Source organism: Acinetobacter sp. C32I, assembly GCF_023702715.1.
Lineage (GTDB): Bacteria > Pseudomonadota > Gammaproteobacteria > Pseudomonadales > Moraxellaceae > Acinetobacter.
Genome location: NZ_CP098480.1, coordinates 2,478,648 through 2,536,318, shown reverse-complemented (window position 1 = coordinate 2,536,318; position 57,671 = coordinate 2,478,648). Strand labels below are relative to the sequence as shown.

Here is a 57,671-nt window from a genome sequence, read left to right as displayed (position 1 = left end):
ATCTTTCTGTTTTGTGCTCAAATAAGCGATAAAGATAACCGACCGTCCCGAGTACACCCACCATACGGACTACATGAAACGCGGTTACTATTGGCACACCAAGCTGTAATACATTGGCGGTTAATGCCATTTCGGCTACACCTCCTGGAGAAAGGCCTAAACCGAGTGTGGGCAAAGGAATATCGGTCCAGAAGCTGATGCCATAGGCGAGCAAGGCGGTCAGTAACAGCGCACCTAGATTACTTAAAGCCACAACAGTTAAATAATGTGGTGCAGTCTTGAAAAAGTCAGGCTTAAATTTATTTCCTAATGACCAACCCAGTAACACTTGGCCTAAATGCAAGATTGGTGTCGGTATTGCCGAGAGGTGAATATCTTGCATTGTCAGTAAAATTGCAACCAATAATGCACCAAAGGTCCAGGGATTGGGGAGTTTGTAGTATTGAAAAATACGACTGGCTACGTACGCTAAAAAGGCTAACAGTACAAGGCCGTAACCATCAACATCACTGTGGCGACTCATGATGCTATGATCAATACCGTGCCATCCCATAAATTGATAAAAAAAGGGAATGCTGACCACCACCATTAATACGCGTAAGGTATGAGCAGAGGCGACTTTATCGACACGCGCCTGATAGTGTTCGGCTAAATTCGACATCTCATTTGCGCCCCCAATAGCCGAAGCAAACCAGGCTGTTTTAAAGTCTACCTTGCCCCAGCGATATAAGATGACAGAACCTACACCACCTAAACCGAGGGCAAACAGAAGACCCAACAATAAGATATGCCATTGGCTTGCAATGAGCTGGATCATTTGTGGGGTAAAGTAGAGGCCGAGGGTGAGCCCTAAAATGGACAAACCAATATTGCGTGCGCTGTGATGGCATTCAATAGGCGCATGATTAATCTTGAGTAAGGCCGTAATAAATAAAGGTCCGAGTAGCCAAGGCAGGGGGAGATGTAACCATTCGGCAAGATGTGCACCGATGAAGGCAATGGCTAGACTCGAAATATATTTGAGGTAGATCATGAGCACAGTCGCCGATAAAGGATGGATAGAACGTGGCTAGAAGCCAATAGCTATGTATGATCGCTATTGGCTGAATGCATGACTATGAGTTCACTTGCTGGCGACTGCGTAACCAGCGGATGAGTGGTAAAACAATCATGATCCCCGCGAGAATCCAGAGCGTTTTAGTGATGTAACCGTCAAATAGAATAGAGAGTTCGCCTTGGGAAATAGACAGCGCTCGACGCAAACTTGATTCCATGAGTTCGCCAAGCACAAACCCGAGAATAAGTGCTGAAAGTGGGAAATTGAGCTTACGTAAAATATAGCCAAACACACCGAGTGCGACCATCAGGATCAGATCGAACATGGTGCTATGAATGGCATAGACACCCACAAAACTCACTGCTGCGATGGCAGGAAGTAAAATAAAATTGGGGACACTGAGCAGCTTGGCAAAGTATCGAACCAGTGAAATATTCATCAATAGCAATAACACACTGGCAATGAAGAGCGAGGCAATCAAGCCCCACACAATCGTTGGCTGTTCGGTAAATAGTTGTGGCCCAGGCGTGATGTTGTATAAGGTTAAGGCCCCTAGCATTACCGCGGTTGTGCCAGAACCAGGTACTCCCAAGGTCAGCATTGGAATAAATGAACCACAGGCAGATGCATTGTTTGCAGCTTCAGGGGCGGCAATACCACGTAAGTCACCATCACCAAATTTACCGTCTTTGCCTGCAAGTTTACGTTCGCTGGTATATGCCATGGCACTGGCAATGGTTGCGCCAGCGCCAGGTAAAATGCCAACAATGAAGCCCAGAAATGAACTGCGAATGGTTGAGCCGAGGGTGAAACTAAACTCTTTGAGATTAAATAGACTACGCTTGCCTTGACCTAAGGCTTTCTGCCCAATACTGGTTTTTTCGAGCATGATCAGGATTTCGCTGATACTGAAAAAGCCGATCACGATCGTGGTAAATTGAATGCCATCACTGAGACTAACGGAATCAAAAGTAAAGCGGTACACGCCAGTAACAGCATCTACACCAACCGTGGCCAAGAATAAGCCGATTAAGGCGGAAACAGCGGTTTTAATCGGTTGATCACTGACAAGACCGCTTAAGCAAGTCAAGGCAAAAACCATGAGTACGAAATATTCTGCTGGACCAAACACGATGGCCCATTTGGCTAAAAGAGGAGCAAATAAAATAATACCGGAAATGGCAATCATGCTACCAATGAATGAACTCATGGCTGAAAGCGAAAGTGCAATCCCGGCTTTGCCTTGTTTGGCGAGTGGATAGCCATCAATGGTCGACATGATGGCCGCTGCATCTCCAGGCACATTAATCAGAATTGCAGAAATTCGTCCACCAAATTCACAACCTAAATACACGGCCGCAAGAAGAATCAGTGCACTTTCAGGTGGTAAGCCAAGGGCATAAGCAAAAGGGAGAAGCAAGGCTACGCCGTTAATTGGCCCCAGCCCTGGCAATAAACCCACAATGGTTCCAATAAATGCGCCGATCAGCGCGATCAATAGGTTTTGTGGTGTCAGTGCGACTTGGAAACCATAGATTAAATATTCAAAAACATCCATTTATTCTTCCTTGATTAACTCAAAAATCCGAGTGGTAATGGCACATCCAAGATGTAATCAAATAAACCGTAGAATAGGCAGCCAAAAACAAGGCTTGAGATGGCGGAGGCCTTTGGACTTCCTCCAAACAGCATGCCGACAGTGAAGAACATCAATGCAGTTGCAATTGGAAAGCCTAACCATTCAAACGTCAGGGCATACATCAGCATCAGTAACATCATGACCCCGATTTTCTTCAGCACAGCGGCGGTATAGCCGAGATCAATTTGCTCAGTTAGTTTTTGAGGCCTAAAACTTAGATAAAGACAAGATAAAATTAAAAGTATTAAGAGCAGGACAGGATAGGGTCTCGGACCTAGTGGGTCATAAGCGATTGGGGCGACATAGCTCCAAGCCAAATATAGAAGACCAAGGCTGACGAGGCCTAAAGTCCCTGCAAAAATCCTTTCCACGGACATAAAATATTCCTTTTTGCATTCAGATTTAGGCGTATTTCGATCCGATCTTGTTGCCACGGAAGATGCGTGATCAAAATACTTTTATTGTTTTGGGATTATTGGGTGATGAGATCGAATTCTTTAGATAAGACACGTAATTGATTGGTTTGCTGCATAACAAACTGATCGAGTTCTTCACCTGTCATGGAGAGCGGGAGTAAATCGAATTGCTCTCTGGATTTGGCAAATTTAGGGTCGGCCATCATTTTTTCAAAAGCGGTTTTCCACCATTGATAGGCTTCATCACTGACTTTAGGGCCGACATAGTAACCCCGCACCACTGGCCATTGGATGTCATAGCCTTGTTCTTTTGCGGTCGGGATATCAGCCAGTGCATTGGGTAAGCGTTCCGGTGCGAATACAGCCAATGCGCGTAATTTTCCAGATTTGACGTGTGGAATTACTTCTGCAATTCCAGCACTGACCACTTGGATATGATTACCTAGAACAGAGGTTACCGCTTCACCACCGCCTTCTAATGCAATATAGGTCATCTCTTTAGGGTTAACGCCTGCTGCTTTGGCAAGCATCGCTGTCTGCATCCAGTCTTGACCACCGACACTACCGCCAGCACCAAAACTGACAGATTTTGGATTTTTCTTTAGGGCTGCGACCAAGTCATTCAAATTCTGATAAGGCGATTCTGCATTGACGGCAACGACCCCATAATCAGTTCCGACTACAGCTAACCAGCGAACATCTTTTTCGTTGTATTGTCCGAATTTTCCTTGGGCTAGATTCAGGAGTGAGCCCGTTGAAAAAGCGACGATGGCATTGTTATTGGCAGGATCATTGGCAACAATTTTATTGTATGCAACAGCCCCAACACCACCCGGCATATAAGTGACACGCATAGGGGAGCTTAAGAGCTCAGTTTCTTTAAATGCATTTTGAGTGAGTTTGCAGGTGAGATCAAAGCCACCACCAGGTTTTGCAGGTGCAATACATTCAGGGCGTTTGGGTTCTCCAGTGACCGTTTTATTCTTTGTACATGCTGTAAGACTTAAGCCTAAAATAATTAAGGTGCTGGTAAAGGTAACGCTTCTTAACATGTTTAATATGTCTCCATTCATCATTGTTTTAATATGCACAATGCATATATTTTATCTAAGCGTCATTGCTTGATTATTGGGGTTAATACAAGAAGATTTAAAACTCCACTCTTCTCTATTTTTAGTGCTTTAAAAGGTACGTAAAAAGGTTAGCATTATCGCTTGGGTTGTAGAGATTCTTTTTTTTAATATAATTTTTCGTATAATTTATTTTTGAAATAAATATTGTTTTTATTGATTAAATTAAAAAGTGTTAATTTTTTATTTATCAATATAGGACGCTGTATTTGATATTTTAGGTTTTTAGTGCTCATTATTTGATAAATAATTTTTTATGGATGTAAAAAAGCCTAAAGTTAATGGGCTTTAGGCTTTTGGGAGGGATTATCTTTTTGTTCTAAAATTTAAATTCTAAACCAGTCCCAATGACAGGTTGCTTATCTTCTAAATCTGCCTGTTTGAAACTTGCATAAGCTGTGTAGCCATATGCCTTGACTTGTTTGTTAAATAGATAATCAACTCCTGTCATAATTTGTTTAGCATCATAGTTTGCATCGTCATTTTTAAAACGGGTTGAATTCTGGCTATATTGGGCTTTTACATTCCATTTCGAATCGTTTGACAAGCGATACTCAGCACCTACGAGCCAACCTATTGATTGATCAATATTGGCTGCACCTGCTTGATTACCGCTGGCTTCTTCAACCTCTGATGTTTGTATCAATGCTTTTAATGCCATTCCTTCGATGGGTTTAATTAGGCTTGTTAGACGAATCGTATTTGCAGCAGCAAATACACGATTAATATCAATATGAGGATCAGTAGCATTCAAGAAACCACGACCTAGGAAGTTGCTTGGAATCGCTTTGTCGTAGGCAATTCCAGCTAAAAACATTGGACTGGTATAGGTGAGGGAGGTTGACCATGCATCACCTAAACCATTGCCGTCTACAGTAACGCCTCCTTGACTACTGGCAATGCCTTGGGCCTCTCCTGTCGCAAGTAAAACACTGAACGCAAGATTGGCTTCATCACTGACTGTGATTTTGGGTGAATCATAAACCACGGAATTATTGATCCGATTTTCACCCGGCATAATGCCTCTCACATCGGCAGTGTTGCGCATATAATTATTAAAACTATCTACAGCACTCGACATTTTTTTTAAAGGAGAATTATTTTTACCCACTTTTAACGTACCAAACTTTTCATCTTTTAAGCCAATATATCGATCTCGATGAGACCAGTCCGTTCCATCTCCATCGGCATTAAATGCCCATTCGATTAAATACAGTGCACTTAAACGACTGGTTAATTTTTCCTCACCTTTAATCCCAAGAAATGAACTATTGCTATTCATTTTCCAGGTATCACGGTCAGCAGAATTCGCATTTTTTTCGGGGATATAATCAATACTGGTATCAATCTCACCATAGAATTTAGGTGATGAAAATGCTGAACTGGTTGCCATGCAAAGCATACTGGCGATAAAAAAATTAATTTTCATTGATGTCATCCTAACAAATTAAAAATTATGTGTAATTAATCCCACTCTCTTTTTACTTGAGGTTTAAGGGGTGATTAATCGAGCCTAATTTAAAAGGTTCTTTGGAATTTTATTTGGTTTTTATGGTTTTTGGTATTTAATTGTTTTATATTATTTTGATTGGTATTTTTATAATTTTATAAATATTAAAATCTATGGCTTTGAGTAATTTTGATTTTTAAATTAATAAACATTTTGTGCCGTAATTATAAACATAATGTGTTGGGTTGAAAAATAGAAGTACTAAATTTAACTGCAAAAATAGCACTCATAAATGTTTTAAAAATAAAAAGCCGCTGATATCAGCGGCTTTTTGAGTTGATTTATTTAGAAATGATTTACGGAACTAAATAGATGATCTGTCAGGTTGTTAAGAGGCGTTTGTAGAGATACAAGATCTGTTAAAGAACCGCCATTTGGATTTGGTTCGCCAACAGCGATGCCAGAAGTGACGGTTCCAGTCAATGCATCTAAAATTCCATCTATGCTGCCATGAAGGCTGTAATCTCCGTTGCCAACACTGACGCTGATAAGGTTATTGATGCTATCCAGTGAACCATCGCTGAATAGAGTGCTGACATGACCTTGTAGGGTATCTATTGCAATGTTGCCATTGCTAATGACAGTTTGAATCGGTTGAGCAATTCCTGCGATAACGTCTCCGCTATTTGCACCATTATTAATGGTTCCAAGAATATCTGTAATCACACTTAGACCACCTTCACCACCAATACCGCCAGTAATACCACCGATAATGCCAGTAACTGCGCCTAAAGGACCACCTTCACCGCCACCAATTCCACCTGTGATACCACCGATAATGTCTGTGATAGAACCGAGAGGGCCACCTTCACCTCCGCCGATACCGCCAGTGATACCACCGATGATGCCAGTGATTGCGCCAAGAGGACCGCCTTCACCACCGCCAATTCCACCAGTAATGCCACCGAGGATGTCAGAGATTGAGCCTAAAGGACCACCTTCACCACCGCCGATACCGCCAGTAATGCCGCCAATGATGCCTGTGATCGCGCCAAGAGGACCACCTTCACCACCACCGATACCACCAGTCACACCGCCGATGATACCTGTGATTGCGCCAAGAGGACCGCCTTCACCACCACCGATACCGCCAGTAATCCCACCGATGATGCCAGTGATTGCACCAAGAGGGCCACCTTCACCGCCACCAATTCCACCAGTCACACCGCCGATGAGGCCACCAACATCAGTGAGATCGCCTGCAATATGCTGAACCAGACCAGAAGCGGTTGAACCATTGTTAATTAATGTGCCGACTACACCTGTGAGAGATCCTGCAGCACCACCGATATCCGCACCTGCTAAATCAGAAATAGCTTCTAACGTACCGTTTACCGTATCGCGCGAAGTTTCAAAGGTGAGGGTACCTAAATTGGTGAGATCTGTGACTGGATGAACGCCCGGAAGAACACCGCTAATTGCACCACCTACCGTAGAGATGCCTGTGTTGATAATATCAGTTTTCAGGCTTTCAACGCCCTGAAGTACATCGATACCTGTTTGGATCACACCTGTGACAGGGTTATTGCCTAAGTCACCACCTGTAATCCCACCGATGATGCCAGTGATCGCGCCAAGAGGACCGCCTTCACCGCCAGTAATTCCGCCGATGATGCCAGTGATCGCACCAAGAGGGCCACCTTCACCACCACCAATACCGCCAGTGATGCCACCGATGATGCCTGTGATTGCGCCAAGAGGACCACCTTCACCACCACCAATACCACCAGTCACACCACCGATAAGGCCACCGACATCAGTCAGGTCGCCTGCAATATGCTGAACTAGACCAGAAGCGGTTGAACCATTGTTAATTAATGTGCCGACGACACCTGTGAGAGATCCTGCAGCACCACCGATATCGGCACCCGCTAAATCAGAAATAGCTTCTAACGTACCGTTTACCGTATCGCGAGAAGTTTCAAAGGTGAGGGTACCTAAATTGGTGAGATCTGTGACTGGATGAACGCCCGGAAGAACACCGCTAATTGCACCACCTACCGTAGAGATGCCTGTGTTGATAATATCAGTTTTCAGGCTTTCAACGCCCTGAAGCACATCGATACCTGTTTGGATCACACCTGTAACAGGGTTATTGCCAAGATCACCACCAGTGATACCACCGATGATACCCGTGATTGCGCCCAGAGGACCGCCTTCACCGCCCGTAATACCACCGATGATGCCAGTGATTGCGCCAAGAGGACCGCCTTCACCGCCACCGATACCGCCAGTAATGCCGCCAATGATGCCCGTGATTGCACCCAGAGGGCCACCTTCACCACCACCAATTCCGCCAGTAATACCACCGATGATGCCTGTGATTGCGCCCAGAGGACCACCTTCACCACCACCAATTCCACCAGTCACGCCACCGATAAGGCCATCGACATCAGTCAGGTCGCCTGCAATATGCTGAACCAGACCAGAAGCGGTTGAACCATTGTTAATTAATGTACCAACAACACCAGTCAGTGAACCTGCAGCGCCACCAATATCGGCACCCGCTAAATCAGAAATTGCTTCCAGTGTACCGTTTACCGTATCGCGCGAAGTTTCAAAGGTGAGGGTACCTAAATTGGTGAGATCTGTGACTGGATGAACGCCCGGAAGAACACCGCTAATTGCACCACCTACCGTAGAGATGCCTGTGTTGATAATGTCAGTTTTCAGGCTTTCAACGCCTTGAAGCACATCGATACCTGTTTGGATCACACCTGTGACAGGGTTATTGCCCAAGTCACCGCCAGTAATGCCACCAATGATGCCAGTGATCGCACCCAGAGGGCCACCTTCACCGCCACCGATACCGCCAGTAATGCCACCAATGATGCCGGTGATTGCGCCAAGAGGACCACCTTCACCGCCACCAATTCCGCCAGTAATGCCACCAATGATGCCAGTGATTGCGCCCAGAGGACCACCTTCACCGCCACCGATACCGCCAGTAATGCCACCAATGATGCCAGTGATTGCGCCCAGAGGACCACCTTCACCGCCACCGATACCGCCAGTAATGCCACCAATGATGCCAGTAATTGCACCGAGAGGACCGCCTTCGCCGCCACCAATTCCACCAGTCACGCCACCGATAAGGCCACCCACATCAGTGAGATCGCCTGCAATATGCTGAACCAGACCAGAAGCGGTTGAACCATTATTAATTAATGTACCAACTACACCTGTGAGAGAACCTGCAGCACCACCAATATCCGCACCTGCTAAATCAGAAATTGCTTCAAGCGTACCGTTTACCGTATCGCGAGAAGTTTCAAAGGTGAGGGTACCAAGGTTGGTGAGGTCTGTGATTGGATGAACACCCGGAAGAACACCACTGATTGCACCGCCTACAGTGGATATACCTGTATTGATAATGTCAGTTTTTAGGCTTTCAACGCCTTGAAGCACATCGATACCCGTTTGGATGACCCCTGTAACAGGGTTATTGCCTAAGTCACCACCTGTAATCCCACCGATGATGCCAGTGATCGCGCCAAGAGGACCGCCTTCACCGCCAGTAATTCCGCCGATGATGCCAGTGATCGCACCAAGAGGGCCACCTTCACCGCCACCGATACCGCCAGTAATGCCACCAATGATGCCAGTGATTGCGCCCAGAGGACCGCCTTCACCACCACCAATTCCACCAGTAATGCCACCGATGATGCCAGTGATAGAACCTAAAGGACCCGTGCTACCAATGTTGGTGACATCCCCGATAATATGTTGAACCAGACTTGATGCCGTAGACCCATTATTCACCAGTGTACCAATGACACCTGTTGCAGAACCAACTGCCCCGCCAATATCTGCACCAGCAAGGTGGGAGACGGTTTCTAATGTACCGTTTACCGTATCGCGAGAGGTTTCAAAAGTGAGGGTACCCAGATTTGCTAGGTCTCCAATTGGGTGTTCAGATTGATGCACTGCACTAATGACCGTGTCTGCGACAGTATTAATTCCTGTATTGATGATATCGGTTTTTAAACTCTCCAGTCCTTGAAGCACATCAATACCGCTTTGAATCACCCCAGTGACTGGATTATTCGCTAAATCTCCACCAGTAATGCCACCAATGATTCCTGTTACAGCACCGAGAGGACCACCTTCAGCCCCACCAGTAATGCCGCCGATAATGCCAGTAACAGCACCGAGAGGACCGCCTTCAGCCCCGCCAGTAATGCCGCCAATAATGCCAGTAACAGCACCGATAGGACCGCCTTCAGCCCCGCCAGTAATGCCACCAATGATTCCTGTTACAGCACCGAGAGGACCACCTTCAGCCCCACCAGTAATGCCACCAATGATTCCTGTTACAGCGCCGAGAGGGCCACCATGGGTTCCCCCTGTAATACCACCAATAATTCCAGTTACTGACCCAAGCGGGCCGCCATCAGTACCACCAGTAATCCCCCCGATAATGTTGGTTACTGCACCAAGTGGACTTCCACCTGCACCGCCAGTAACTCCACCAAGAATGTTTGTAACTGTTGAAAGAGGGCTGGCATTGCCTGTTACGCCTCCTAAAATACCTGTAATTGCGCTTACTGGATTGCTGGCTGCTCCGCCTGTAAGGTTACTGACCGTATGCGTTACGGTATTTGTTGAAACGATATTTGTAATTGTAGATAAGGATAGAGGAGCGAGGATTGAACCGCCAACAGGTGATGTTGAGGTACTACTATCAACTAAACTTGAAGTAATACTTTTAATGGGTGATAAAAGACTTTTGAAAAGCATAACGATACCTATATTTTTAAAGTTGTGTTGTTTTGAGTAATTATTAAATGGCTATGATTTTTTTGTGATTAAAGTCACATTAATCATATTTAGTGTTATATCTGGCAATTATTTTGTCAATCTGTAAGCGCCAAAAAACAGATTGTTAAATATGGGTTTAAAATATTGAATTTTAATACATTTATTTTTTTTTAATTTTAATTAAATTTACATTTGTATTTTATTTAAAATAGGACGGTGATGTTTTTTTAGTTCATTTAGTTTGTTTTATCAAGTAATTAAAGCCATATTTAAGCCTGAAACGGGTATCGAAATAAGGAAGTTTTAAGATTTGTTACTGCTTTGCAAAAAAATATTTCCAATCATTTTTAATTAATAAAGATCAATATTTTAAATTTTTTCTTAATTCATTTTTTTTAAATTAGCATAAATCTAAAGTCGTAGTATTTAGCATGTTTTGGGGATGTTGTTAAAAAAAACTTATCAATCTTTAGCTTATTTTCTGATGTCTTTAAGATATTTACATTCAAGAATGAGTGTCAATGGAAAGCCACTGCTTACAGTGGCTTTTCTTCGTATCGCTATATTTTAAAAATGATGAAGTGAGCCGAATAGGTGATCGGTTAGGTTTGTTAATGGTGAAGAAACTGAAATGAGATCGGTAATGCTCCCCCCATTTGGATTTGGTTCGCCAACAGCAATGCCAGAAGAAGTTGAAAGTGTGCCTGTAATTACGGTAAGCAGACTATCTAGACTGTTACTGCTACCATTATTGTCATAGTTAATATGGATAAGGTTGTTGAGACCTTCCATAAGATTGCCACTCGAGAGATCAACGAGACCCTCTTGTAGATTACTGATTGCTGAACTGCCACTGCCAATCACCATGTCGATCGGTTGGGCAATACCAGAAAGAATACCATCTCCATTGATACCACCTGTAATGCTGCCAATGATGTCTGTGATTGCGCCAAGAGGGCCACCTTCACCACCGCCAATTCCGCCAGTCACACCACCGATAAGTCCACCCACATCAGTCAGGTCGCCTGCAATATGCTGAACCAGACCCGAAGCGGTTGAACCATTGTTAATTAATGTGCCGACTACACCTGTGAGAGAACCTGCAGCGCCACCAATATCCGCACCCGCTAAATCAGAAATTGCTTCAAGCGTACCGTTTACCGTATCGCGAGAAGTTTCAAAGGTGAGGGTACCAAGGTTAGTGAGGTCTGTGATTGGATGAACACCTGGAAGAACACCGCTAATTGCACCACCTACAGTGGATATACCTGTATTGATAATATCTGTTTTTAGGCTTTCAACGCCCTGAAGCACATCGATACCTGTTTGGATCACACCTGTAATCGGGTTATTGCCTAAGTCACCACCTGTGATACCACCGATGATGCCAGTGATCGCACCCAGAGGGCCACCTTCACCACCACCGATACCACCAGTAATGCCGCCGATGATACCCGTGATTGCACCCAGAGGACCACCATCACCGCCAACAATTCCACCCGTCACACCGCCAACGATACCTGTTACCGTGCCGAGTAAACCAGTTGCACCTTCACCATCACCTGCCACAATATGAATAAGATTGGTGACGGGACTCAATGGATTGAACTCACCTTCACCATTTAGACCACTTAAATCAAGCACTGAGATGGCATTGCCTGAGAAGTTAATCGGAATCGTAATGGGTGTCACGATGCTTGCATCGTCGCCGTTACCATTGCCGATACCGAAATTATGGTCGCCATTACCAGAACCAATACCACCCAGTAGGCCACCAGAACCATTGCCACCGTTGCCATTAGCATTGTTCGTGACATCATTATCTTGGACATAGTTATTGGTTGTTGTGGATGAATTATTGTGTGAGTTTGCTGTTGCGCTGCCAAATAAAGAAATTGCATTGCCAGATAAATTAATAGGAATTGCAATCGGCGCTACTATACTGGCATTGTCACCAATTCCATTGCCTATACCATAATTGTGTTCACCATTACCGGCACCTACGCCATTGAGTAAACCACCAAGACCAAGGAGGCCTCCACCAGCACCACCTGTACCATTGCCACCGCTATTACTATTGTTTGTGGAGTCGTTGTCCTGAACATAGTTGTTGGTTGTGGTGGATGAATTGTTGTGTGAGTTTGCTGTTGCGCTGCCAAATAAAGAAATTGCATTGCCAGATAAATTAATAGGAATTGCAATCGGCGCTACTATACTGGCATTGTCACCAATTCCATTGCCTATACCATAATTGTGTTCACCATTACCGGCACCTACGCCATTGAGTAAACCACCAAGACCAAGGAGGCCTCCACCAGCACCACCTGTACCATTGCCACCGCTATTACTATTGTTTGTGGAGTCGTTGTCCTGAACATAGTTGTTGGTTGTGGTGGATGAATTGTTGACTGAATTTGAAGTGGCATTGCCAAAGATGGAGAAGGCATTTCCGGATGCATTGATTGGTGTCGTAATCGGTGCAACAACACTGGCATCATCCGCAATCCCATTACCTATACCATAATTGTGTTCACCATTACCTGAGGCGACTCCATTTAATAAACCACCACCGACACCATTACCTGCTGTGCCACCGATGCCCGTACTGCTGTTGCTATTATTGGTACTATCGTTGTCTTGGAAGATGTTGGTAGTTTTGGTTGAGGAATCATTGACTGAATTTGAAGTGGCATTCCCAAAAATTGAAAAGGCATTACCTGAACCACTGATTGGGGTAGTAATCGGTGCAACCACACTGGAATCATTACCGATGCCGTTACCAATCCCATAGTTGTGATCACCATTACCTGCAGCAGGACCATTAGCCCAGCCACCCACGCCATTACCTGCGGAACCACCGAGTAGACCTGTGCCACTATTACTATTGTCAGTACTGTCATTATCTTCATAATGATTGACGGTTGTGGTCGATGAGTTGTTGACTGAGCTTGTGGTTGAGTCCCCAAATACGGAGAAGGAGTTACCTAAACCACTGAGCGGCGTTGTAATTGGCATCACAACCCCGACATCATCACCGTTGCCATTACCAATGCCGTAATTATGTTCGCCGTTGCCTGACCCTACGCCATTGAGCAGACCGCCAATGCCATTACCGGAGCTGCCGCCTACACCTGTACCGCTATTGCTATTGTCCGTACTGTCATTGTCACGCACAATATTGGTAGTGGTGGTCGAAGCATTATTATGAGATGAGTTGTTGGCATCGCCCAAGAAGTTGAATTCATTTCCTAAGCCATTGACTGGCATCGTGATGGGTGTGGTTATACCGACATCATCACCGTTGCCATTGCCAATACCGTAGTTTTGTTCACCATTACCAGAACCAATACCACTGAGTAGACCACCAATGCCATTGCCTGCACCGCCTACTCCAGTACCATGATTACTATGGTCGATATGATCATTGTCTTCGACAATATTGGTGCTATTGGTTGATCCGTTATTGACTGAAGTATTGTCTGTATGGGTTGGATCGTTGCTGCCAAACCAAGAGACATTGTTGCCCATCGCATTGATAGGAGCGACCACAGGTGAGGTCCAGTCGGCATCATCTCCGTTGCCATTACCGATGCCGTAGTTATGTTCACCATTGCCAGCACTGACCCCATTCAATAATCCACCTAGACCATTGCCTGCGCCTCCCGCGCCAGCACCGTTATTGCTGTTATCTGTGCTGTCATTGTCCTGCACATGGTTCAGTGTGGTAGTTGGTGCAGCATTATGGGATGAGTTATCGTTGCTGCCACCCACTGAATTGCCGAGTACATTTAGTGGCGTCGTCCATGGAACAGTAACATCGACATCATCACCGTTACCATTGCCGATGCCGTAGTTTTGTTCGCCGTTACCTGCAGCAGGGCCATTGCCCCAACCTCCGACACCATTGCCAACACCACCTAGACCTGTGCCATTATTACTGTTGTTGGTTGTATCGTTATCCTGAATAATATTTGACGTTGTTGTTGGTGCAGTATTGGTGGAGTTAACATCGCCACCGCCTAAAACCGCAACTGAGTTACCGAGTACATGTACTGGCGTTGTCCAGGGAACCGTGACACTGGCGTCATCACCGTTGCCATTGCCAATTCCGTAATTGTGTTCGTCATTCCCTGCGCTAACACCATTCAGTAAGCCACCGAGGCCATTACCCGCGCCTCCAACGCCTGTTCCATTGTTACTATTATTGGTGCTGTCATTATCTTGAATGACATTGGAGGTCGAGGTTGGAGCAGTATTGACGGAACTGACATCACCGCCACCAAGTCCTGTAATCGAATTACCCAGTACCTGGAAAGGGGCTGTCACAGGAGTAGTGATACTGGCATCATCACCGTTGCCATTGCCTATGCCATAGTTTTGTTCACCATTTCCTGAGCCAATCCCATTGAGCCATCCACCATCACTGCCATTTCCTGCTGCAGCAGTGCCATTGTTGCTGTTGTTAACGGTATCGTTGTCTTGAATCTGTGTAGTCGATGTCGTTGCTGCTGTATTTATAGAATTAACATCAGCACCAGCTAAGCCTGTAATCGCATTGCCAGCCGCTTGAACAGGCGTGGTCCATGGCACAGTGATATTGACATCGTCACCGTTACCATTGCCAATTCCGTAATTATGCTCTCCATTGCCTGCGGCAACACCATTGAGGAGTCCACCAGCATTGCCATTACCAGCAGCTCCAGTACCTGTATTGCTATTATTGGTGCTGTCATTATCTTGAATGAGGGTAGTTGAACTGGTTGGTGTGCTATTGACAGAGTAAACAGCACCACCACCCAATGTACCGATTGAGTTACCTAAAGCATCAAAAGGCACCGTAACTGGTGTGGTGAGATTTGCATCATCTCCATTGCCATTACCAATCCCATAGTTATGATCGCCATTGCCTGCGGCAACACCGCTTAATAAACCGCCATTGCTACCATTACCTGCAGCAGTACCCGTATTACTATTGTTGATGCTGTCATTGTCTTGGATGTGAGTCGAAGATGTTGTTGTGGCCGTATTGATTGAGCTAATGGGTGACGAACCTCCAAGCCAAGGAAAAGAGTTTCCTAATGCATGAAAAGCTGTAGTGAAAGGAAGAGGGACGTTAAGATCTTGGCCATTGCCAACACCGACACCATAATTTTGATTGCCATTTCCTGTTATTGCACTGAATAAACCATTATTTGAGCCATTATTGTTGTTGGTGATATTAGTACTCTCGACCACAACATGGTTTGTGGTTGATACCGTATTTACAGCAGTCGGTACTGCTGCTTGGCTATTACTACTCGAATGAGAAAGAATACCCGTAATTGGTGATAAAATATTTTTAAATAACATGTCGATATACCTATAATTATTGGAATTTTGTTTTATTAAAGCTTAATAATTATGTGACTCCTGTCTCATAATGTATTTATAAGTATTTATTGGTTGTTTATTTAAAGTCAATATTGTGCTTTGTATCATATTTTTAAATGACTATAAAAACATGATAAAACAAAGAGATGTATTTCTTAGTGATCACTGGCTTATCGTTCTAATTTGGAATGCGATTTTTTTTAATTCTTTATTCAAATTATAGAATCGATGGAAATATAAGATCGCTGAAATATGAGTTATTTAAAGGGTAATCATTCACTTGGAGAGAACTGGGCATCTGAAATCAATCAACGTTTAAGTCAGGTATCGATAACCGCGAGATTTACACCCATTTCAATGAGGAGTTGACGCTGTTTTGCTCAAATAGTGGCGAAATGCTGAATCTATAGCCAGTTAAGTGCAATTTTGTGAAAAAAGACTTATCATTTGGGGGGAAATGCGTATAATGCGCTCCATCAAATATGCGCTCATAGCTCAGCTGGATAGAGCACTTGGCTACGAACTAAGGGGTCGGGAGTTCGAATCTCTCTGAGCGCACCAATTTGAATAAAAAAAACCGCTTAATTGCGGTTTTTTTGTGTCTTAAGTTTTTGCTTTGATTTTTTGTACAAATACAACATTGCCGCCTACAGCAGGCAGTACATCATGATAAGGCAGACTACGCATGGCTCTTAATAAGAATGGGGCTTTCTCATCGATTTTCATCGCGCTGGTCATGCTCAATAAGGTTCCTTGATTAAGTGAATTCAACTGCATTTTTCCTTTAATAAAACGCAAATCACCACCATTGGCATAAAAATTATTTTCAGCTGCTTGCGGATAGTTAAAGCGTAACTTAAAGGCAAAGGGAATATTGATGACACCTAGACCGACATTGACTTGAATATCTGCATCTTGTGCCTGATTCTGGATGGGGGTGGTCACCACTTTTTTAATTTGTCGAGGAAACAGTTCTTGATATGCCGATGGACTTAGCCATTTCTGCAAGGGCTGGGTCGGTTGTTTATAAAATTGATAGGTGGTGGTAAAGCGCATGGATTCTCGGCCATGGGTATAGAGCATACTGGTCGGTGCATGCAGGATACTGACAGGTTGTTGAGCAGATTGAATCAATTGTGTGATTTTATTCAGTTGAGCTGCATTCAACTGCGGATTTGGTATTTGTCCTGCATTGAGTGGCTTAAGGTCGGATTGAATAAAGCGGGCTCTTAAGGATTCTAAAATAAATGCATTACTACTACTTGGAATTCCGAGTTTGACCTCTGGAATGGCATTGAGAATTTTCTTAAAAATAAATCCCTTGGGTTGATTCAAATCGCCCCATTGGGTCAATGTGATTAAGGTGCGGTTCTCGTCCAGTGCAAACCATTCAAATTTACCGACGCCATAGGGAATCGGTGCATCAATCACCAAGCTGGCAATACTATTCGGCTTGATCTGATGTTGCAGGGTGACGTCTTCATTGAAGTTGAGTACGGGAATTGGGGTTGGAATCGAGACTCGATATTTCATTTGAACAATGTTACTAGACTGTTCTACGACTTTCGCCGATTTGAGCGTTGGGAATAATCCGACATAGTGGCTGAAATCGGTCAGTGTTTTGGCCACTTGTTGCACATTGACGGGAACAATAATCGCGGCCGAGTTAAAACTGACGTTGGGCTGAGGATTGCTTTTTAGTGTGGGAACTGCTGTTTTGGACGCGGGATGCCCGTAAATGAAAATGTTGTTTTGGGTATAACTGGCCAACAGTTGTGGATTATTTTGAAAAGGCTGTAAGGCACTCGGAATATTGTCGCTCCAAGGCAAGATTTGTGCAAAACAACTTTGTGTGAGCCCCAATAACAGACAGGGCAAGATTAGACGATTTAAATAAGCCATCACATTCCTTTGATTTTTATCCGTGATTTCATCCAATGACTTGATCCTCTCACTTGAGCGATCAATACTGCTTATTAAAATTTTTTTTATGCATGAAAAATAGTCGTATTGTGTAAAACCCGCTCAAGTGGATGTCTGGAGCGGGGCTGGGAAAAGTTTATTGTTCAGCCATTAAGCTTTTACGGCGATAAACAAACAAGATGGCACCAAGTGGCAATGCAATTTGCAAGATAATTGGACTATAGACCGTTTGCTGGAAGTAACCCGCACCTAAGACCAAGAAGCTCAGCATTTGAAAAGCGTAACTGCCATCGGTCCAATTTAGTGAAAATTGCATAAAGCCAAAGCAAATAAAAATTAACCACACCCATTTCCGTTTTTGCATGGGGGTTCTGATGCATAGGATAAAGGCATATATACAAAACAGCGGAATCGCAATGGCAAGGATAAACACGACATAATGTAGTAGACTTTTTCCTGCAAATGTAAAACCATGCATGGCTTGGACAGAATGCCCAATCGGTTCAACATGAATGCCAATAATACGGATTTGATCTGCCTGTTTACTGAGTACGATTTTATTCATCAGCCAATGATCCGCAAATTCATATTCAAAGCTTAATTGATAAGTGATGACATCTTTAAATAAGCTTTTGTTGGCTGCAATTAACTTGATATTTTTGACGGGTTCATCCGGAAATAAGCTCGCCATTTGGATCAAGGTGCTATGGGTGGATTCATCCTGGAGTTCTGGGCTGAGATATTTCTCAACTGCGGCATAGTTTTTGTTGCTGAGTTGATTAAACATATCTTCAGCAAAAGCCTTTTCTTGGGGGGGTACAATCTTTTCGAGAAAGGATTGTTGGCTACAGGCACTGAGTGTGATCAAAACACCTAAAATCAACAGTAACGATTTGAACTGTTGTTGCATCTTCATCATTTTCATACTGTTAAATTCATCTATAAAATTAAATTGATATAAAAGGGCGCGCCCAAAAGAGAGAAAACATCACATTTAAATTTTGTATTAAATCGCGATAAATGTGATTTCCCATTAAATCATTTATGTTCTAATAGGTCAGTTTTTTTTCAAATGTTAGAAATTAAAAATGTCTGAACAACGTCCAAGTGTATCGGTGCGCTATTATTTGAATTTAGAAGAATCACAAGATGGTTTTGCTTTGGTCACTTTTGGCAAAAAAACCTTTAGCCGCTTTTTAACCCCAGTGATCAGTATTGCGATTATTTTGTGGGGAATTTATTTAGGTTTTTCTGGTGTTGGGCGTTATTACGTTGCACTGGGCGCTTTTTTTCTGGTGATGCAAGCCGTTATGCGCTACTGGTTATTGCCAATGTTATTTAAGCGCCAATTTGTACGCTATCAGTTTGGCAAAAGTGAACAGGGGATTGATCTTTATCAAGATCATTTTGAACTGTATGCCGCAGGCAAAAAACAAAGTGCACAGTATGCTGAAGTCCAATCATTTGCGGTTGGCAAGTTGACTTATATGTTAGAGCTGAAAAGCCACACGGTGGTGATCGTACCTAAACGTGCATTTAGCGATTCAGCAGATCAAACAAAATTTGAAAATAGTTTTAAAAAGTAAATTTATCGACGGTTGAAATAACAAGGAGTTTTCATGAGTACACGTCCTTCAAAAATTGTGTGTGTGGGTCGAAATTATGCCGAACATGCCAAGGAACTGGGCAATGCCATTCCTGACCGTGCCTTGCTCTTTATCAAGCCGCCAAGCAGTATCGGTTCTTTAGCTCAAGGAGTGAGCTGGAATCAGGCTTTAGGGGAGTGTCATTATGAATGCGAAATTTGTTTGCAAATCGCACATCCATTATCACAAGAAACCGATCCAGCCAAAGCCTTGGAAGCCATTGGTGCAATCACTTTAGGTCTGGATTTGACCCTGCGCGATTTACAGGGCGATTTAAAATCCAAGGGTGAACCGTGGGAGCGTGCTAAAGCCTTTGATGGTGCCTGTATTTTGGCGGACTGGATTGAAGCAGACGAAATTGGTGACTTGCAAGAGCTAGAGCTGATTTTGAATATCAATGGTGTAGACCGTCAGCATGGTTTTACCAAAGATATGATCTTTGATATTGGGACTCTACTTGTTGAAATTAACAAATCGTTTAGTCTGGAAGTCGGTGATGTGATTATGACGGGTACACCAGCAGGCGTGGGGGCATTACGTGCCAATGATCAATTGACCATGAAATTGATTACGCAGTCTGGCGAATACGACTGGAATACTTTTGTAAAAGCCTAAGTTGAAATAAAAGGATGGTGCTGTTCTGAAGAGCAGCGCCATTTTTTATATCTGAAGGATAGCAATTTAACTGCCTTGATACAGCTTACGAAACTGGTCTGGGGTGAAATGCATCCAGCGTTTAAACATATAAATGAAAGCCGAGGAACTGGCATAACCTAAGTCCAAAGCAATCGTCTCAATGGTCTTGCCCTGATTTAACATCGACATCGCTTTCATCACTTTTAGACGTTGCCGCCATTCATGTAACGACATCCCCAATTCTTTTTGACTATAGCGGGCAAGGGTACGTTCGGTCATATTGATCATCTGTGCCAGCTGCTGCAAGGTACTGTTATCTGCAGGAAACTCATGTAAATGGGTCAATATTTTCGCCAGCGCGGGATGCTCGGTGGTTGGTAAATAACTGCCGACTAACTCCGCATGGGTCAGTGAATCGAGCAAAACTTGAAGTAAGCGTAAATATTCTGGATCCTGTTCAGCAAAGGGATGCTTACGAATATGTTCGAGCAGTGCAGAAACCAAGGGTGCAGACAATAAGATACCGGCTTGTTGAGGCATGTTTTGACAGAGTGATTCATGCACGTACAAGGTGCAATGCGTGACCTCGTTACGATTGATGCCGCTGTGTTGTAAATGTGGCGGCAGCCAAATCCCATAAGGTGGTGGAGTTAAATAATGAATTTGCTCAATATTGACCTCTAAAACACCGTCAAAAGCATAGATAAATTCTCCCCAAGCATGCGCGTGTTTCGGGTAAAACGTCTCTGCAGGTGCATCCCGAATCTGAAGCCATAAGGGCGCAGGAATATCGTTGTAGGTCGGGATGGCCTGAAAATCTTGAATCCGTTGTGCTGATTTTTTCATAACATGAGAATTGCCTGAAAATACGCATCTATTGTCGTATTTTCACTATATCATGAAAATACGACAGTCTTATATTGGTGCTCAAGCCATAGAATCAGGAGCACGCAATGGATGAGCGTAAAGCATTAGATGCAACCGCATCAGGTCTGATGATCGTACTGTGTATGATTTGGGGACTGCAACAAGTCATTTTAAAAATGGCAGCGCCTGATATTTCGCCCTTAATGCAAATTGCATTGCGTTCAGGGTTGGCTGCAGTGCTGTTATTGCCCTTATTGTATCTGGATAAAAGCAGTCAGCTTTTCAATCGCCAGAATTTAAAAGCGGGCGCACTGGTCGCCTTTTTATTTTCTTTGGAATTCTTTTTATTGGCACAAGCTTTACAGCTAACTTCGGCTTCACATGCTGTGGTACTGCTGTATACCGCACCGATTTTTGTGGCCTTGGGCTTACATTGGAAACTTCCTTCAGAGCGTCTCAGTTTGTTGCAATGGACAGGCATTGGGATTGCCTTTTTAGGGATTGTGGTGACGTTTTTACGTACTAATTCAGGCGGATCGATTGCGGATCGGCAGATGTTATGGGGTGACTTACTGGCTTTGGCAGGGAGTATTGCTTGGGCTGCAACCACCATTACCGTACGTTTATCCTCACTGGCGCAAGCTGCAGTAACACAAACGCTGTTTTATCAATTGGCGGGTAGTTTTGTGTTGTTGTTTGGCGCGGCTCTGGTTCTGGGTCAGGCCACGATTCATTTCACCCCGTTGGTGATGGGCAGTTTAGCCTTTCATACCTTGGTGGTTTCTTTCGCCAGTTTCTTGGCGTGGTTTTGGTTGCTACGAAATTATTTAGCTTCCCGCCTTGGCGTCTTTTCCTTCTTGACCCCCTTATTTGGGATGGCTTTTGGTGTCTGGTTATTGGGTGAAAAAATTGAACTGAATTTTGTGATTGGTTCTGCATTGGTCTTGCTTGGCATTGTAGTGGTGAGTTTACAGGGCTGGTTAAGGAAATAAAAAAGACCTCGAAAGAGGTCTTTTTGCTTACTTCTGTTCAAACAGAGTGGAAAGCGGAATGGAAAGCTTGGCTGCTAAATAATCATTACTTTCAACCAAGGAAGGGCCGAGTCGCTCCATCCATTCATCATCCTGATGGATGTGCTCAACATCGGGACGTAACGGGAGTGGATAAGGCAGGGCGGTGAAGAAACTCCAAAAATCCACCTGAGCCAGATTACGAACCAACACATATTCGTCTTTGTCCGTACGCATAATCAGGTTTTGGGCTTCTAGTTGTAAGATAAAAGACGGTAAGCGACCGAGTTCACCACGACCAATAATATTTAACAGCTCTTTTTCGCTGACACTTTGTCCGATTTGCTGTTTTTTATAAAATAATTCCAGAATGTCCAGCATCATTAATATCGGGTGTCGCTTTTGTTCTTTACCTGAATGGAAGGCGGTGAGTGCATAACTGATTTCGACCCCGAGTAAGATAATGTTCCAAGATAAATAAATCCATAGCAGAAAAATCGGTACCGCTGCAAAGGCACCATACACGATTTCATAGCTGGTAAAGTTACTCATCACCCAACCAAAAAAACGCTTTAAAATTTCGAAGATGGTGGCACTAAAGCAAGCTGCAATGAAGGCAGAAAAAACAGGAACAATACGATTGGGAATGGTCCAATATAAAATAAAGAAACCGACAATCGTTAATAAAAATGAAATCAACCACAGAATAAAAGAACCATCGAGTTGATAACCCGCAAAGTTATTACTGAGTACATTGATTGATGCGACGGTCGAAGACAGGACAAAGGCACTGCCCAAAACAATCGGACCCAATGAAATAATGGTCCAGTAACGCATAAAACCGACCAAGCCTGTTCGAGTCTCCTTAACCCGCCAAATTCGGTTAAATACATTTTCAATCGAGGTTAGCATCAGCACTGTGGTAACAAATAGGAACAGCACACCAATAATGGTCAAGTTACTGGATTTTTCGGTAAAGGCATTGAGGGCCTTGTCAAAAGCGATGGTGCTTTTTGGTAGAAAGTTACTATAGATCAGTTGTTGTAGCTGCTGTCTGGCAGGTTCGAGTGCTTTAATCGAGGAGATAATCACTAAAAAAACCGTCAGCATCGGCACGACTGCAAACAGGGTGGTATAGGTTAAACCTCCTGCTTGTTCCCGACAGCGATCCGCTTCAAAACGTCGTAACACAAACACAATAAATTGAAACCATGTTTCCTCTAAAAAAGGCAGTTTTTTTAGATAACGATTTAAGATCATGGGTTCTATCCTAGTTATTTTTAATAAAAATCCGGTGTAATCACAGGATTTACTACAGCTCAAAAAGTAAAAAATGTCGTATAGTGTCCTTTTTAACAAAATTCTTGAAAGTGATGCAACCTTACGTTCTTGTTCTTTATTACAGTAAATATGGTTCAACCAAGCAAATGGCGCATCTGATTGCCGATGGAATTGAAGCTGCAGGAATGACGGCACGCATTCGAACCGTACCGAATTTAGCTACCGTTGTGACTGAAGCGGCACCGAGTATTCCAGAAGATGGCGACATTTATTGCACTTTAGAAGATCTCAGCCATTGTTCGGGTTTGGCCTTGGGTTCGCCAACGCGTTTCGGCAATATGGCCAGTGAGATGAAATACTTTTGGGATCAAACCACCAGCCTATGGCTGAATGGTGCTTTACATCATAAGCCTGCTTGTGTGTTTACGTCTTCTGGTTCGATGCATGGTGGGCAGGAAAGCACCTTGCTAACGATGTTACCGCCGTTGTTTCATCATGGCATGCTAATTATGGGACTACCCAATTCGATTCCAGCCTTGTCCAACACCAAAACCGGTGGAACACCGTATGGTGCCAGTCATGTCAGTGGCCCACGGCATGATCAGAGTCTGAGCCAAGATGAGAAAATCTTGTGTGAAGCGCAAGGTAAGCGTTTAGGTGAAGTAGTGAAAGCGTTGGCTGGAAAATTTTAACTCAGCGAAAGTCGATATTGCCGTCCAGTTGCGACCATTCTCCAGAAAGTAAGATTATCAGTTGGGTAGGCAATCGGGGCTAAAGCAGGATTCAGGAGCTGTAGTTTTTCTGCACTTTGCTGATCTGCGATTAAACTTGCATAGAGATAATCGAGTAGATCAACTGCGCTAAACACCTGTTTATAGGCATCTTGTAATTCGGTGTTTTGGTTGGCGAAACACACCTGATGAGGTTCATTTTCGCTGATACAACTGAGTCCAAGTGATTTTTCGATTTGGCTGATCAGCTGCGGATTGAACTGTAGGGGAGAGAGGCTAAGAACAAGCTCATGCACTTTAAAGTGGGCGAGATGCTGACGTTGTTGCTGCATCGACTCTCTCCTGAATGGAATAGAATCAATATACGCTGTTTCTGAAAGATTGATAAATGGCCTAAATCATCGGCCTAAAAAAGGGAGCATTTGCTCCCTTTCTTATTATTTCTTTAACTGCCAGTCATAGATGTTTTTACGGTAAGCGTACCAGATCATCCACAGACCAATAATAATCATTGGGAAGCTGAGAATCTGACCTTTGGTCATCCAGCCAAATAAAATGTAGCCTTGGTCTGCATCGGGTTCGCGGAAGAATTCCATAAAGAAGCGTGCCACACCATAACCGACCAAGAATAAGGCTGAAACGGCCATACGCGGACGAGGTTTAGAACTGAACCACCACAATACGATAAAGAGGATCAAACCTTCACAGAGGGCTTGATAGATTTGCGAAGGGTGGCGCACCAAACCGAGTGGATCTGTTGGGAAAATCATTCCGAATGGATAGCTCGGGTCTTGTACTGGACGGCCATACAGTTCCCCGCCAATAAAGTTACCAAAGCGGCCAAACATCAAGCCTGTTGGTACGCAGGGCGCAATAAAGTCCAAGGTTTGGAACCATGTTTTTTGGTACTTTTTACACCAAAACAGCATCGCAATTATGACACCGAGGAAGCCGCCGTGGAAGCTCATGCCACCAGTCCAGACTTGGAATAACCACAATGGATTTTCTAAAAATTTACCAAATTCGTAGAACAACACATAGCCGACGCGGCCACCGAGCACAACACCCAATGCGCCGTAGAAGACCAGATCTGACACCATGTCGCCTGTCCAGCCATCACGTTGTTTAGCGCGATACGATGCTAAACCCCATGCACATAGAAAAGCCAGAAGATACATCAGCCCGTACCAGTGCACTTTGACTGGTCCTAAGCTCAGCGCAACTGGATCAATATTTGGATAGGTCAGCATCGCTGCTCCTCATCAATTTTATATTTTGAGCAGATTGTAGCGGAATGATGTGAAAAATGTTGTACATTCAATGTGAAAGATCAATGTCCCAAAACGTGGGAGAAAAAGGACTTATGTGTATTGTCGCTTTTGCATGGCAGGTATTGGATGAAATGCCGCTGTGTTTAATTTCAAATCGGGATGAGTTTTATCATCGACCAAGTGCTACCTTGCATGCATGGCAAAACAGCAGCATTGTGGCAGGACAGGACTTGCAGTCTGGCGGGACGTGGATGGGCGTGACAGCATCGGGACGTTGGGCAATAGTCACCAATTTCCGTAATGGTCGCGATCAAAAAAGTTATACGACTTCTCGTGGGCATCTGATTCAATCTTTTTTAGAAAGTGATTTAGCCCCGATTCGTTTTGCCCAGCAACTGGAGCAACAGCAACAGGATTATGCGGGCTTTAATTTGTTTGTCGGAGATACTGAACAAGCCGTTTATATGAGCAACCGAGGTGAAGCCCCACAAGTGCTCGCCAATGGTGTTTATGTGGTCTCAAATGGATTAATGTCAGAAGATTGGGAGAAAACCCGACATTTGCGTAAACGCTTTACTCAAGAATTTTTACCGATGTTGCAACAAGCACAAATTGCAGAATCCGCAATCGATGCCGCCGCTTGGGATATTTTGGAAGATGAGCGTAAAGTCATTGCCAATCTGTTACCCGATACAGGAATCAATCCAGAGATGGAAGCCTTATTGTCATCCACTTTTATTCAAAGTCCAATTTATGGGACACGATGTTCTAATTTTTTAAGATTAACGAGCAGAGAATGGCACTGGTTGGAGAAATCTCAACAAGGAGAGCAACAGGGACGAGTGGTTGACCTGCATGTCGATTTGAATTTTTAACTTGATATGTTATAACATAATTGTCTATATAAAACAACAAGATGAAATAATACTGTCATTAAGGTGACATAAAAGGGTCACCCAGCATTGTTATGGTGTAGCCAATCAAGTTACGTCCAAACAATACATCTGGGGATATTCTATGTTCTTATCAAAGACGGGCTTTTCCAAAAAGCTATTGGCGGTCAGTTTAATGGCAGTTTTGTCAGCTGGAATGACTGCTTGTAACGATAGTGATAACAATGAAAAAACAGAAGTACCAAAAACACCAACTGCAAAAAATGTAATTTTCTTCTTGGGCGATGGGATGGGGATCACCACCTTAACCGCATCGCGTATTTATTCTGTTGGGGAAGATGGCGATTTGACCATTGATACGCTGCCAGAAACCGCATTTGTTCGTACCTTTTCAGAAGATGGTCAGGTGACAGACAGTGCACCGTCTATGGCGGCGTATATGACTGGCGTGAAAATGAAAAATGAAGTCATTTCCATGCAGTCAGGCACCATCGCATCTCCACCGAAAGCAGATGGTACCAGCACCTGTGATGATGTTGCAGCCAATAAAGGCAAGAAACCCGCAGAAACCTTGCTTGAACTTGCTAAAGCGCAAGGTATGGGCACAGGGATTGTCACTACAACGCGTGTGACCCATGCAACCCCAGCCACGACCTATGCACATGTGTGTCATCGTGATGCTGAAAATGATATTGCTGCACAGCTTGTTCCTGCGGGTAAGGGGACAGGATGGGGCGCGTATAACACTAAATTAAACGATGGTGTGGATGTGGTCTTGGGCGGTGGTTTACGCCAGTTTAAACCAACGACGGTATCGGGCGGTAAACGGGCAGATGGTCGTGATTTGGTTAAAGAAATGCAAGATCAGGGTTATAGCTTTGTCGCGAATGGTAGTGACTTGACCAAAATTGATCCAAACAAAACCAAGAAATTATTGGGCTTATTTAATGCCAGCCATATGAACTATGACTTGGATCGTACCAATAAGAAAATTGATGAACCAAGCCTTGCCGATATGACCACCAAGGCGATTGATGTCTTACAGGCGAAAAACAAAAGCTTCTTCTTGATGGTTGAGGGTGGCCGTATTGACCATGCACTGCATGACACCAATGCCAAGCGCGCCTTACAAGACACGGTTGCATTTGATAATGCAATTAAAGCTGCGATTGATAAAGTCAAGCAAACCGACCCTGAGCTGAAGAATACCTTGATCGTAGTGACCGCTGACCATGATCACACCATGGTCTTGAATGGCTATGCAAAACGTACCGGTAAATATGTGAAGGGGGCAGAGACCAGTGTGCTCGGTTTAGTTAAAAACTATAACAAGGCAGGTTTCTCAACTGATGTGAATGGCAACCCATATCCAATTATCGGTTTTGGTACAGGTAAAAAGCGTTTAGACAATGACCGTATTGAAGCGCGTGGAGTATTGACCGATAACGATAGCTGTAATCCAGCCGTAGGTCCAGCGGGTAAATTTACCGATAGTCGTGGTACGGATATTGATAAAGAAGGTTGGTGTACAGGTACAGCTTCCGATGACTTCCAGCAAGAAGCTGTGGTGCAAACTGGTTTTGCGGATAGTGAAACGCATGGCGGTACCGATGTGTTTCTGGGTGCAATTGGTGTAGGGTCAGACAACTTCCATGGCAGCCTTGAAAATATTGAAGTCTTTAACCTAGTTCGCAAAGCCATTGGCCTAGATAAATAACAACAGATTGGAGAACGATGATGTTAAAACAATTTAAATTAGGTCAGTTCGGTATGAAAGCATCTGTTTTAACTGTTGCATTAGTTGCTGCAAGCACTGGTGCACAAGCTGCGGGCGAAGCCAAGAATATCATTTTTTTCTTGGGTGATGGCATGGGCCCAACCACAGTGACCGCAAGCCGTATTTATGGCTATGGTGAATCTGGCAAATTAACCATGGACACCTTGCGCCGTACTGTACGCATCAAGACCTATTCAGAAGATGGTCAAACCACCGATAGTGCGCCATCAATGGCGGCTTATATGACGGGCAAGAAAACCCGTAATGAAGTGATTGGAATGACACCAGGAACGATCGCGGTTGAACCAAGTGCGGGTACAGCGCCAGATGGTACCAAAGTATCTAATACCATCAATAATTGTCCAACCCCAGGTTCGAGTGTGGCTGCAGGGAGCCCTGCAGAAACAATTCTAGAATTGGCCAAAGCCAATGGCAAAAAAGTGGGCGCGATTACCACCACAGAATTGACTCACGCAACGCCTGCTGCGACCTTCTCACATGTGTGTAATCGTAATGCGCAGTATGAGATTGCACGCCAGGTCATTCCTGGTGGTGCAGGTTATAATACAAAACTGTTAGATGGCGTTGATGTATTGATGGGTGGCGGGCGCAATCATTTCACCCCTTATAATGCGGCGGATAACAAGAAGGGGCGTATTGATGGGCGTAACCTACTGAATGAATTAAAAGCCAAAAACTACACTGTTGCTGCGACCAAAGCAGAGATGGATGCAGCACCATTGAATAAAAAATACATCGGTCTTTATTCTGCTACTTCACATCTGGAATATGATTTGGATCGTGCGAGAACAGCGCCAAACCAACCAAGTTTGGCTGAAATGACCGCAAAATCAATTGACCTGCTACAAGCACAAGATACTGCGGGCAAAGGCTTTTTCTTGATGGTGGAAGGTGGACGTATTGACCATGCTTTACATGGCACCAATGCCAAACGCGCATTGCAAGACACCATTGCTTTTGATAATGCGATTAAGACGGCATTGGATAAAATCAAGAAAACCGATCCTGAGTTAAAGAATACTCTGATCGTTGTTACTGCCGACCATGACCATACTATGACCTTTAATGGCTATACCGCGCGTACTGGAAAAACGACGACGACTAATCCAGGTATTTTGGGTTTGAGCTATAGCTACCAAGAAGCCAAAGCGACCGATGCACGAACGCGTGTATTGGCTGATGGTAAAAAGCATGCGCCAAATCTGGATGTCAATGGTAAAACTTCAACCACTTTAGTATTTGGTAATGGTGGCGGACCTCGTCCAACCTCACGCATCGACATTACTGATAATGAAGCAGCAGCCGATGATTATTTACAAGAGGTTGGGATAAAGCTGGGCAATCCTGGTTCTGAAACGCATGGTGGTGGTGATGTACTGTTATTTGCTGAAGGTGCGGGTTCACAAGTATTTAAAGGTACACGTGAAAATGCATGGGTATTCAGTAAATTAAAAGAAGCCTTTGGTTTTAAATAGGGGCTGCTAACATTTCACAGATACTTGCGACAGAGGATGTTTTTAGACGATACAAGGCAGGTTTTGTGAAACTTAGCCATTCTAAGTAAGCAAGACCTAACAAAGTAGCGGCAAAAAACACCCCTGTCCCGTAGGGTTATGGCTAAAACTTCCATAAACTGCGTTATGAAACTTGACAAGGGGATAGCCATTGTCTGCGTTTCATGCCTTGTTTCTGTTGTTTTAGCCAATAACGCAAGACATGGTTGAAATGTTAACAGACCCTCAACACTTTATTGAAGATTTTCATCATATTGCAAACAACCTCAGTCACTATGACTGAGGTTTTTTTATGTAGGAAATAACATGCGTCTAGTGATGAGTGCGGTCTTACTGAGCGTAGGAATGACGTCTTTGCATGCAGCCCCAGTATTAAGTGCCAATATTACCCGAGAGACCCAGACCATTGGCAATGATGGAGTGACACGTACCAGTGTGTTTCAGGAACGCATGTATCGTAATACTCAGAATATTTGGATTGAACGTGTACTGCCTAAACATCACCAACATGGACATGAAAAGGGTGGGCATAAACATTTGGATTTAGCAGAAGCAGCCCAGCATTATTTTATTGATCAGAAAAAACAGCCCAAACTCAATTTGGTGTTGATAGAAGATAAAACCGTTGTGCATTTACAAGATGCCGATGTCGATATGTTAGGGCTTAGTAGCTGTTGGAGCTGTGTGTATTCATTGATTGATCCTAAAAGCTTAAAGGGAATGACCGTCAAGAAAAAAGACAGCAACAGCACTTGGTATGAAAGCCAGAATAAGAAAAATAAAATGAGTATTGAATGGGATAATCGCAATAACATTGCCAAACGGGTGGAAGTACGCAGTTTAGATGGTTTGCGCTATGATATCCTGAAAGCCACTATCCAACAGGTCAATATTGCAGAACCTTGGAAAAGCTACAGTAAATTTACCAGCAAAGATTATTCAGACTTTGGTGATTAATTACATAAAGCTGGATTGGCTGAATTGAGCTCCTTTTTAAAGGGGCTTTTTTTATCGTAAAAATAGATTGGCTAAGTGAATACGCTCATTTGAATACTTGAATAAAATGAGCCTACTATTCGATTCATTTTATATCAACACCAGCGCTAGCCGAAATTGGATTGTGATGGATTGAGATAAGAAAATGCCGACATGATGTCGGCATTTGCTTTTTAAAATGAACGCTAAGATTTAAGCTTTTTTCTCAATCGATGGTCCGACTGGATCAGCGGTGATATAGCCGACACTTGCACTATAACCACCATTGTAGTTAGCTAAAACTTTTGCTTTTAATTCAGCAGGAAGGCTTGAGCTATCACCCGCATGTTGGAAATTGCTCATGATATAGGTCCAGCCATTCACTGAGTCAACTGCATGTAGACCTGTTGATTCTGCACCTGCTGGTGTAGACAGAATTCGGTCTAAAGACTTGGTCTCAACGTTATAAGCCCAAAGGAAGTTATTGGTATGGTTACCACTATCTTCGCCAATGAACAAGGTACGTAAAGTTTCAGAGAATTTTAAGTTGTCTGGGCTGGCAATGTTATTTGGATCAGCCGTATTGCCCAAGCTGTCTGCTGGAATATCTTTGCCCATGAGAATCATATGGCTTTGATATGGTGTCCATTCACTATTGATCACATTATTTAAGTGGTCAACTTGGCTGCCTTTCAGGTCATGGGCAAGTACACCACCAGCTTTTAATGTGCTCTTGAATTTAACATTGTGTGCAGCAACCCAGCTCGATTTACCTTCGATCATCGAGTCTTGAATATTGGCAAGTGCAGAATAAGCCACCTTATCTTTGATATTCACGGTGGTTCCTTCCATCTTGGTGAAGGCCATACTACCGCCTTTGAGGGCTGCATAACGGTGCGTTTCGAGGAAGGCAGCAGCTAATTCGATTTCTGCTTTGCTGAAACCGTTATTGGCTTCTTTTAACTTGATCCAAAGCGTTTTCTTATCTAGGACAATCTGTGTGTAACCCGTTAAGTCCGCTGGTGCTACAGTTAAGCTCTCCATAATGTTTTCAGCTTTAATGCCGCGAACATTGACCAAGTCTTCAATGGTTTTACTGTCGGTATGACCCAGTTTGATCCATTTAATTGGTGCTGTAGAGGTTTCATTCAGCTCAGCAGTGTACTTTGCAACATATAGCGTTCCTGCAGATAAATCTTTTTCTTTATCTGCAACAAACATAAAGAAGCCGCCGTTGGTATAGTCGTCACCCATGATCACGGTACGGTTATCTGGCATGACTTGAATTAGCTCATGTGAAATACGGCCTAAACAGTAGTGCTTAACTGCAGTACCACGACCTTTACCATCCAGAATGATTTCTGGTAAATGACCATAGTTATAGGCATTGGCTGTATTTTCATTGCCATACAGATTTTTACTGTAGGCTCTTAATGTGGCTAAGGTGCTACCAATTTGATCAAAAGCATCTGGTTCATATTCTTCACTTGAAAGGTGCGTATTCCAAGGTGAAAGGCTAGCACCACAGGTAATCCAAAGACCATGCACTTTAGACATGTCCACATTGAAGTATTTTTTCAATGCAAGATGTCCTGTTTTTTGATCTTGGTCTAAGGTCAATACGGCAATTGGAGACGGTAACTGACCATACATACTTTGTTTGGCCAAGTTTTGTGTGGTGTATTCGAACTGAACCACATGGAACACAGGGTTGTTGACGCCGTCAACTTTTGCATCTTTGAGATGGATCATTGAAGAGCCATCTGGGCAGTCAGAGAAGAATTGACGTTCTTGACCTGCAACAGATGTATCTCTGATCGCTTTGTTATTAATGTCGTAATAGCTACCTGCGATAATTTTTCCGCCGTTGATATTGTCAACTTCCATACCTGTGCGGAAAAATTCTTGATAGCCTAATTTATATTCAGTGCTGGTATTGTCTTCCCAAGTCACTGTTAAACTTGATTTAACAGAAGTTGTTGCCATTTCTGCTGTGGTGGTTGGTGCCGCCATTGGCGTAAATTTGGCATTTTTAAATTTAACCAATTTTGCAGGTGGTGTAACAACGTTATTATCGTTGTCATCATTACAACCCGTTAAAGCTGCTGCTGTGCCCATTGCCCCTAGTGGTAAAAACGGAACACCCGCGAACCATTTTAAAATATCACGACGACTTGGCTGATTAGTATTGGCTGTCATAGTAAATCCGTATCTGTAATATATGGTAAATAAATCCTGATCGATTCTATGAAGCGGAGATGACAGTTTTCTGACAGTTTTAAGGCAGTTTGAAGACAATTTTTATTTTGTAAATAATTAATAAATATGGGATTAGAAAAAATAATCCCCGAAGTTTTTTCAGGGATTATTCACATATTTGAGTTAAGTAGAGGCTTTTCTTTTTTCCAGTATTTTTCCGAGGAATAATCCCAGTTCGAATAACATCCACATCGGAACGGCCAGCATAATCATGGATAAGGCATCGGGTGGCGTCACAAACATCGCGACAAAAAAACAGCCAACAACAATGAAGCGACGCTTTTCAACCAGACTTTGAGTACTGACCACACCAATTAAAATCAGTACCAAGGTAATGATCGGGATTTCAAAAGTGAAACCAAACACCAAAAATAATTTTAGACAGAAGCTTAGATAGCTGTTGATGTCTGTCATTGGTGCAACTGTTTCTGGGGAAACACTAATAAAGAAATGCAAAATCGCAGGTAAGGTAATGAAATAAGCAAATGCCACGCCTAAATAGAACAGCACAATACTACCTAACAGCAGGGGAATGGCCAAATGGCGTTCTTTTTCATATAGTGCTGGTTTGATAAATGACCAGATTTGATAAATGATATACGGCATTGCCAACATAAACGCGACAAATAAATTCAGCTTAAACGGTGCCATAAATGTTGCAGTGACATCGGTTGCAATCATGGTGGAGGTTGCAGGCAGCTGTTGTCTTAATGGCTCAGACAACCATTGATAGGTGGTATTTCTAAAGGGCAATAAGCAGAAGAAAAGAAAAATCGTTACCCCAACAATCTTAAATAGATATTGTCGCAGCACAATCAAATGCTGCATCACAGGCATTTGTTGTAAGGATTCCTCAGGAGTGACTGAAGTCGATGGTAATTGGCTCATACGGCAATCTTTAATTCTGTATCAAACGGTTGAGTCGGTCGCTTCGGCTCGAGTTTGAAAGGTAACTGCTTTTGATATTCAAGACTGAAAGGGATGATCGCTTGCTGAGAAAAAAGCGTATAGATGATTGGGGCTTTCGTCTCAGTTTTTACTTCGTCAGCTTCAGAAGGCGTTTGTGTATTTTTAAGCGCGTCTAGCTGTTGTTGCATTCTGCGTTCAAGTTCAGTGATTTTATCAATTTCTTTTTGCATTTCTTCGCGGAACTCAGAAAGGCGTAATTCTCGATCAATTTCGTTCTGAATGTTGTTGATAAACTTTTTAATTTTTCCATACCATTTCGCTACGAACCGTGCAGCTTCTGGCAATTTATCAGGACCGAGCACCAGCAATGCAATCACGGCAAAGCAAAAGATTTCGGTCATTCCCAAATTCAGCATAATCGTGCTCGCTTAGCTTTTTACTGAGCTTTCAGTATTTTTTACTTGAGCATCAATGGTGCGAGGTTCATTTAAAGGTGTAGCCGCTTCTTCTTCTTTCATGGATTTTTTGAAGTCTTTGACTGCACCGCCAACATCTTTCCCGAGGTTTTTTAGCTTCGATGTACCGAACAGTAGAATCACTACAATTGCAAAAATCAGTACATGCCAAATTGATAAACCAGCCATCGCTCTATTCCTATAAAACTTTGGATATATCTCAACAGCTTGGCATGACAAAGATGTGACACTTATATTGCAGTTTTAAGACAGTGCATTTACCCAACGGTAAATAGTGCTAGCATAAGCAGCATATCAAGACATGATAAAAACAGATCGACATGACCTTTATTCTCCCCATCAGTGCCTTTATTTTCGGGCTGTTGCTTGCTCAATTCAAAGTCGCGGAACAGGCAAAGAAAATTTTATCTTCTTTATTGGCACGCTTATTTATTCCTGTGGTGATCATCTACAACATGGTGTTCTATCAGGCAGGTAGCTTTGCACTAATGGGATTTAGTTTTATTACATCGATTCTTCTATTTTATGGTTTTTTCCACTTCTCAAAGGATCGCTTACAAGCGCTCTGTGTGAGTTATAGCAATATTGGCTGGCTGGGTTTTCCATTTGCCATCGCCTTATTTGGAGAGCAGATCAGTGGTGCCATGATCGCGCTGTATATTGGGGGTTCACTGTTTGGCAATATTTGGGCAGTTGCTGCGGTTTCAGAAGGGCCGACGAATTACCTTGCAACACTGCATAAAGTTCTTAAGTCACCGCCAGTCTTGGCCTTATTTGCAGCCTTGATGTTATGGCTCTTGGGGGCTCATCATTGGCAGGGCAATTTTGTTCTAGAGGGGTTGTATGATATTGCCAAATTTGGGATGAGCTTTGCGGGCATGTGTATTTTGGGGATGTGGCTGAGACATACCCGCGTAGATATGGCTGATTTGTGGCTGAGTATGCGAACCTTAATGTTCAAGCTCTTGTGTGGTGTGGTGATCTGTACGTTGACCTATTATTTTATTGCGATTCCGCAGATTGAATCATTGCTCCCTGTACTGTTTTTCTTATTTTGTTTACCGCCTGCCGCTAATATTGTTGCTTTGGAAACCCATTATCAAGGTACGGGCATTTCGGCTCGTTATATTGCTGCAGGAACCATCGTGAGCTGTGTGGTGATTGTGGTCTATGGTCTATTGCTGCATATAAAAAATGCCCTCATCTAGGAGGGCACTTTGATTAGTTAAATCAGACTGGCTTTAAATAACTGCATCGCTTGACCGCGATGGCTGATCTTATTTTTATCAGCTTTGCTCAGTTCAGCACTGGAAATATTTAATTCTGGTAACCAGAATAAAGGGTCATAACCAAAACCGTTTTCACCACGTGCTGCTGCTAAAATCTCACCTTTCCAGATGCCTTGGAAAATTTGTGGTAGTGGATCTTCTGCATGCGTGACCAGTGCCAAGACACAGACAAACATCCCTTCAATCGCTTCACCGTCTTTACGCAAAGGCGCAAGATCGGCCAACAGTTTTTGGTTGTTGGCAGCATCATTACCATGCTCACCGGCATAGCGTGCCGAGTAGATGCCTGGTGCACCGCCTAAAATTGGGACACACAGTCCAGAGTCATCTGCAAGTGCAGGTTTACCTGAAAGCTTAGAGGCATGGCGTGCTTTGATAATGGCATTTTCAACAAAGCTGAGACCGTCTTCAATCGCATCTTCAATATCAAGTTTACCTTGAGGGATAATCTCGACAGGAAGATCAAGTTGTTGAAAGAGATGTTCAAATTCGACCACTTTGCCTTTGTTATTACTTGCAAGGACAAGGCTGCCTTGGTTGAGCCATGGTTGGGTAGACATATCAGTTTCAGATTAGTTTAGATTGAGTGGAATTTTAGGGGGTTTTTATTGAATTAGGTAGTACTGAATTATCGCATTCTAAAAGTTAAGAGGAATTGCTTTTTTTCCATATCTTTAACTCTGTGTAGATAAGAAATCTTTTAAATCGTTTATGAAATCTTTAAATACAGTATCTGGTTCAGAAGGCGTATATCCTTCAAAACTTAAGTAGAACTGGTCATCATAGTAATTTAATAACTCAAAAAGATCTTCATTCTCTACAGCCTTAGATAAAGCCAAGAGCTTCTGAAGAAAAGGAAATAGAAGCTCTTGGCTTTTGACTAACTCTAGATGTTTTTCAATATAATCTTTTAAGAGGTTATTGACTGATTCCTTTGTTAAATCTGTATTAAATAGACTTCGGGATAATTGACTAAAATAGGTTCTAACTTGTTCTGGTGTTGATAGAAAGCATATTTCTAAAGCTAAATCATTTGATGAATCTTTTTCTAATGTCTCAATTGCCCACCTTTGGATTTCTTCTAGTGTTATTGTTTCCAATTCTAGTTTTGCTTTGAATATCGCCTTTTCTATATCGCTCATTGAATAAACTTAATTAAATATGAATGTTATCAATATAATAAAAAACCGACTCTTACAAGTCGGTTTTCTATCAATCAATAGATCTAAGCAAGATTATTGGGCTTGAATCCATTTATCAGCACGGTCACGTGCAGTACGAATCTGATCTTGAGTTAAGTTTGCAGCCAACGCGGTTTTCTTGCCTTCAGAAAGACTGATCACTTTGGTATCCAACATGCCATCACGGGTTGAAAGCTCATACCATTGGTAAGCACCAACAAAATTTTTCTTCTGCTCTTCCATCATTGCGAGATTAAAGCTGGCACGGTTGTCACCATTGCTTGCTGCTTTCTCGAAATATTTACGTGCTAAAGCATCGTCTTTCTTTACGCCAATACCATCGGCATACATACGGCCAACATTCAATTGTGCCGCAGATAAACCTTGATCTGCTGCTGCCTTGAATAAAGTGAAAGCTTGTTTTTCATCTTTAGCCACTTCTTTACCAAACTGGTAACGGGTGGCTAAGTAAAACTGTGCCCCAGCTTGACCAGATTTTGCCGCGCTTTGCAATTCATTGATACCCATCACTGAATAACGTGCTGCCTGTGTTGCAACCGATTGTGGTTGAGCAACATAGTCAGCATGCGCTTGTATACTGATCAGACCAAATAAAAATGTGCTGATTAATGTCTTTTTCATAGAGCGCTCACTCGATAAATTGCGACTTCACCAAATAGGTTCGGCATATGCTTACTGAGCATACTACCTTGTTGGTCACCATTAACGGCAAGTCGATTAATAATTTTAATCCGATTCTCAGCACATAAGGCTTCAAAGTCACGGAAAGTACATAAATGAATATTCGGGGTGTTATACCACATATAGGGTAAAGCTTCCGAAACAGGCATTTTCCCTTTCAAGGCAAGAAAAGAACGTGTCTTCCAATGCGCAAAGTTTGGAAAAGTAATAATGGCCTGTTTGCCGACACGCACCATATCACGAAGTAATACATCGGGTGCATCTACAGCTTGCAAAGCTTGTGCCATGACCACAGAGTCAAAAGACTGGTCGGCAAAACGGCTTAAACCAAGGTTTAAGTCCTGTTGGATAATATTTAACCCCCGACTGATGGCAATTGCAATCTTTTCTTGATCAATTTCTAGACCATAGGCACGAATATTGTGCTGTTTGCTCATATGAGCCAGCAATTCACCATCACCACACCCTAAGTCTAACACGCTAGAGTTTGGGTTAATCCATTTTTCGGCGAGTCGTTGATCTATACGCATTAGTGCTGCTCCTGCGATGTCGATTGCAACTGTTGTTCTCCACCTAAAAATGCGCGTAGCGTTTTTACATACAGTGGAATAGGGAATAAGAACGAGTCATGGCCTTGTTCAGCATCAATGTCTAAGTAGCTGACAGGCTTATGATTATCAACCAAAGCATCCACCAGTTCCTGAGAACGACTTGGGCTAAAACGCCAGTCTGTGGTAAATGAGATCACCAAAAATTGGCACTTCGGTTGACTCATGGCCTTCGTCAAAGAATGTTCATATTCACGCGAAGGGTCAAAATAATCCAAGGCCTTGGTCATAATCAAGTAAGTATTTGCATCGAAATTGCGGCTAAATTGTTCACCTTGGTAACGCAAATAGCTTTCCACTTGGAATTCGACATCAAAACCATACATAAATTTGCCTGATTTTAAATCACGACCAAATTTCTGTTTCATGGCTTCTTCAGACAAGTAGGTGATATGACCGACCATACGTGCCAAAATCAAGCCGCGTTTGGGATAACTGTCATTTTCCAGATAGCGACCATGATGGAAATCAGGATCAGATAGAATCGATTGGCGCGCAACTTCGTTGAAGGCAATATTTTGGGCTGATAATTTGGGAGCACTGGCGATAATGGCACATTTTTTTAAGCGGTCAGGATAATCCAGTGACCATTGCAGAGCTTGCATGCCGCCCAGTGAGCCACCAATCACAGAATACCAAACTTTAACACCTAAACGGTCAGACAACATCGCTTGGGTTTTGACCCAGTCACGCACCGTGACCAATGGGAAGTCAGGACCATAGGGGCGATTTTCATTTTCTGGATTTGGTGAAGTCGGGCCAGTTGAACCACTGCATCCACCGATATTATTTAAGGAAACAACAAAAAAGTGATTGGTATCAATGGCTTTTCCAGGACCAATACAGCTGTCCCACCAGCCTGCTTTTTTGTCATCTTCATGATGATAGCCTGCCGCATGGTGATGCCCTGACAATGCATGACAAATCAGAATGGCATTGGATTGGTCTGCATTGAGTGTTCCATAGGTTTCAACCATTAAATCGAAACGTGGCAATACGCGGCCACATTCAAGTTCTAAAGGTTGTTCAAACTGAAACTTTTGTGGTGTGACTACGCCCACTGAATCCGATGGAAAAGACACTGGAATGATTCGCCCTATAATAAATCATTAATAATAAAAGGATACCAATTCAGGTATCCTTTCAAAAGTCATTTTTTCTGATATTACAACTCAGCTTTACTGACGATTATGTGATATTTCACCTATCTAAACGGCTGCAGCAGCCACTTGATCGGTGGTCAATACCCCTTGTTCAATTAAACGATTGGTACATGCAATAATGGCTTCGATTGATGAAGTTACGATGTTGTCATGTACACCTGCACCAAATGCGCTCTTACCTGTGCCTTTCACTTGAAGCTCAATCAATGCAAGTGCTTTGGCATTGGCACCTGAACTGATACTGCGCTCTTCATAGTTCACCACATCAATTGGTAACTGTAAGGCATTCAGCATGGCTGAGATCGGGCCATTACCTTCGCCGCGGAGACGCTGGATTTCACCGTCGATTTCAATGTCTAATTCAATGATTTGTGTACCATTGATATCCGACAATTGATAATGTTTGGTTTGATAATGGCTGTTCTTCACATCCACATAAGTATTTTCAAATAAGGTCCAGATTTCATGCGCACTGATTTCTGTACCATTTTCATCGGTATGCTGCTGTACGATCTGACTGAATTCGATTTGAACACGACGCGGTAAGGCAACGTTGTAATTCGATTCCAATAAGTAGGCGATACCACCTTTACCTGATTGGCTGTTGACACGAATTACTGCATCGTAGTCACGGCCTAAGTCTTTCGGATCGATTGGTAAATATGGCATATCCCAGATTTCTTCATTTTTCTGGAATTCGAAGCCTTTTTTAATCGCATCTTGGTGTGAACCAGAGAACGCGGTAAAGACTAAATCACCTGCATATGGATGACGAGGATGAACAGGTAAACCTGTACATTCTTCAACTGTTGCAATGATTTCATTGATATTTGAAAAGTCTAAGTTTGGTGCAACGCCTTGGGTATACATGTTCAAGGCAATCGCAGCAACATCCACATTACCCGTACGTTCACCATTACCAAACACACAACCTTCTACACGGTCAGCACCCGCCATAATCGCCAATTCAGAGGCAGCGATACCACAACCACGGTCATTGTGACAGTGAACAGAGATAATCACGCCATCACGACGCGCCAAGTTACGGTGCATCCATTCGATTTGATCGGCATAGACATTCGGCGTAGACACTTCAACTGTTGCAGGCAAGTTCAAAATGACTTTATTGGTTGGTGACGCTTCCCAGATTTCAGTCACAGCATCGCAGACATCTTTGGCCACTTCTAATTCAGTTGCAGAGAAACATTCTGGGCTATATTGGAAAATCCAGTCTGTCGCAGGGTATTGCGCCGCATATTCTTTGACTTTGGTTGCTGCGTTAATGGCAAGTTGTTTTGAGCCATTGGCATCGACATTTAAGACTTTCTGGCGGAAGGTTGGAGAGTTTGAATTATAGATATGCACAATGGCACGTTCTGCACCGACTAAGGCTTCAAAAGTGCGTTCAATCAAGTGATCACGTGCTTGAACCAAAACCTCGATATAAACATCTTCAGGAATCAAATCTTCTTCGATCAATTTACGGGTAAAGTCGAAGTCAATTTGAGAAGCAGAAGGGAAACCAATTTCAATATGTTTGAAGCCGATTTTAACCAACATGTGGAACATTTTTAATTTTTGATCCATGTCCATCGGTTCAAAAATCGCTTGGTTCCCATCACGAAGGTCGGTGCTCATCCAAATCGGCGCTTGATTGATTTCATTATTCGGCCATTGACGATCGGGTAAATCCACTCGCTGGTACATACGGCGGTATTTTTTGCTTGGGTCAGCCAACATCATGAGAAAACTCCTTGTCGTAGCATGGTTGCTGAGTCAAATTAAAAGCAACGTGCTACAGATATATATGGTGTCTATAAGAATTAATTTAAAGCGAATTCGGGGATCGAGTGCCTAAAAAAGTAGGCGAAAAAATTTATACGCGCGCGAGGCGCAGCATCAGGAGAAGAGCAGCAAGATGTGTTGTATGAGACGGGTGGGTAAAGCCGCGATTTGTTTTCATCATCTACCATTCATATGGGGTATTTAATTTTGCAGTTATATTAATCATCTAACGATACTCAGTCTAGGCGAAAATACAGACGACTGCAAAGGTCTATAAAACATTTTAATTTGAATGAATGGAAAATATTTCCCTGTTTTTTGCACTATTTAAATTTCAATGGGGAAAATTTTCCGTAATTTTGTTAATTAGAGATAAAAAAGTTGTTTTTATCTCTAAACTTTGAAAAGTGTGCAAATTATAGCTCAGACCACATCCGAATCAGGTTATGGTAAATGTTGGTGAGTTTCATCACTTCTGGATAAGCATCGCCATGGGTTTTCCGTAATTCACGAATACTTTCATCTAAAGTAAATAATAGGTGACGTTTACTGTCATCCCGAATCAGGCTTTGTACCCAAAAAAATGAGGCGAAACGGGTTCCTGTGCTAATACTGCTGACTTCATGCAAACTGGTTGATGGATAAAGCACCACATCCCCAGCGGGAAGTTTAATCTCATGGTAACCGTAAGTGTCTTCAATGACCAGTTCACCGCCCTCATATTCTTCGGGTTCGCTTAAGAACAAGGTACAAGAGAGGTCGGTACGAATTTGCTCAGAAGTTCCCCGGATCAGGCGAATTGAATTATCGACATGGAAGCCAAAGCTTTCAGATTCATCGTAACGGTTAAATAGGGGAGGAATGATTTTATGAGGAAGCGCTGCGGCTTGGAATAATGGATTTTGCCAAATCGCTTTGATCACGATATCACTGAGTGCATGAGTGAGTGGATCTTGCTCTGAGAGTTGCTGATTTTTTTTCACGGAAGCAGAGAGTGTACCTGCGGTGACTTTCCCACCCACCCAATTTGCATCTGTCATCAAACGACGAAATTCAGCAACTTGTTCTTTCGTTAATACATTGGGAATATGATGAATCACTGTGAACACCTTTTGAGTATTTGCTTCATGTGTAAAAATAGCCTCATGTCGAGGCTATTTTATACGAACTGAGTTTAATTCCATAAATATTTTATGGATTTTGGCTTAGTATTTAAAGTTAATCGCTAAGACTGCATTACGTCCATTACCTTCAAAGGCATAATGTGCTGCATGTGCGCTAGTGAAGTAACGTTTATCACCAAGGTTATTCACATTCAGCTGAACATTCACGTTCTTATTTACATCATATTTTGCCATCGCATTATAGATAGTATAAGTCGGTAAATATTTTGGTGCAGTGCTGTTTACAAAAACTTGATCACGATATTCTGCACCAGCACCTAGAGTCAAGTTCGGTAATACACGATAAGTTGACCATAATGTTGCACTGTTTTTGGCAACGAATGGCAGTGGTTTACCTTCTTGGGCAATTGCATTATAAGCCGCTTTGGTGATTTCGCTGTCTAAGTAGCTATAGCCAGCAGAAATATCCCATTTGTTAGTAATTTTGCCGTTTAAGCTGACTTCAAATCCATCCACTTTACTTTCACCAGCATTGGTTGTAGTCGTAGGATCAATTTGAATACGTGTATTTTGCTTTTCAGTACGGAAAATTGCAGCCGTTAAATTTGCACGGTCATTAAACAAATCCCATTTGGTTCCGATTTCAAAAGTACGTGCTTCTTCAGGCTTAAGGTTATTTACAATATCTGTAGTGCCTAGAGCGTTATCGCTGCTATCGCCTTCAGCTAAAACACCCACTGGGTTTGCTGAGGTTGCATAACTTGCATAGATGCTACCTGATTCAGTTGGCTTAAATACTAAACCAGCTTGGTAAGTGAAGAAGTCTGAATCGCTTTCGTATTTCGTTCCTTTAGGAATTGTAATGGTTGAGTTATAAGCTCCACCAGTTGCACCGTAGACGTCTTTATTGTATTTCTTCTCGGTTTCAAATTTATCCCAACGCACACCTAAGTTAAGTAACCACTGTGGATTAAATTCGATGCTATCTAAGGCATAAACAGAAGCTGTACGGCTACGCGTAGTTGATTGCCCTTTAATACTGCCCATTGTGTCGGTAAACACACCATTACCAGGGTTATTTAAACTGGTACACCAACCATTTGACGTAGCGGAAACTGAATTACAAGAATCAATATTAGATTGCAAAATTGTAGAAGTGGTCTGTCCAGCAGCATTGGTAAAGGTATACACACCTTGATCGGTATTTTGATAGCTCCACTCAGTGCCCACATTAAAGGAGTGTTTGAATGCACCAGTGTTGAATTTTCCTCTTAAAGAAAGTTGATCGCTATAAGCGTCGGTATCTAAAATACGGCTTAAAGCACGACGAGCAACCGTACCACGGTAAATATTGCCTTTAGAGTCATCCGCATTGGTATACACATAATCTGACTTCGACTTGTTGTAAGTTGCAACGTTTGACAAGGTTAGATTTTCATTGAAATCATGTTCTAACTTAAATGTACCAATATGATTTTCACGTTTGTCAAAATCACGATCTTTCCAACCATAGTAAGTTCCAGCTTTGACACTCACTGGACGGCCATCACTAGGGTTAAGTGTAACACCAGGAGGAGCTTTCGTTGGATTAGCATTGTTGAAAGGAATGCCTGCATCTGGTTCGTCATTGCTACGTAGGTAGTAATAACTCAATGTTCCACGTGTTGCTGTATCTAAGCCAAAAGCAAGGCTTGATGCGAGACCCGCACGAGCAAATTCAGCACCGTTGTGTTGACCAGGTTTTTCATTTTCATGTCCCATCACTACGACACGACCTGCAACGCCATTGCCAAAATCTTTATTGGCATCAAGTTGGATATGGCGATAGTTATCGGTACCACCTTGAATACTGCCCTGATAGACATCACCTTGATGTGCCACTTTAGGCACGAGGTTGATACTACCACCCACACTACCGCCACCACCAAGGGTAGACGAAGAGCCTTTAATGACTTCAACTTGTTCAATTGCAAACATATCACGGCTTTGTGAGGTGGTATTGCGTACGCCGTCCACATAAATAGAGGATTGACCGCTATAACCACGGATATAAGGCATATCCGTAAATGGTGTACCACCTTCACCAGCGCCTAGAGTAATACCTGGCTCATAACGAAGTGCTTCAAGTAAGGTATTTGAGTTGGTTTCTTTAAGTAGTTTTTGCGACAGAATCGAAACTGACTTTGGTGTGTCTTTCAGTGGTGCTACAAATTTTGCATTTGCAGACTGATCTACTTTTAAAGATTCTTCTTGAGTGGCATGTGCATGAATGGTTGGGAGTTGAACTGCTTGATCCTGAGCAATCGCTGGGACTGCAATGACTGAAAGTGATGACGCAATTGCAGAGGAAACGAGCTTCTTCCGTGATTTAATAAAAGACATTTGGCACGCCTAAACAGTGTAAAAATTTATGCAAAGAATAATCATTCTTATTTTTATATTCATTTGTTTTGGATTGGATTTTTCAATTGTTTCTAATTATTACAATGGAAACTCAAATAATTTTTTATCCTGAATTGTTTAATAATGTTGTTAATTTGTTGATTTTTTTATTTAATCTAAAAAAACGATTGTATTTTAAGTTTTAACTCTTAATTTGGATGTTATGAGTTTTGTCATTTTACTGAAGTTTTATTTATATGATTTATCTTCAAAAGCCTGAAAGTTTTTTGAATATCAGTTTGTTAAGGTAACGATACGCAGTAAAGCGGATTATTGATCAATAAAGTCATGATTAATCTCTTTTAATGTTGTTGTTCCCATCAGGGCCATGGTGATCTCAAATTCTTCCTTTAAAATTTTAAGTACATGGGCAACACCTAAGGCACCAGCTGTTGCCAAGCCATAAATATAAGGACGGCCAATCAGTACGGCAGATGCACCAAGCGCAATTGCTTTAAACACATCTGAACCACGACGAATTCCGCCATCTAAGAGTAGGGGATAATTGGCTGGAACAGCTGCTCTGATTTTTTGCAGTGCAATTAATGGGGGAATGGTGGTATCCAGTACGCGACCACCATGATTGGAAACGATCAGACCTGAGACACCATATTCGACCGCTTTCTTGGCATCGGCAGGATGTAATACACCTTTAAGAATCACGGGCAGTTTGGTGTTTCTAATTAACCACTCGATGTCCTCCCATTTTGGGGCCATTTTCATCAGACCTTGAAAAATAGGGTGTTCGTCAGCAGCCAAATTACCAATTTCTACATGAGCCAGTGCATGTGGATGGGGCATCTCATTGGGAAGTTGAAAGAAGATTTTACGCTCTCGATCACGGATGCCTGTATGGGGGGCGTCGATGGTGATCACGATCGCTTTATAATTGTGTTGTTCTGCAAGCTGAATTAAAGCCAATGAGTTTTCTCTGTTACCTTGCCAATAAAGTTGAAACCATTTGTAGGGATTCTCTTTATTCAAAGCTTGCATATGTGTGTTGCTTAATGTACTGAGGACAAAATTACTCTGCATTAACTCAGCTGCAAGTGCTGTGGCTTGCTCGGCTTGAGTGTGGAAAAGTGCCTGATGCCCAATGGGAGCAAGAAAAATTGGATGGGGGTAGTCCATCCCAAATAAATTGACTCGAGTATTACCTTGAGAAAAGTCATTTAAATGTCGCGGAATAAGATGAATATCTTGAAACTGGAGCTGATTTTCTTGCACGCTCAGTTCATGCATAGCACCGCCTTGTAGATAGTGCCAAGTCGCATCTGCTAAATGTTGTGAAGCCTGTTGTTGGTAATCCGCCACGGTTTGTAAATGCGCTGGGATTGTGGTCAATGGCGGAAGAGGTGACATTAGAAAATCCCCCATTGTCTTAATAAGTTGTGATAGTGACTGGTCAAAGCAACCACCTCCTCAGTATCACCAAGCTGTTGTCGTAATTTTAGAATGGTCATATCAAGGTTAAACAGCATGGTACGTTGCCAATCATCTTTGACCATACTTTGAATCCAAGTGAAAGCGGCAATGCGACTGCCTTGGGTGACAGGTTCAACTCGATGCAGACTTGTTGACGGATATAAAATAGCATCGCCAGCATCGAGTTTCACTTCATGGCTACCATAGGTATCCTCAACAATCAGTTCTCCACCTTCATATTCATCGGGTTCGGATAAAAAAACTGTAATGGAAACATCGGTGCGAATCATTTGTCCTGTTTTTGAAGACGCCTGAACAGCACTGTCGACATGATTGCCATAATTGCCCTGATTCTGATAGCAATTAAACATTGGAGATAAAATGTGTTGAGGCAGGGCGGCTGAACGTAACAGTAAGTTGTGTTGTAAAGCATTTAGAACAGACTGACTTATGGATTGATAGATTTCACTATGAATATCGATCTGTAAATTATTTTTAGTTTTCTGAGCTTGTGCACCTGCGCTTTGAGCACCATTGATCCATGCTGAGGCTGGCTGCATTTGTTGGCGTAGTTCTAACACTTGTTGTTTACTGAGTAGCTCAGGAATGTGCAACATCATATTTAAAACCCTTCAAAAAAGTACAGCCTGTCGAAAAAGTATACCTTTTCTGACAGGCTGAGTTCATCTATTCAATCTTCAATTTTGATTGAATAATTTAGAACTTGTAGTTGAATGTTAATGCTGCTGAGCGAGGTTGCCCGAGCACAAAACGGCTACCGCCATTGTTCAATGCGCTGATGTAGTCTTTATCTGCTAGGTTGTAAACATTCAGGTTAAGCGACGCATTTTTATTGAAGCTATAACCTGCCATAGCATCAAAGACCACATAAGATGGTACTTTTGGCATGTTGGCTGGTGCAGTGCTGTCGGTAATGACACGTTTTTGTTCATCTACATAACGTGCACCTAAGCCTACTTTAAAGCCAGCAATGTCATAAGTGGTCCACAATGTTGCAGTCCAATCAGGTGACCAACGTACAGAATCAGTTACTGTTTTTTCTCCAGCATTATTAAAGCTTTGCTGATTTTTTTGCTTGGTCTTCATATGAGCAATGCCCGCAGAAATATTCCATGCATCGGTAATTTGCCCAACGACACCGAGTTCAACACCTTCAACTCGTGTTTTACCTTCTTGAATAGATGCTTTGGTTACTGGGTCAGTAGTAAATTGGTTTTCATTTTCAGTGCGATAAACGGCAGCGTTTAATGCCAGTTTATTTTTCAACACATCCCATTTTCCACCCACTTCATAGTGATTGGTTTCTTGTGGCTTAGCCGCAGAGCTATTAATGCCTGTATCGGATAGTCCGAAGTTTGCACTACCTGGAGGTGTGAGTGATTTTGCATAAGAGGCATAGACACTGCTGTTTTCAGTTGGCTTAAATAAGCTGCCCAATTTCCAACTGACTAAAGTGTCATGTGCTTTTAGGTTGGTCGGTGTTTTAGTGACTGCAAGCGTGTTTGAATCTGTTGCTACAGCAAGTGCTTCATAATCAGTTTCGTAGTAATCAACACGAACACCACCATTAAACTGCAAGCGATTGTTGAGTAATTTAATGGTATCAAACAAATATGCCGCAGCTGTCCGTGTTTCACCATCCGTATATGCACCCGTATGGACTAAGCTTGGAATAACATCGTAATGATTTGGATTGTATAGATTTGCAGCTGGTGTTGTTGGTGCTTTTTGACCAGGTGTTTGTGTTGATAAAGTACGTGAAATCTGCTCTTCTTGTAAGAACTCTAAACCTGTAACCAGATCATGCTCAACGACACCTGTTTTAAAATTCACATTGAGTGATGAGGTATTGGCAAGAATTTTATTTTCCTGATCAACCCCTTGATGTGAGCGAGAAATCGTCCATGCATCTGGATTGTTTGATCCATTCTTATTTAAGGCATTAATACCTGTTAATGCACGATTCATTTTTGACTTACCGTAACGAGAGGTATTGGTAAATTTAATTTTATCGCCAAAATCACTTTCAACTTTTGCAGTCACCATATCAGCGTCAATATCTTCATAGTCATTGACACTGCCATAGTAATTCGAACGATCAACTTCTTTTGCCTTATTTAAATCTGCATCAGCATTGTAGAAGCCTTTCATTCCGACTGTAGGAATACCACCATCAGGAATATTATTTTGGCGAACATGCTGAGAATATAGGTAGAAGCGAGTGTCTGTGTTCAAACCGAAAGCAATCGATGGTGCAATTGCCCAGCCATTATTTTCTAAAACATCTCGTCCTTCAACGCCGCCGTCTTGTCCCATGACATTTAAGCGAACTGCTGTGCTTTCATTAATTGCTTGATTGATGTCTGCAGTTAAGCGTGCATTTTCAGCAGTATTGTAACGTGCTGAAACTTCACGACTACTTTCAGCTTTCGGTAACTTGGTGACTAAGTTGATATAACCCGATGCTGCACCACGACCTGCTTCAGAGCCAGAAGGGCCTTTTACAACTTCAATCTGTTCTAAGTTGAATACATCACGACTGACAGCACCCAAATCGCGGATACCATCGACATAGGTTGATGTTTGCGTCGAGAAACCACGCATCTGGAACGTGTCGCCTGCGCTGGTATTACCATTTTCACCCATTTGTAGTGTGATACCTGGGGTATTACGCAATGCTTCCATTAATGATGCAGCGCCTTGTTCCTGTAACAGTTCTTTTTTGATGACTTGTACAGTTTGAGGTGTATCGAGTAGGGGTTGTGTATATTTTGGAGAGCTAACAGCATCTACTTTATAGGTATTTTCTGCATTTACTTCAATTGTTGGAAGCTTTGCCACACTTTCCTCTTTAGGGGCAGCATGTGCTGCTAGAGGAAGACTTGCTGCAAGCGCAACTAAAGGTGTGGTACGAAAATGTTTACGACTTTTGATTTTTGCCATTGAGAGAACCCCTGAAATTGAAGTGTGAATGACAGAACTTTCAACCTGATGAAACTTTTACAGAAAAAGGAGTAAAAGTAGATCAATTGTTAATCTGTGTAACAATATGTGCGAAGTCTATTGATAATTATTATCGTTATCAATAGCTTTAGTTTCTGTATAAGAGTCTGTATATATTTATTATTTTGAAATTTAAAGATATTTTCTAAAATTGGTATTAATGATGAATAATTGTGCAAAATAGCAATATAGTGATGGTTATATTTAATTTATTGATATAAAAGTTTTTATTTAAATTTTTATTTAATTTAAGGGTGGGTCTTAGAAGGTCGAATATTTGAACATAAGGGGCAGAGAGTGGGGCTGAATGATCTTGATATGAATGTTTCTGTAAAATTGATTCATGGATAAGAATGTTTGACTGCTCTGAATAAATCAAAACCCTGCAAATGCAGGGTTTCTCAAATCATAATTGCAAGTTATTAATTAAAAGTCATAAGAGACTGATAACCAGAAGTTACGTCCTGCAAGGTAAGTGCCTGACATCCCGGAGCCAATCATCATATAGTCATAATAAGAGGCTGGATTTCCATTTGAATCAGTATATGAACCATTGCTAGTGAAATCTTTGTCGAGCAAGTTATTCACTGCACCATTGAAGCGTAATTGATCATTCACACTATAGCTTGCACCTAGGTTGAATAAGTTATAACCCTTTAACTTGTTGTTGGTTGCATTGTAAATCAGAGCATCGTCACCTGTAGTTTGCGCGATATCGTAGCGTTTACGCTCAGATTTATACTCATGTTGTAACCATAGGTCAAATGCGTCGTTAATATGCCAAGTTGAGGTCATGTTAAATGCATTTTTAGGAACATTACTTAGATATGAACCTTTATTCTTACCTTTGGTAATTTCGGTTTCCATATAGGTATATGCAGCTTTGATATCCCATTCAGGAATAATGCTGTATTTCAAACTGAGTTCAACACCTTTAGTTTCAGCTTCATCTGCATTGACTTTTTGTGCAAAAGTATCCTGAGTGATATGTGAGCCATAACTTACACAACCTGGCTGGTTCGGATTGTTTGCGGAGAAACAGTTCTGTAAGGCTGAACCCTCTGTAATTCGGTTTTTAATTTTGGTAAAAAACGTGGTCGTACTCAGATCTAGATTGCCGTTGTTATAGTTGAAGCCGAGCTCATAGTTGGTTGACTCCTCAGGTTTTAGATTAGGAGAACCAACGTTAAAAGTGGTGCCTTGTCCACTAATACTCACAATGCCATTGTGAAGATCTTTTGCTGAAGGGGCTTTATAACCAGTGCTCACGCCACCTTTTAAAGTAAGGTCATCAGTTGCATTCCAAACGAGATATGCGCGTGGACTAAATTGACCACCAAAACCAGAATGGTCTTCATAGCGACCACCAAGTGTAAAGCCGAGAGTATCGAGAATGCGCCATTCATCTTCTGCATAGATAGAGAAAGAGTCTTTTTTGAATGTCGCGCCAATGCCTGCAATATCATCTGCAATTTTAGCTTCTTTATATTCAGCACCAACTGTGAGTTTATGATCTGCGATCGGCATAACCACATGTGAGTCGGCGACGAAATCCGTATTTTTTAAAGTACGATCCTGACCAGCTGAAGCATTACCAGGGAATGTATTGCGCGGAATGGTACGCCCAACGGTCTCTGTTTTAGTTTGACTGATATACGAATTCCATTGACCAAAGCTATAGTCACCATTATGACCGACGGCGATTTGATCACGTTTAAATTCTAATTCATCTTTATAACCATTGGCACGTGCAGGTGTATCAAGTGTGCCTAAACGATTATCATCATTCTTATAGGTTTGGCTGGAGTGAAAACCATCAATCCAAAAATTATTTTGTCCATTTAATTTAAAGGATAGTTTCCCGCCGACATCGTAGATATCTGCTTCGCTTGGGCGTGGATCACGGCCAGAAGTCCCGGGAATGCGTTCAGATTTTTGACGATCTAAATAAGAACCACGAAGTTGTACGCCTAGCTTGTCTTGAATAATCGGACCATTGACCACGACACTGGTTTTCCATGAATCCGCTTCACCGCCATGTTCCATGACATTGCCACCGACGGTGACATTGCCATTCCATTCGTTACTAATTTTTTTGGTAATAATGTTAATCACGCCGCCCATGGCTTCTGAACCATAACGGGTTGCCATTGGTCCTCGAATCACTTCGATACGCTCAATTGACGCCAATGGTGGTAAGAAACCATTTGCAGACTCCCCAAAACCATTTGGAGTGACATCTGAAGAGGTAGTTTGACGACGGCCATCAATCAGAATCAGGCTGTATTCACTGCCTAAGCCGCGCATTTTAATATTTAAACCCGATGTTTTCCCAATACCATCTCGGATATCGATACCTGGAACATCTGCAAGTAGATCGGCAATGCTAGTTGCATTTTTCTTTTCAATATCTTCTTTTGTGACAACACTAATCGAAGCAGGTGCATTTTTAATATCTTGTTCAAAACCAGCTGCGGATACCACTATGGTTGGAAGTTGGTGTGGGTTGGTATTTTCAGATGCTGTCGTCGTATCTGCGAAAGCGGATGTGGTCATTGCCCCAAGTAATGCCAATGAAAGGGGATTCAAATTAAATTTACTCATAACTAGAGTTCCAAAGCTGGACGAGAAAATAGAACAAATGTTCAAAAAGAATGCAAAGTATAGTGATAATACTTATCACTAACAACAAAAAATAACGTTTCTTTTAAGATTCATTTAAGAAAACTATGATTTTGGCTAAAATGAGAAATATATTTGCTTTTTTAGCATCCGATTTTGTATATCCAGAAAGTTGTCATATAATGTGGCACTTTAAAAATTGTTATTACTAACTAATATCGAGGAAGCCATGCAAGTAACGACTGAAGCGGTTTCGGGCGTTGCCCGTCGTTTAAATGTTTCTGTACCGACGAGCCGTGTTAACGAGCAGTTTGAAGCTCGCTTACAACGCACTGCCAAAACTGTGAAGATCAACGGCTTCCGTCCAGGTAAAGTGCCTTTGAATGTTGTTCGCCGTGAATATGGTGCGGGCATTTATCAAGAAGTTGTGAATGACATCATTCGCGACACCGTATTTGAAGCAATTCAACAAGAAAAAATCAATGCGGTCGGTATGCCGAATATTGAGAAAGTTGAAAACAAAGATGATGCTTTAGTTTTTGAAGCGACTGTAGAAGTTTATCCAGAAGTTGAAGTGAAAGCTTTTGCTGACTTGGAAGTTGAACGTAAATCATCAGAAATCAACGACAAAGACGTTGATGTTATGATCGAAAACTTGCAAAAACAACGTCAAACTTGGGCTGTGACCAAAGGTATGGCGAAGAAAGACATGCAAGTCACTTTCGACTTCGAAGGTACTGTTGATGGTGAGAAGTTTGAAGGCGGCGCTGCTGAAGACTTTAAACTGGTACTTGGTTCAGGTCGTATGATCCCAGGTTTTGAAGATGGTATCGTTGGTATGAAAGCTGGCGAAGAGAAAGTCATTGATGTGACTTTCCCTGAAGATTACCAAGCTGAAAACTTAGCGGGTAAAGCGGCTCAATTCAAAATCACTGTGAAGCAAGTTGAAAAAGCAAAACTTCCAGAAATCGATGCTGAATTCTTAAAAATCTTTGGTTTGACTGAAGAAGAAGGCTTAGACAAGTTAAAAGCTGACGTTCGCAAAAATATGGAACGTGAAGTTCGCAACGGTCTTCGTAACCAAGTTAAACAAGCTGCATTTGATGCACTTGTTGCTGCAAATGAAATTGAAGTTCCAACTTCAATGGTTGCTCAAGAAATTGACCGTCAACGTCAACAAATGATCCAGCAGTTCACTCAACAGTTTGGTGCTCAAGGTGCAGGCGCATTTGACAGCAGCATGCTTCCAGATGAATTGTTCAAAGAACAAGCTGAAAAATCAGTTAAGCTTGGCGTACTGGTAAGCAAAGTATTGGCTGATGCTAAACTTGAAGTTGACCAAGCACGTGTTGATGCTTACATCGATGACATGGCTTCTTCTTATGAAGATCCAACAGAAGTTGTTGAATACTTCAAAAATGACCAACAGCAACGTGCTCAAATCGAAGCTGTGGTGTTAGAAGATCAAGTGGTTGATCACATCTTAGCTGCGGCTAAAGTAAAAGATGTTGCGATCAGCTATGAAGACTTATTAAAAGAACAACAAGCTCGTCGTGGCTAATCTTTTAAAAAGTTGATTCAAGAAAAAGGCGCTTAATGCGCCTTTTTCTTTTAGGCACTGCTTCGCTTTTATTGATGCATGTTGTGATAAGCCAAAACATCGTGGAAAGTGCTGCAAAGCCTCTGTTATGAAAGTGTTAATTTAATTCGAAATTGCCAGATTTTAGTCTAAATAATCGAATATTTCAGATTGAACCTTTTGCAATTTCATTGATTATCCCTCATATTGTTGGCATAGATCGAGTCACAATAATTTAGGAATAAGTAAACGTATGTATGTTCCAACAATTGAAAATGCTTTAGTTCCTGTTGTCGTTGAACAATCATCTCGCGGTGAGCGTTCATTCGATATTTTTTCACGTCTATTACGTGAGCGTGTTATTTTCTTAACGGGTGAAGTTGAAGATAACATGGCGAACTTAATCGTTGCGCAGATGTTATTCTTAGAAGCAGAAAATCCAGAAAAAGATATTCATCTCTATATTAATTCACCAGGCGGTTCAGTGACTGCGGGTATGGCGATTTATGACACCATGCAGTTTATTAAACCTGATGTTGTGACTTACTGTATGGGGCAAGCTGCATCAATGGGTGCCTTCCTATTGAATGCGGGTGCCAAAGGCAAACGCTATTGTCTTGAAAATGCACGTGTCATGATTCACCAACCATTAGGTGGTTTCCGTGGCCAAGCTTCTGATATCGAAATTCACGCCCGTGAGATTCTGTTTATCAAAGAGCGTTTAAATCGTTTAATGGCTGAACACAGTGGCCAAGATTATGAAACGGTTGCACGTGACACAGATCGTGACAATTTCATGACTGCACAAGCAGCCAAAGAATATGGTTTAGTCGATGAAGTACTAAGCAAACGTCCCTGATTTTTTAGGACCTAAGTTTAAGATTTAAGTTGTGGAGTAAATATGTCCGAACATCCTCAAGGACAAAAACATTGTTCATTTTGCGGTAAAACGCAATCTGAAGTTGGAAAGCTGATTGCAGGTGAGGACGCATATATTTGTAATGAGTGTGTAGATGTCTGCTTGGACTTGGTTCAAACCAGTCAACAAGTTGAAGCGGGTGATTGGGCAACCAAAGCCTTGCCGAAACCACATGAAATACGTGCTGCCTTAGACCAATATGTGATTGGACAAGATGTTGCAAAGAAAACCTTATCGGTTGCCGTATATAACCATTATAAACGTTTGAAAGTGGGTCAATCGACTCATGGGCATCAAGAGATTGAAATTGCGAAAAGTAATATTTTGCTGATTGGACCTACAGGTTCAGGTAAAACATTATTGGCGCAAACATTGGCTCGTTTGCTCGATGTTCCGTTTGCGATGGCTGATGCCACCACCTTAACCGAAGCGGGTTATGTGGGTGAAGATGTTGAAAACATCGTGCAAAAATTATTGCAAAAAGCGGATTACGATGTAGAGAAAGCGCAAAAAGGCATTATCTATATTGATGAGATTGATAAGATTACCCGTAAATCTGAAAACCCATCGATTACCCGCGATGTGTCAGGCGAAGGCGTACAGCAAGCATTATTGAAAATGATTGAAGGTACGGTTGCGTCTATTCCACCTCAAGGTGGTCGTAAGCACCCGCAGCAAGAGTTCATCCAGATTGATACAGCCAACATCCTGTTCATTTGTGGTGGTGCATTCTCTGGTCTGGAAAAAATTGTCCAACAGCGTCAAGAGAAGGGCGGTATAGGTTTCACTGCAGATGTGAAGAATAAGGACGACAGTAAAAAAGTCTCTGAATTGTTCCGTCAGGTTGAAGCGACGGACTTGGTTAAATTCGGTTTGATTCCAGAATTTATTGGTCGTTTGCCTGTGATTGCAACTTTAGAAGAACTGGATGAAGAAGCGTTGATGCAGATTCTCACAGAACCTAAAAATGCATTAACACGCCAGTATCAATACCTGTTTACGATGGAAAATGTAGATCTTGTATTTGATGAGTCTGCATTACGTGCCGTGGCGAAGAAAGCACTTGAACGTAATACAGGCGCACGTGGTCTGCGTTCTATTCTAGAAAATGTATTGCTGGAAACCATGTATGACTTACCAAGTCGTACTGATGTGGGAACCGTGATTGTGGATGAAGCTGTCATTAATGGCACAGCCAAACCAACGTTCAAAGCAGAGCGTTTACCACAAGTCGGTACGCCAGAACTGATTGAAAAGAAGGATTTGAAGGTGATTGATTCTAAATCAGCTTAATTCTCATTCATCTAAAAAAGCATGAAAGGCTTGGCTTTTCATGCTTTTTTTATTTGCAATTGGGCGTTGAGGTGTTAATCTTAAAAAATTGAAAAAATGTGCATAGTTTTGCGCGGTTAAAAATAAATCCAAGAAAACGCCTTGAGGGATGTCATGCGTTATTTAATATTGTCATTATGTTGTGCAGGGGTGCTGGCTGGCTGTCAAAGTCATAAGACAGTTGAAGAAAAACCAACCGCACTGACTGCAACACTACCCCCAGTTGATACAGCAAAAGAACCAGGTCTATTGGATCAATATCACGTTGGTGGCTTTAGCGTAGGTGGTTGGGTCAATCAAAAGTTAGGCCAATATTACACACCCATCAAACCACAAAATGAACAAGCTGCGGTGGTCTATTTATATCGTCCAGATACCCGTTGGAATCGTCAAGAAATTGCAGCGGCCAATTTATTTATTAATGGGCATCGAATTCCGAGTTTATTACATAATCATTATTACTGGTTGGAACTTCCTGCGGGCACCTATCGTCTGAGTGTGAGTCGTCCTTTGGCAGGATTACATTTCCAAAAGCCTAAGTATTTAGACTTCACTGTCGATGCTGCACAAACTTATTTTATTAAATACGATGAAGAAAATAAGATTTCGCGCAGTGAACACACAGGTCCTTTTATGATCACACCTGATAAGGTAGCGCATCAAGAAATTGCCTTTACCCGATTAAAATCATCGAGTTATAACTTCGTGGCTCAAGATGCTACAGGTAAAGTCCGCTCTAAACCACAAGAATTAAAACCAGCGAAATATGATGAAAAATCAGAAGTGCATTTGGTTAAGCCATTTAAACTCTGGAATCCTTTGACTTGGTAAGAAGGCTCATCAAAAAAAAGCCGTTTATTCTTCTTGAATTAAAGGTTGGATGATAGTGAGAAACTGCTGTTGCAGTTTCGAACTTTGCTCTGGATCATTTAAGGTTTTTTGACTGAGGTTATTCATGTATTGAAACACATTGGTGCTGATTTGCATGGTTTTTTGATTGATGGATTGGCCTTCAGGTGTTTTTAAAAACTTTAAATAAGCCTGTATTTCTTCTTCACTCAGTGCATCGGCATAAATCTTCTCAATCGCCTGTAGTGTTTCAGGACGGGCAAATACTTTTGAGCTGGTATCTTTGAGCAATTGGCTTAGCTCTAAAACGGCGAGATGCTCTTGAGTTGTGGTCAGTTTTTCTTTACCGAGCACCCGCAATAGAATATTTTCAGCTTCGAGGTCAAGCGTCGGTTGCATTTCATCAAGTGAGGTATTTAACACATGTTCAAGGTCACTGAGTTTAATCAGTTCCTTGACCGATTTGCTCTGAGCTGGGGAGGCAAAAGTACTTGGCATACTACCGAAAAGGCACAGTCCAATGACTAAGCTGAACATCGATTTATTCATTTGCGGATTCCCTTATTCTTTGCCTCTTTTTTATAATTTAGCAGAAGTTATAGGCAAAAAAATAGTCGAATACAGAGATCCGACTATTTGAATATTACGCTGTAGCAAAAGTATGGATTAGGTCTTAGACCGGGCTCTAAAATTAAATTGATTACTTTAGCTCTAATGCAGGTTGCCCTTGTTTAGTTTTACTTTCTTGTTCAAAAAGAGGCATCAGAATATTTTCGATTTTCTGATTAACTTCTTTTTGGACTTTTGGGTCCTGCATCATTTGGCTCGACATCTCAATACTATTCTGCATGATTTTACTCATCAGCAAGCTATTTTTCTTATTGATTGATTGTCCGATAGGGGTTTCAAGAAATTGAATATTTGCTAAGACTTCTTCTTCTGTAAACGTTTGCATGTAGGTATTTTTCAACATTTGCAGAAACTTTGGATCAGAGATGAGTTTATTACTAAATGATGCCGTGACATCAGCAATTTGATTCGCTGCTTTCTTTTGTTCAGCGTTTAAGGTTAAGGTTTTGAAGATGTTTTTTAGCATCTCTTCCGCTTGCTTATCATAAACAGGGCGCATTTCTTGTTGGGACTGAGCCAGTGTTGCTTTAATGTCGCTCAGTTCCATTGCTCTTTCTACGGATTTACTGGTGGCAGGTTGAGCAAAAATAGAAAAACTGCAGGTAGATAATAGGATACAGCTAAGAGTTTGTTTGAATTTTTTCATAAGATATTGAGTGATCTTTAATCTGAGTGTGATGAGTTTTTGAGTGAAAAATACCTGATTTTTGATTTTAGCATGTTGAGAAGGAAAAGAATAAAATGGATATTGATATGCATACGAGCCCATTTATTTATAATTTAAATCTATCCGTATTCAAATAAAAAAGGAGCATCGATCTGATGCTCCTTTTTGGCTTTTATGACGCAGCAGCATCTACCACTGGAATCTTACCGATTTTTGCTTGCCAGATTTTTGGTGCAGTGGCATGGATTGAGGTACCAT

45 protein-coding genes and 1 tRNA gene (2 of these 46 cut by a window edge) are annotated in these 57,671 nt (G+C 42.2%); 14 read left to right on the top strand and 32 right to left on the bottom strand.

The window, feature by feature from the left end:
* The 7 genes from NDN13_RS12055 to NDN13_RS12025 form a co-directional block, all read right to left on the bottom strand.
* Window positions 1–1,033 carry the 5' portion of an AbrB family transcriptional regulator gene (locus tag NDN13_RS12055; RefSeq protein ID WP_251115633.1) on the bottom strand. Its footprint begins 2 nt before the window's first position, so only the first 1,033 of its 1,035 coding nucleotides appear in the window; the start codon lies at window positions 1,031–1,033; only part of the stop codon is in view: it crosses the left edge, with 1 base visible at window position 1.
* Window positions 1,034–1,115: 82 nt separating this feature from the next.
* A complete protein-coding gene (locus tag NDN13_RS12050) occupies window positions 1,116–2,615 on the bottom strand; it encodes a tripartite tricarboxylate transporter permease (protein WP_251115632.1) in 1,500 nt (499 codons plus the stop codon).
* 14 nt (window positions 2,616–2,629) lie between these two features.
* A complete protein-coding gene (locus NDN13_RS12045) occupies window positions 2,630–3,073 on the bottom strand; it encodes a tripartite tricarboxylate transporter TctB family protein (protein WP_251115631.1) in 444 nt (147 codons plus the stop codon).
* Between the two features lie 95 nt (window positions 3,074–3,168).
* On the bottom strand, window positions 3,169–4,164 hold the full coding sequence (locus NDN13_RS12040) for a tripartite tricarboxylate transporter substrate binding protein (RefSeq protein ID WP_251115630.1): 996 nt from the start codon (window positions 4,162–4,164) through the stop codon (window positions 3,169–3,171).
* 397 nt (window positions 4,165–4,561) lie between these two features.
* The gene (locus tag NDN13_RS12035; protein WP_251115629.1) at window positions 4,562–5,671 is read right to left on the bottom strand and encodes a porin; all 1,110 of its coding nucleotides are present in this window, start codon (window positions 5,669–5,671) and stop codon (window positions 4,562–4,564) included.
* 366 nt (window positions 5,672–6,037) lie between these two features.
* Window positions 6,038–10,492, bottom strand: a complete 4,455-nt coding sequence (locus NDN13_RS12030) for a beta strand repeat-containing protein (protein ID WP_251115628.1) — start codon at window positions 10,490–10,492, stop codon at window positions 6,038–6,040.
* Between the two features lie 588 nt (window positions 10,493–11,080).
* Complete coding sequence (locus NDN13_RS12025; protein WP_251115627.1) at window positions 11,081–15,862, bottom strand: beta strand repeat-containing protein; 4,782 nt, start codon at window positions 15,860–15,862, stop codon at window positions 11,081–11,083.
* Window positions 15,863–16,367: 505 nt separating this feature from the next.
* Between NDN13_RS12025 and NDN13_RS12020 the strand changes: the two genes are divergently transcribed.
* Window positions 16,368–16,444: transfer RNA gene (locus NDN13_RS12020), tRNA-Arg, on the top strand.
* Between the two features lie 42 nt (window positions 16,445–16,486).
* Here the strand turns inward: NDN13_RS12020 and NDN13_RS12015 are convergent.
* Both NDN13_RS12015 and NDN13_RS12010 read right to left on the bottom strand, forming a co-directional pair.
* Entirely contained in the window at window positions 16,487–17,785 is a 1,299-nt protein-coding gene (locus NDN13_RS12015; RefSeq protein ID WP_251115626.1) for an SRPBCC family protein, read from the bottom strand.
* A 157-nt stretch (window positions 17,786–17,942) separates the two neighbouring features.
* Window positions 17,943–18,725 (bottom strand): hypothetical protein, encoded by a 783-nt coding sequence (locus NDN13_RS12010; protein ID WP_251115625.1) that lies wholly within the window; start codon window positions 18,723–18,725, stop codon window positions 17,943–17,945.
* Between the two features lie 169 nt (window positions 18,726–18,894).
* Between NDN13_RS12010 and NDN13_RS12005 the strand changes: the two genes are divergently transcribed.
* On the top strand, window positions 18,895–19,392 hold the full coding sequence (locus NDN13_RS12005; protein WP_171550047.1) for a YcxB family protein: 498 nt from the start codon (window positions 18,895–18,897) through the stop codon (window positions 19,390–19,392).
* Between the two features lie 33 nt (window positions 19,393–19,425).
* Window positions 19,426–20,067, top strand: coding sequence for a fumarylacetoacetate hydrolase family protein (locus NDN13_RS12000; RefSeq protein WP_251115624.1), 642 nt, complete (start codon window positions 19,426–19,428; stop codon window positions 20,065–20,067).
* A 66-nt stretch (window positions 20,068–20,133) separates the two neighbouring features.
* Here the strand turns inward: NDN13_RS12000 and NDN13_RS11995 are convergent, their stop codons facing one another.
* Window positions 20,134–20,934 (bottom strand): AraC family transcriptional regulator, encoded by an 801-nt coding sequence (locus tag NDN13_RS11995; protein ID WP_251115623.1) that lies wholly within the window; start codon window positions 20,932–20,934, stop codon window positions 20,134–20,136.
* A 107-nt stretch (window positions 20,935–21,041) separates the two neighbouring features.
* Between NDN13_RS11995 and NDN13_RS11990 the strand changes: the two genes are divergently transcribed.
* On the top strand, window positions 21,042–21,947 hold the full coding sequence (locus tag NDN13_RS11990; RefSeq protein ID WP_251115622.1) for a DMT family transporter: 906 nt from the start codon (window positions 21,042–21,044) through the stop codon (window positions 21,945–21,947).
* Between the two features lie 27 nt (window positions 21,948–21,974).
* Here NDN13_RS11990 and NDN13_RS11985 read toward each other — a convergent pair whose 3' ends face one another.
* Entirely contained in the window at window positions 21,975–23,225 is a 1,251-nt protein-coding gene (locus tag NDN13_RS11985; RefSeq protein WP_004804178.1) for a YihY family inner membrane protein, read from the bottom strand.
* 113 nt (window positions 23,226–23,338) lie between these two features.
* On the opposite strand from NDN13_RS11985, the gene wrbA reads away from it, so the two are divergent.
* Window positions 23,339–23,938 carry an NAD(P)H:quinone oxidoreductase gene (gene wrbA / locus NDN13_RS11980; protein WP_251115621.1) on the top strand — a complete coding sequence of 200 codons (600 nt, stop codon included), beginning with the start codon at window positions 23,339–23,341 and terminating at the stop codon, window positions 23,936–23,938.
* Here wrbA and NDN13_RS11975 read toward each other — a convergent pair.
* Both NDN13_RS11975 and lgt read right to left on the bottom strand, forming a co-directional pair.
* Window positions 23,935–24,309: a hypothetical protein gene (locus NDN13_RS11975; protein ID WP_251115620.1), complete on the bottom strand. Its 375-nt coding sequence runs from the start codon at window positions 24,307–24,309 to the stop codon at window positions 23,935–23,937. The genes wrbA and NDN13_RS11975 overlap by 4 nt on opposite strands.
* Before the next feature lie 105 nt (window positions 24,310–24,414).
* Entirely contained in the window at window positions 24,415–25,227 is an 813-nt protein-coding gene (gene lgt, locus NDN13_RS11970; protein ID WP_016541531.1) for a prolipoprotein diacylglyceryl transferase, read from the bottom strand.
* A 113-nt stretch (window positions 25,228–25,340) separates the two neighbouring features.
* Between lgt and NDN13_RS11965 the strand changes: the two genes are divergently transcribed.
* The 4 genes from NDN13_RS11965 (at window position 25,341) to NDN13_RS11950 (ending at window position 30,410) form a co-directional block, all read left to right on the top strand.
* Window positions 25,341–26,123 (top strand): NRDE family protein, encoded by a 783-nt coding sequence (locus NDN13_RS11965; protein WP_251115619.1) that lies wholly within the window; start codon window positions 25,341–25,343, stop codon window positions 26,121–26,123.
* Between the two features lie 142 nt (window positions 26,124–26,265).
* Window positions 26,266–27,858 carry an alkaline phosphatase gene (locus tag NDN13_RS11960; RefSeq protein ID WP_251115618.1) on the top strand — a complete coding sequence of 531 codons (1,593 nt, stop codon included), beginning with the start codon at window positions 26,266–26,268 and terminating at the stop codon, window positions 27,856–27,858.
* A 20-nt stretch (window positions 27,859–27,878) separates the two neighbouring features.
* A complete protein-coding gene (locus tag NDN13_RS11955) occupies window positions 27,879–29,414 on the top strand; it encodes an alkaline phosphatase (RefSeq protein WP_251118227.1) in 1,536 nt (511 codons plus the stop codon).
* Between the two features lie 345 nt (window positions 29,415–29,759).
* Window positions 29,760–30,410: a hypothetical protein gene (locus NDN13_RS11950; RefSeq protein WP_251115617.1), complete on the top strand. Its 651-nt coding sequence runs from the start codon at window positions 29,760–29,762 to the stop codon at window positions 30,408–30,410.
* 231 nt (window positions 30,411–30,641) lie between these two features.
* On the opposite strand, the gene NDN13_RS11945 is transcribed toward NDN13_RS11950, so the two are convergent.
* The 4 genes from NDN13_RS11945 to tatA all read right to left on the bottom strand — a co-directional run bounded on the left by NDN13_RS11945 (window position 30,642) and on the right by tatA (window position 34,240).
* The gene (locus NDN13_RS11945) at window positions 30,642–32,627 is read right to left on the bottom strand and encodes a PhoX family protein (protein WP_251115616.1); all 1,986 of its coding nucleotides are present in this window, start codon (window positions 32,625–32,627) and stop codon (window positions 30,642–30,644) included.
* Window positions 32,628–32,810: 183 nt separating this feature from the next.
* Window positions 32,811–33,575 (bottom strand): twin-arginine translocase subunit TatC, encoded by a 765-nt coding sequence (gene tatC / locus NDN13_RS11940; protein ID WP_251115615.1) that lies wholly within the window; start codon window positions 33,573–33,575, stop codon window positions 32,811–32,813.
* The gene (gene tatB, locus NDN13_RS11935) at window positions 33,572–34,012 is read right to left on the bottom strand and encodes a Sec-independent protein translocase protein TatB (protein WP_251115614.1); all 441 of its coding nucleotides are present in this window, start codon (window positions 34,010–34,012) and stop codon (window positions 33,572–33,574) included. The genes tatC and tatB overlap by 4 nt, the downstream gene beginning before the upstream one ends.
* Before the next feature lie 12 nt (window positions 34,013–34,024).
* The gene (gene tatA, locus NDN13_RS11930; protein WP_004678519.1) at window positions 34,025–34,240 is read right to left on the bottom strand and encodes a Sec-independent protein translocase subunit TatA; all 216 of its coding nucleotides are present in this window, start codon (window positions 34,238–34,240) and stop codon (window positions 34,025–34,027) included.
* Between the two features lie 152 nt (window positions 34,241–34,392).
* On the opposite strand from tatA, the gene NDN13_RS11925 reads away from it, so the two are divergent.
* Window positions 34,393–35,280: an AEC family transporter gene (locus NDN13_RS11925; RefSeq protein ID WP_251115613.1), complete on the top strand. Its 888-nt coding sequence runs from the start codon at window positions 34,393–34,395 to the stop codon at window positions 35,278–35,280.
* A gap of 17 nt (window positions 35,281–35,297) precedes the next feature.
* On the opposite strand, the gene rdgB is transcribed toward NDN13_RS11925, so the two are convergent.
* The 12 genes from rdgB to NDN13_RS11865 all read right to left on the bottom strand — a co-directional run bounded on the left by rdgB (window position 35,298) and on the right by NDN13_RS11865 (window position 51,419).
* Complete coding sequence (gene rdgB / locus NDN13_RS11920; RefSeq protein WP_251115612.1) at window positions 35,298–35,921, bottom strand: RdgB/HAM1 family non-canonical purine NTP pyrophosphatase; 624 nt, start codon at window positions 35,919–35,921, stop codon at window positions 35,298–35,300.
* A gap of 114 nt (window positions 35,922–36,035) precedes the next feature.
* A complete protein-coding gene (locus NDN13_RS11915; protein ID WP_251115611.1) occupies window positions 36,036–36,503 on the bottom strand; it encodes a hypothetical protein in 468 nt (155 codons plus the stop codon).
* Between the two features lie 93 nt (window positions 36,504–36,596).
* Window positions 36,597–37,184, bottom strand: a complete 588-nt coding sequence (locus tag NDN13_RS11910) for a tetratricopeptide repeat protein (RefSeq protein ID WP_216077977.1) — start codon at window positions 37,182–37,184, stop codon at window positions 36,597–36,599.
* Complete coding sequence (gene metW / locus NDN13_RS11905) at window positions 37,181–37,774, bottom strand: methionine biosynthesis protein MetW (protein WP_016651551.1); 594 nt, start codon at window positions 37,772–37,774, stop codon at window positions 37,181–37,183. Before metW ends, NDN13_RS11910 begins: the two co-directional genes overlap by 4 nt.
* Entirely contained in the window at window positions 37,774–38,934 is a 1,161-nt protein-coding gene (metX, locus tag NDN13_RS11900; RefSeq protein ID WP_251115610.1) for a homoserine O-succinyltransferase MetX, read from the bottom strand. Before metX ends, metW begins: the two co-directional genes overlap by 1 nt.
* A gap of 126 nt (window positions 38,935–39,060) precedes the next feature.
* Window positions 39,061–40,758 (bottom strand): 2-isopropylmalate synthase, encoded by a 1,698-nt coding sequence (gene leuA, locus NDN13_RS11895; RefSeq protein ID WP_251115609.1) that lies wholly within the window; start codon window positions 40,756–40,758, stop codon window positions 39,061–39,063.
* Window positions 40,759–41,216: 458 nt separating this feature from the next.
* Window positions 41,217–41,900, bottom strand: coding sequence for a Fe2+-dependent dioxygenase (locus NDN13_RS11890; protein ID WP_251115608.1), 684 nt, complete (start codon window positions 41,898–41,900; stop codon window positions 41,217–41,219).
* A gap of 105 nt (window positions 41,901–42,005) precedes the next feature.
* Window positions 42,006–44,306, bottom strand: coding sequence for a TonB-dependent receptor (locus tag NDN13_RS11885; RefSeq protein WP_251115607.1), 2,301 nt, complete (start codon window positions 44,304–44,306; stop codon window positions 42,006–42,008).
* A gap of 330 nt (window positions 44,307–44,636) precedes the next feature.
* Window positions 44,637–45,728, bottom strand: a complete 1,092-nt coding sequence (locus NDN13_RS11880) for an alpha-hydroxy acid oxidase (protein WP_251115606.1) — start codon at window positions 45,726–45,728, stop codon at window positions 44,637–44,639.
* Window positions 45,728–46,411, bottom strand: a complete 684-nt coding sequence (locus tag NDN13_RS11875; RefSeq protein WP_251115605.1) for a Fe2+-dependent dioxygenase — start codon at window positions 46,409–46,411, stop codon at window positions 45,728–45,730. Before NDN13_RS11875 ends, NDN13_RS11880 begins: the two co-directional genes overlap by 1 nt.
* Window positions 46,412–46,508: 97 nt before the next feature.
* Window positions 46,509–48,755 (bottom strand): catecholate siderophore receptor Fiu, encoded by a 2,247-nt coding sequence (locus tag NDN13_RS11870; protein WP_251115604.1) that lies wholly within the window; start codon window positions 48,753–48,755, stop codon window positions 46,509–46,511.
* A gap of 486 nt (window positions 48,756–49,241) precedes the next feature.
* Window positions 49,242–51,419 carry a TonB-dependent receptor domain-containing protein gene (locus NDN13_RS11865; RefSeq protein ID WP_251115603.1) on the bottom strand — a complete coding sequence of 726 codons (2,178 nt, stop codon included), beginning with the start codon at window positions 51,417–51,419 and terminating at the stop codon, window positions 49,242–49,244.
* A 247-nt stretch (window positions 51,420–51,666) separates the two neighbouring features.
* On the opposite strand from NDN13_RS11865, the gene tig reads away from it, so the two are divergent.
* The 4 genes from tig (at window position 51,667) to NDN13_RS11845 (ending at window position 56,098) form a co-directional block, all read left to right on the top strand.
* Entirely contained in the window at window positions 51,667–52,998 is a 1,332-nt protein-coding gene (gene tig / locus NDN13_RS11860; protein WP_251115602.1) for a trigger factor, read from the top strand.
* Window positions 52,999–53,269: 271 nt separating this feature from the next.
* Window positions 53,270–53,875 carry an ATP-dependent Clp endopeptidase proteolytic subunit ClpP gene (clpP, locus tag NDN13_RS11855; RefSeq protein ID WP_004775790.1) on the top strand — a complete coding sequence of 202 codons (606 nt, stop codon included), beginning with the start codon at window positions 53,270–53,272 and terminating at the stop codon, window positions 53,873–53,875.
* Between the two features lie 42 nt (window positions 53,876–53,917).
* On the top strand, window positions 53,918–55,228 hold the full coding sequence (clpX, locus tag NDN13_RS11850) for an ATP-dependent Clp protease ATP-binding subunit ClpX (protein WP_251115601.1): 1,311 nt from the start codon (window positions 53,918–53,920) through the stop codon (window positions 55,226–55,228).
* A gap of 153 nt (window positions 55,229–55,381) precedes the next feature.
* Window positions 55,382–56,098 (top strand): DUF2846 domain-containing protein, encoded by a 717-nt coding sequence (locus NDN13_RS11845; protein WP_251115600.1) that lies wholly within the window; start codon window positions 55,382–55,384, stop codon window positions 56,096–56,098.
* A gap of 24 nt (window positions 56,099–56,122) precedes the next feature.
* Here NDN13_RS11845 and NDN13_RS11840 read toward each other — a convergent pair whose 3' ends face one another.
* The 3 genes from NDN13_RS11840 to NDN13_RS11830 all read right to left on the bottom strand — a co-directional run.
* The gene (locus NDN13_RS11840; RefSeq protein WP_251115599.1) at window positions 56,123–56,665 is read right to left on the bottom strand and encodes a DUF2059 domain-containing protein; all 543 of its coding nucleotides are present in this window, start codon (window positions 56,663–56,665) and stop codon (window positions 56,123–56,125) included.
* 151 nt (window positions 56,666–56,816) lie between these two features.
* Window positions 56,817–57,515, bottom strand: a complete 699-nt coding sequence (locus NDN13_RS11835) for a DUF2059 domain-containing protein (RefSeq protein WP_251115598.1) — start codon at window positions 57,513–57,515, stop codon at window positions 56,817–56,819.
* Between the two features lie 70 nt (window positions 57,516–57,585).
* Window positions 57,586–57,671: the 3' portion of a fumarate hydratase gene (locus tag NDN13_RS11830; protein ID WP_251115597.1), read on the bottom strand. It continues 1,441 nt past the right edge of the window; only the last 86 of its 1,527 coding nucleotides appear in the window; its start codon lies off the right edge, out of view; the stop codon is at window positions 57,586–57,588.

Excerpts from the sequence above, each read along its gene's own strand:
- NDN13_RS12050 (WP_251115632.1), bottom strand. The coding sequence starts at position 2,615 with ATGGATGTTTTTGAATATTTAATCTATGGTTTCCAAGTCGCACTGACA.
- NDN13_RS12045 (WP_251115631.1), bottom strand. The coding sequence starts at position 3,073 with ATGTCCGTGGAAAGGATTTTTGCAGGGACTTTAGGCCTCGTCAGCCTT.
- NDN13_RS12040 (WP_251115630.1), bottom strand. The coding sequence starts at position 4,164 with ATGTTAAGAAGCGTTACCTTTACCAGCACCTTAATTATTTTAGGCTTA.
- NDN13_RS12035 (WP_251115629.1), bottom strand. The coding sequence starts at position 5,671 with ATGAAAATTAATTTTTTTATCGCCAGTATGCTTTGCATGGCAACCAGT.
- NDN13_RS12030 (WP_251115628.1), bottom strand. The coding sequence starts at position 10,492 with ATGCTTTTCAAAAGTCTTTTATCACCCATTAAAAGTATTACTTCAAGT.
- NDN13_RS12025 (WP_251115627.1), bottom strand. The coding sequence starts at position 15,862 with ATGTTATTTAAAAATATTTTATCACCAATTACGGGTATTCTTTCTCAT.
- NDN13_RS12015 (WP_251115626.1), bottom strand. The coding sequence starts at position 17,785 with ATGGCTTATTTAAATCGTCTAATCTTGCCCTGTCTGTTATTGGGGCTC.
- NDN13_RS12010 (WP_251115625.1), bottom strand. The coding sequence starts at position 18,725 with ATGATGAAGATGCAACAACAGTTCAAATCGTTACTGTTGATTTTAGGT.
- NDN13_RS12005 (WP_171550047.1), top strand. The coding sequence starts at position 18,895 with ATGTCTGAACAACGTCCAAGTGTATCGGTGCGCTATTATTTGAATTTA.
- NDN13_RS12000 (WP_251115624.1), top strand. The coding sequence starts at position 19,426 with ATGAGTACACGTCCTTCAAAAATTGTGTGTGTGGGTCGAAATTATGCC.
- NDN13_RS11995 (WP_251115623.1), bottom strand. The coding sequence starts at position 20,934 with ATGAAAAAATCAGCACAACGGATTCAAGATTTTCAGGCCATCCCGACC.
- NDN13_RS11990 (WP_251115622.1), top strand. The coding sequence starts at position 21,042 with ATGGATGAGCGTAAAGCATTAGATGCAACCGCATCAGGTCTGATGATC.
- NDN13_RS11985 (WP_004804178.1), bottom strand. The coding sequence starts at position 23,225 with ATGATCTTAAATCGTTATCTAAAAAAACTGCCTTTTTTAGAGGAAACA.
- wrbA (WP_251115621.1), top strand. The coding sequence starts at position 23,339 with ATGCAACCTTACGTTCTTGTTCTTTATTACAGTAAATATGGTTCAACC.
- NDN13_RS11975 (WP_251115620.1), bottom strand. The coding sequence starts at position 24,309 with ATGCAGCAACAACGTCAGCATCTCGCCCACTTTAAAGTGCATGAGCTT.
- lgt (WP_016541531.1), bottom strand. The coding sequence starts at position 25,227 with ATGCTGACCTATCCAAATATTGATCCAGTTGCGCTGAGCTTAGGACCA.
- NDN13_RS11965 (WP_251115619.1), top strand. The coding sequence starts at position 25,341 with ATGTGTATTGTCGCTTTTGCATGGCAGGTATTGGATGAAATGCCGCTG.
- NDN13_RS11960 (WP_251115618.1), top strand. The coding sequence starts at position 26,266 with ATGTTCTTATCAAAGACGGGCTTTTCCAAAAAGCTATTGGCGGTCAGT.
- NDN13_RS11955 (WP_251118227.1), top strand. The coding sequence starts at position 27,879 with ATGTTAAAACAATTTAAATTAGGTCAGTTCGGTATGAAAGCATCTGTT.
- NDN13_RS11950 (WP_251115617.1), top strand. The coding sequence starts at position 29,760 with ATGCGTCTAGTGATGAGTGCGGTCTTACTGAGCGTAGGAATGACGTCT.
- NDN13_RS11945 (WP_251115616.1), bottom strand. The coding sequence starts at position 32,627 with ATGACAGCCAATACTAATCAGCCAAGTCGTCGTGATATTTTAAAATGG.
- tatC (WP_251115615.1), bottom strand. The coding sequence starts at position 33,575 with ATGAGCCAATTACCATCGACTTCAGTCACTCCTGAGGAATCCTTACAA.
- tatB (WP_251115614.1), bottom strand. The coding sequence starts at position 34,012 with ATGCTGAATTTGGGAATGACCGAAATCTTTTGCTTTGCCGTGATTGCA.
- tatA (WP_004678519.1), bottom strand. The coding sequence starts at position 34,240 with ATGGCTGGTTTATCAATTTGGCATGTACTGATTTTTGCAATTGTAGTG.
- NDN13_RS11925 (WP_251115613.1), top strand. The coding sequence starts at position 34,393 with ATGACCTTTATTCTCCCCATCAGTGCCTTTATTTTCGGGCTGTTGCTT.
- rdgB (WP_251115612.1), bottom strand. The coding sequence starts at position 35,921 with ATGTCTACCCAACCATGGCTCAACCAAGGCAGCCTTGTCCTTGCAAGT.
- NDN13_RS11915 (WP_251115611.1), bottom strand. The coding sequence starts at position 36,503 with ATGAGCGATATAGAAAAGGCGATATTCAAAGCAAAACTAGAATTGGAA.
- NDN13_RS11910 (WP_216077977.1), bottom strand. The coding sequence starts at position 37,184 with ATGAAAAAGACATTAATCAGCACATTTTTATTTGGTCTGATCAGTATA.
- metW (WP_016651551.1), bottom strand. The coding sequence starts at position 37,774 with ATGCGTATAGATCAACGACTCGCCGAAAAATGGATTAACCCAAACTCT.
- leuA (WP_251115609.1), bottom strand. The coding sequence starts at position 40,758 with ATGATGTTGGCTGACCCAAGCAAAAAATACCGCCGTATGTACCAGCGA.
- NDN13_RS11885 (WP_251115607.1), bottom strand. The coding sequence starts at position 44,306 with ATGTCTTTTATTAAATCACGGAAGAAGCTCGTTTCCTCTGCAATTGCG.
- NDN13_RS11880 (WP_251115606.1), bottom strand. The coding sequence starts at position 45,728 with ATGTCACCTCTTCCGCCATTGACCACAATCCCAGCGCATTTACAAACC.
- NDN13_RS11875 (WP_251115605.1), bottom strand. The coding sequence starts at position 46,411 with ATGATGTTGCACATTCCTGAGCTACTCAGTAAACAACAAGTGTTAGAA.
- NDN13_RS11870 (WP_251115604.1), bottom strand. The coding sequence starts at position 48,755 with ATGGCAAAAATCAAAAGTCGTAAACATTTTCGTACCACACCTTTAGTT.
- NDN13_RS11865 (WP_251115603.1), bottom strand. The coding sequence starts at position 51,419 with ATGAGTAAATTTAATTTGAATCCCCTTTCATTGGCATTACTTGGGGCA.
- tig (WP_251115602.1), top strand. The coding sequence starts at position 51,667 with ATGCAAGTAACGACTGAAGCGGTTTCGGGCGTTGCCCGTCGTTTAAAT.
- clpP (WP_004775790.1), top strand. The coding sequence starts at position 53,270 with ATGTATGTTCCAACAATTGAAAATGCTTTAGTTCCTGTTGTCGTTGAA.
- clpX (WP_251115601.1), top strand. The coding sequence starts at position 53,918 with ATGTCCGAACATCCTCAAGGACAAAAACATTGTTCATTTTGCGGTAAA.
- NDN13_RS11845 (WP_251115600.1), top strand. The coding sequence starts at position 55,382 with ATGCGTTATTTAATATTGTCATTATGTTGTGCAGGGGTGCTGGCTGGC.
- NDN13_RS11840 (WP_251115599.1), bottom strand. The coding sequence starts at position 56,665 with ATGAATAAATCGATGTTCAGCTTAGTCATTGGACTGTGCCTTTTCGGT.
- NDN13_RS11835 (WP_251115598.1), bottom strand. The coding sequence starts at position 57,515 with ATGGGCTCGTATGCATATCAATATCCATTTTATTCTTTTCCTTCTCAA.